Origin of the sequence: uncultured Kushneria sp. (assembly GCF_947497025.1) — a bacterium.
Lineage (GTDB): Bacteria > Pseudomonadota > Gammaproteobacteria > Pseudomonadales > Halomonadaceae > Kushneria.
In genome coordinates this window covers 112864-168952 of the sequence record NZ_CANMFC010000006.1, presented here as the reverse complement: position 1 = coordinate 168952, position 56089 = coordinate 112864, and the positions used below count along the sequence as shown (strand labels likewise).

The 56089-nt window shown below is 62.2% G+C and carries 54 protein-coding genes and 1 pseudogene (2 of these 55 running past the window's edge); 26 read left to right on the top strand and 29 right to left on the bottom strand.

Going from position 1 to position 56089, the window contains the following annotated elements:
- The 8 genes from nuoG to nuoN form a co-directional block, all read left to right on the top strand.
- Positions 1-493, top strand: the final stretch of a protein-coding gene (gene nuoG / locus Q0931_RS12525) for an NADH-quinone oxidoreductase subunit NuoG (RefSeq protein ID WP_299260760.1). 2249 nt of this gene lie to the left of the window's left edge; the window shows 493 of its 2742 coding nt (coding positions 2250-2742); the start codon falls outside the window, past its left edge; it ends in the stop codon at positions 491-493.
- Positions 490-1467 carry an NADH-quinone oxidoreductase subunit NuoH gene (nuoH, locus tag Q0931_RS12520; RefSeq protein WP_299260758.1) on the top strand — a complete coding sequence of 326 codons (978 nt, stop codon included), beginning with the start codon at positions 490-492 and terminating at the stop codon, positions 1465-1467. The genes nuoG and nuoH overlap by 4 nt, the downstream gene beginning before the upstream one ends.
- A gap of 34 nt (positions 1468-1501) precedes the next feature.
- A complete protein-coding gene (gene nuoI / locus Q0931_RS12515; RefSeq protein ID WP_299260756.1) occupies positions 1502-2050 on the top strand; it encodes an NADH-quinone oxidoreductase subunit NuoI in 549 nt (182 codons plus the stop codon).
- A 27-nt stretch (positions 2051-2077) separates the two neighbouring features.
- Positions 2078-2644: an NADH-quinone oxidoreductase subunit J gene (nuoJ, locus tag Q0931_RS12510; protein WP_299260754.1), complete on the top strand. Its 567-nt coding sequence runs from the start codon at positions 2078-2080 to the stop codon at positions 2642-2644.
- Positions 2641-2949 carry an NADH-quinone oxidoreductase subunit NuoK gene (gene nuoK, locus Q0931_RS12505; protein WP_299260752.1) on the top strand — a complete coding sequence of 103 codons (309 nt, stop codon included), beginning with the start codon at positions 2641-2643 and terminating at the stop codon, positions 2947-2949. The genes nuoJ and nuoK overlap by 4 nt, the downstream gene beginning before the upstream one ends.
- Positions 2946-4805, top strand: a complete 1860-nt coding sequence (nuoL, locus tag Q0931_RS12500; protein ID WP_299260750.1) for an NADH-quinone oxidoreductase subunit L — start codon at positions 2946-2948, stop codon at positions 4803-4805. Before nuoK ends, nuoL begins: the two co-directional genes overlap by 4 nt.
- A gap of 121 nt (positions 4806-4926) precedes the next feature.
- Positions 4927-6450: an NADH-quinone oxidoreductase subunit M gene (nuoM, locus tag Q0931_RS12495; RefSeq protein WP_299260748.1), complete on the top strand. Its 1524-nt coding sequence runs from the start codon at positions 4927-4929 to the stop codon at positions 6448-6450.
- A gap of 6 nt (positions 6451-6456) precedes the next feature.
- The gene (gene nuoN / locus Q0931_RS12490; protein WP_299260746.1) at positions 6457-7905 is read left to right on the top strand and encodes an NADH-quinone oxidoreductase subunit NuoN; all 1449 of its coding nucleotides are present in this window, start codon (positions 6457-6459) and stop codon (positions 7903-7905) included.
- Between the two features lie 90 nt (positions 7906-7995).
- On the opposite strand, the gene Q0931_RS12485 is transcribed toward nuoN, so the two are convergent.
- Both Q0931_RS12485 and Q0931_RS12480 read right to left on the bottom strand, forming a co-directional pair.
- Positions 7996-8820, bottom strand: coding sequence for an endonuclease/exonuclease/phosphatase family protein (locus Q0931_RS12485; protein ID WP_299260744.1), 825 nt, complete (start codon positions 8818-8820; stop codon positions 7996-7998).
- A gap of 77 nt (positions 8821-8897) precedes the next feature.
- Entirely contained in the window at positions 8898-9530 is a 633-nt protein-coding gene (locus Q0931_RS12480; protein WP_299261003.1) for a thiol:disulfide interchange protein DsbA/DsbL, read from the bottom strand.
- Positions 9531-9784: 254 nt separating this feature from the next.
- Here Q0931_RS12480 and yihA point away from each other — a divergent pair, with 254 nt between their 5' ends.
- Positions 9785-10420 carry a ribosome biogenesis GTP-binding protein YihA/YsxC gene (gene yihA / locus Q0931_RS12475; protein WP_299260742.1) on the top strand — a complete coding sequence of 212 codons (636 nt, stop codon included), beginning with the start codon at positions 9785-9787 and terminating at the stop codon, positions 10418-10420.
- Between the two features lie 36 nt (positions 10421-10456).
- On the opposite strand, the gene Q0931_RS12470 is transcribed toward yihA, so the two are convergent.
- From Q0931_RS12470 to argH, 8 genes and pseudogenes are all read right to left on the bottom strand, one after another.
- Positions 10457-10801: a hypothetical protein gene (locus Q0931_RS12470; protein ID WP_299260740.1), complete on the bottom strand. Its 345-nt coding sequence runs from the start codon at positions 10799-10801 to the stop codon at positions 10457-10459.
- A 205-nt stretch (positions 10802-11006) separates the two neighbouring features.
- Entirely contained in the window at positions 11007-11708 is a 702-nt protein-coding gene (locus tag Q0931_RS12465) for an HAD-IA family hydrolase (RefSeq protein ID WP_299260738.1), read from the bottom strand.
- Positions 11705-12667 carry a tyrosine recombinase XerC gene (locus Q0931_RS12460; RefSeq protein WP_299260736.1) on the bottom strand — a complete coding sequence of 321 codons (963 nt, stop codon included), beginning with the start codon at positions 12665-12667 and terminating at the stop codon, positions 11705-11707. Before Q0931_RS12460 ends, Q0931_RS12465 begins: the two co-directional genes overlap by 4 nt.
- Positions 12664-13365: a DUF484 family protein gene (locus Q0931_RS12455; protein ID WP_299260734.1), complete on the bottom strand. Its 702-nt coding sequence runs from the start codon at positions 13363-13365 to the stop codon at positions 12664-12666. Before Q0931_RS12455 ends, Q0931_RS12460 begins: the two co-directional genes overlap by 4 nt.
- A gap of 21 nt (positions 13366-13386) precedes the next feature.
- Positions 13387-14217: a diaminopimelate epimerase gene (gene dapF, locus Q0931_RS12450; RefSeq protein WP_299260732.1), complete on the bottom strand. Its 831-nt coding sequence runs from the start codon at positions 14215-14217 to the stop codon at positions 13387-13389.
- Positions 14214-15500 carry a diaminopimelate decarboxylase gene (gene lysA, locus Q0931_RS12445; RefSeq protein ID WP_299260730.1) on the bottom strand — a complete coding sequence of 429 codons (1287 nt, stop codon included), beginning with the start codon at positions 15498-15500 and terminating at the stop codon, positions 14214-14216. Before lysA ends, dapF begins: the two co-directional genes overlap by 4 nt.
- 224 nt (positions 15501-15724) lie before the next feature.
- A pseudogene (locus Q0931_RS12440) lies at positions 15725-15826 on the bottom strand (lipoprotein); the annotation flags it as partial.
- A complete protein-coding gene (argH, locus tag Q0931_RS12435) occupies positions 15823-17250 on the bottom strand; it encodes an argininosuccinate lyase (RefSeq protein ID WP_299260729.1) in 1428 nt (475 codons plus the stop codon). The gene argH and the pseudogene Q0931_RS12440, both read right to left, overlap by 4 nt.
- Positions 17251-17445: 195 nt before the next feature.
- Between argH and hemC the strand changes: the two genes are divergently transcribed.
- The 5 genes from hemC to Q0931_RS12410 all read left to right on the top strand — a co-directional run bounded on the left by hemC (position 17446) and on the right by Q0931_RS12410 (position 24582).
- The gene (gene hemC, locus Q0931_RS12430; protein ID WP_299260728.1) at positions 17446-18399 is read left to right on the top strand and encodes a hydroxymethylbilane synthase; all 954 of its coding nucleotides are present in this window, start codon (positions 17446-17448) and stop codon (positions 18397-18399) included.
- Between the two features lie 60 nt (positions 18400-18459).
- Positions 18460-19209 carry a uroporphyrinogen-III synthase gene (locus Q0931_RS12425; protein ID WP_299260727.1) on the top strand — a complete coding sequence of 250 codons (750 nt, stop codon included), beginning with the start codon at positions 18460-18462 and terminating at the stop codon, positions 19207-19209.
- Between the two features lie 17 nt (positions 19210-19226).
- The gene (locus Q0931_RS12420) at positions 19227-20483 is read left to right on the top strand and encodes a uroporphyrinogen-III C-methyltransferase (RefSeq protein ID WP_299260726.1); all 1257 of its coding nucleotides are present in this window, start codon (positions 19227-19229) and stop codon (positions 20481-20483) included.
- Positions 20480-21700, top strand: a complete 1221-nt coding sequence (locus Q0931_RS12415; RefSeq protein ID WP_299260725.1) for a heme biosynthesis HemY N-terminal domain-containing protein — start codon at positions 20480-20482, stop codon at positions 21698-21700. The genes Q0931_RS12420 and Q0931_RS12415 overlap by 4 nt, the downstream gene beginning before the upstream one ends.
- A 158-nt stretch (positions 21701-21858) precedes the next feature.
- Positions 21859-24582, top strand: coding sequence for a pitrilysin family protein (locus Q0931_RS12410; RefSeq protein ID WP_299260724.1), 2724 nt, complete (start codon positions 21859-21861; stop codon positions 24580-24582).
- Positions 24583-24743: 161 nt separating this feature from the next.
- Here the strand turns inward: Q0931_RS12410 and Q0931_RS12405 are convergent, their stop codons facing one another.
- Genes Q0931_RS12405 through Q0931_RS12385 form a run of 5 tightly spaced genes read right to left on the bottom strand, consistent with a single transcriptional unit; the run spans position 24744 to position 30694 of the window.
- Complete coding sequence (locus tag Q0931_RS12405) at positions 24744-26528, bottom strand: alkaline phosphatase family protein (RefSeq protein WP_299260723.1); 1785 nt, start codon at positions 26526-26528, stop codon at positions 24744-24746.
- A 23-nt stretch (positions 26529-26551) separates the two neighbouring features.
- Positions 26552-27703: a mandelate racemase/muconate lactonizing enzyme family protein gene (locus Q0931_RS12400; protein WP_299260722.1), complete on the bottom strand. Its 1152-nt coding sequence runs from the start codon at positions 27701-27703 to the stop codon at positions 26552-26554.
- Between the two features lie 55 nt (positions 27704-27758).
- Positions 27759-29267 carry a tripartite tricarboxylate transporter permease gene (locus Q0931_RS12395; protein ID WP_299260721.1) on the bottom strand — a complete coding sequence of 503 codons (1509 nt, stop codon included), beginning with the start codon at positions 29265-29267 and terminating at the stop codon, positions 27759-27761.
- Positions 29268-29285: 18 nt separating this feature from the next.
- Positions 29286-29723, bottom strand: a complete 438-nt coding sequence (locus tag Q0931_RS12390) for a tripartite tricarboxylate transporter TctB family protein (protein WP_299260720.1) — start codon at positions 29721-29723, stop codon at positions 29286-29288.
- Between the two features lie 41 nt (positions 29724-29764).
- On the bottom strand, positions 29765-30694 hold the full coding sequence (locus Q0931_RS12385; RefSeq protein WP_299260719.1) for a tripartite tricarboxylate transporter substrate binding protein: 930 nt from the start codon (positions 30692-30694) through the stop codon (positions 29765-29767).
- Positions 30695-30740: 46 nt separating this feature from the next.
- On the opposite strand from Q0931_RS12385, the gene Q0931_RS12380 reads away from it, so the two are divergent.
- Entirely contained in the window at positions 30741-31049 is a 309-nt protein-coding gene (locus tag Q0931_RS12380; protein ID WP_299260718.1) for a hypothetical protein, read from the top strand.
- Complete coding sequence (locus Q0931_RS12375; protein WP_299260717.1) at positions 31036-32052, top strand: LacI family DNA-binding transcriptional regulator; 1017 nt, start codon at positions 31036-31038, stop codon at positions 32050-32052. The genes Q0931_RS12380 and Q0931_RS12375 overlap by 14 nt, the downstream gene beginning before the upstream one ends.
- A 66-nt stretch (positions 32053-32118) precedes the next feature.
- On the opposite strand, the gene Q0931_RS12370 is transcribed toward Q0931_RS12375, so the two are convergent.
- Genes Q0931_RS12370 through Q0931_RS12360 form a run of 3 tightly spaced genes read right to left on the bottom strand, consistent with a single transcriptional unit; the run spans position 32119 to position 36832 of the window.
- Complete coding sequence (locus tag Q0931_RS12370) at positions 32119-33036, bottom strand: histone deacetylase (protein WP_299260716.1); 918 nt, start codon at positions 33034-33036, stop codon at positions 32119-32121.
- A 7-nt stretch (positions 33037-33043) separates the two neighbouring features.
- Positions 33044-35035 (bottom strand): ATP-dependent DNA helicase RecQ, encoded by a 1992-nt coding sequence (locus tag Q0931_RS12365; protein WP_299260715.1) that lies wholly within the window; start codon positions 35033-35035, stop codon positions 33044-33046.
- A gap of 36 nt (positions 35036-35071) precedes the next feature.
- Positions 35072-36832 carry an MFS transporter gene (locus Q0931_RS12360; protein WP_299260714.1) on the bottom strand — a complete coding sequence of 587 codons (1761 nt, stop codon included), beginning with the start codon at positions 36830-36832 and terminating at the stop codon, positions 35072-35074.
- Between the two features lie 227 nt (positions 36833-37059).
- Here Q0931_RS12360 and Q0931_RS12355 point away from each other — a divergent pair, with 227 nt between their 5' ends.
- Positions 37060-38064, top strand: a complete 1005-nt coding sequence (locus Q0931_RS12355; RefSeq protein ID WP_299260713.1) for a 2-hydroxyacid dehydrogenase — start codon at positions 37060-37062, stop codon at positions 38062-38064.
- 60 nt (positions 38065-38124) lie between these two features.
- Here the strand turns inward: Q0931_RS12355 and Q0931_RS12350 are convergent, their stop codons facing one another.
- Positions 38125-38787 (bottom strand): FCD domain-containing protein, encoded by a 663-nt coding sequence (locus Q0931_RS12350; protein ID WP_299260712.1) that lies wholly within the window; start codon positions 38785-38787, stop codon positions 38125-38127.
- Between the two features lie 210 nt (positions 38788-38997).
- Here Q0931_RS12350 and Q0931_RS12345 point away from each other — a divergent pair, with 210 nt between their 5' ends.
- The 6 genes from Q0931_RS12345 to Q0931_RS12320 all read left to right on the top strand — a co-directional run bounded on the left by Q0931_RS12345 (position 38998) and on the right by Q0931_RS12320 (position 45043).
- A complete protein-coding gene (locus Q0931_RS12345) occupies positions 38998-40629 on the top strand; it encodes a gamma-glutamyltransferase family protein (protein WP_299260711.1) in 1632 nt (543 codons plus the stop codon).
- A gap of 3 nt (positions 40630-40632) precedes the next feature.
- Positions 40633-41211, top strand: a complete 579-nt coding sequence (locus Q0931_RS12340) for a chromate transporter (RefSeq protein ID WP_299260710.1) — start codon at positions 40633-40635, stop codon at positions 41209-41211.
- Positions 41208-41738, top strand: coding sequence for a chromate transporter (locus Q0931_RS12335; protein WP_299260709.1), 531 nt, complete (start codon positions 41208-41210; stop codon positions 41736-41738). The genes Q0931_RS12340 and Q0931_RS12335 overlap by 4 nt, the downstream gene beginning before the upstream one ends.
- 161 nt (positions 41739-41899) lie before the next feature.
- Complete coding sequence (locus Q0931_RS12330) at positions 41900-42910, top strand: tripartite tricarboxylate transporter substrate binding protein (RefSeq protein WP_299260708.1); 1011 nt, start codon at positions 41900-41902, stop codon at positions 42908-42910.
- Positions 42907-43440, top strand: a complete 534-nt coding sequence (locus Q0931_RS12325; RefSeq protein WP_299260707.1) for a tripartite tricarboxylate transporter TctB family protein — start codon at positions 42907-42909, stop codon at positions 43438-43440. Before Q0931_RS12330 ends, Q0931_RS12325 begins: the two co-directional genes overlap by 4 nt.
- A 97-nt stretch (positions 43441-43537) precedes the next feature.
- A complete protein-coding gene (locus tag Q0931_RS12320; protein ID WP_299260705.1) occupies positions 43538-45043 on the top strand; it encodes a tripartite tricarboxylate transporter permease in 1506 nt (501 codons plus the stop codon).
- A 38-nt stretch (positions 45044-45081) separates the two neighbouring features.
- Here Q0931_RS12320 and Q0931_RS12315 read toward each other — a convergent pair whose 3' ends face one another.
- From Q0931_RS12315 to Q0931_RS12295, 5 genes are all read right to left on the bottom strand, one after another.
- Complete coding sequence (locus Q0931_RS12315) at positions 45082-46284, bottom strand: MFS transporter (protein WP_299260703.1); 1203 nt, start codon at positions 46282-46284, stop codon at positions 45082-45084.
- A 95-nt stretch (positions 46285-46379) separates the two neighbouring features.
- Positions 46380-46556 carry a hypothetical protein gene (locus Q0931_RS12310; RefSeq protein ID WP_299260701.1) on the bottom strand — a complete coding sequence of 59 codons (177 nt, stop codon included), beginning with the start codon at positions 46554-46556 and terminating at the stop codon, positions 46380-46382.
- 78 nt (positions 46557-46634) lie between these two features.
- Entirely contained in the window at positions 46635-48038 is a 1404-nt protein-coding gene (locus Q0931_RS12305) for a sodium:solute symporter (protein WP_299260699.1), read from the bottom strand.
- Positions 48039-48140: 102 nt separating this feature from the next.
- The gene (locus Q0931_RS12300) at positions 48141-49385 is read right to left on the bottom strand and encodes an amidohydrolase family protein (RefSeq protein ID WP_299260697.1); all 1245 of its coding nucleotides are present in this window, start codon (positions 49383-49385) and stop codon (positions 48141-48143) included.
- 124 nt (positions 49386-49509) lie between these two features.
- Complete coding sequence (locus tag Q0931_RS12295; protein WP_299260695.1) at positions 49510-50454, bottom strand: LysR substrate-binding domain-containing protein; 945 nt, start codon at positions 50452-50454, stop codon at positions 49510-49512.
- 172 nt (positions 50455-50626) lie between these two features.
- Between Q0931_RS12295 and Q0931_RS12290 the strand changes: the two genes are divergently transcribed.
- On the top strand, positions 50627-51286 hold the full coding sequence (locus Q0931_RS12290) for a DUF2780 domain-containing protein (RefSeq protein WP_299260693.1): 660 nt from the start codon (positions 50627-50629) through the stop codon (positions 51284-51286).
- A 67-nt stretch (positions 51287-51353) separates the two neighbouring features.
- On the opposite strand, the gene Q0931_RS12285 is transcribed toward Q0931_RS12290, so the two are convergent.
- Positions 51354-52088: a ParA family protein gene (locus Q0931_RS12285; protein WP_299260691.1), complete on the bottom strand. Its 735-nt coding sequence runs from the start codon at positions 52086-52088 to the stop codon at positions 51354-51356.
- A 186-nt stretch (positions 52089-52274) separates the two neighbouring features.
- On the opposite strand from Q0931_RS12285, the gene Q0931_RS12280 reads away from it, so the two are divergent.
- Positions 52275-53168: an alpha/beta hydrolase gene (locus tag Q0931_RS12280; protein WP_299260689.1), complete on the top strand. Its 894-nt coding sequence runs from the start codon at positions 52275-52277 to the stop codon at positions 53166-53168.
- A gap of 189 nt (positions 53169-53357) precedes the next feature.
- Entirely contained in the window at positions 53358-53759 is a 402-nt protein-coding gene (locus Q0931_RS12275; protein ID WP_299260687.1) for a DUF488 domain-containing protein, read from the top strand.
- Between the two features lie 94 nt (positions 53760-53853).
- Here the strand turns inward: Q0931_RS12275 and fnr are convergent, their stop codons facing one another.
- The 4 genes from fnr to Q0931_RS12255 form a co-directional block, all read right to left on the bottom strand.
- Complete coding sequence (gene fnr, locus Q0931_RS12270) at positions 53854-54597, bottom strand: fumarate/nitrate reduction transcriptional regulator Fnr (protein ID WP_299260685.1); 744 nt, start codon at positions 54595-54597, stop codon at positions 53854-53856.
- Between the two features lie 189 nt (positions 54598-54786).
- Positions 54787-55095 carry a hypothetical protein gene (locus Q0931_RS12265; RefSeq protein ID WP_299260683.1) on the bottom strand — a complete coding sequence of 103 codons (309 nt, stop codon included), beginning with the start codon at positions 55093-55095 and terminating at the stop codon, positions 54787-54789.
- Positions 55096-55432: 337 nt separating this feature from the next.
- Positions 55433-55861 (bottom strand): carboxymuconolactone decarboxylase family protein, encoded by a 429-nt coding sequence (locus Q0931_RS12260; RefSeq protein WP_299260681.1) that lies wholly within the window; start codon positions 55859-55861, stop codon positions 55433-55435.
- Positions 55862-56035: 174 nt separating this feature from the next.
- Positions 56036-56089, bottom strand: the end of a protein-coding gene (locus tag Q0931_RS12255; RefSeq protein ID WP_299260678.1) for a TRAP transporter permease. It continues 2553 nt past the right edge of the window; 54 of the gene's 2607 nt are visible here — the last part of the coding sequence; its start codon lies off the right edge, out of view — the gene reads right to left on this strand; its stop codon occupies positions 56036-56038.

Here is a 56089-nt window from a genome sequence, read left to right as displayed (position 1 = left end):
CCGGTCGCAGGTGGCCTTTGCCTGGGCGCCGGGCTGGAACTCGCCGCAGGCCTGGAACAAGTTCCAGGATGAGGTTGGTGGTCACCTGCGTGCCGGTGATCCGGGCGTTCGACTCTTTGATCAGCAACGCAGTGACACGCGCGCAAGCGACTGGTTTACCGACATTCCTCAGGACTTTGAGCCGCGTGACGACTGCTGGTACGTCGTCAGTCTGCCGCAACTTTTCGGTGGCGAGGAGATGTCGGCGCGCGCCGAGCCGATTCAGGAACGCATGAGTGAGACCTTCGTGGTGCTGGGCCAGGAGGATGCCGACCGCCTGGGCGTGACGCCGGGCGAGACGATCTATCTGCAGACTTCCGGGCATCAGCTGCATCTGCCGGTGCGCATCAGCCGCGAAATGCGCCCCGGTCTGATCGGTCTGCCGCATCTACCCGGCATTCCTCGGGGGCTTGCCGGTGAATGTGCCACCGTCACCCTGGAGGTCAGCGCATGAGCTGGATGAGTACCGATGTGCTGCTTGCCATCGTGGCAGGCGTTTTAAAGGCGATCGTGATTCTGCTGGCCGCCGTGCTGTCCGGCGCCTTTTTGACCGTCATCGAGCGGCGGCTGCTGGGGCTCTGGCAGGATCGCTACGGCCCCAACCGGGTCGGTATGTTCGGCTCGGCGCAGCTGATCGCGGACATGATCAAGATCTTTTTCAAGGAGGACTGGATCCCGCCCTTTGCCGATCGAAAGCTTTTCGTGCTGGCTCCGGCGATCGCCTTTGCCTCGTTGTTGCTGTCGTTTTTGATCATTCCCATCACCCCTACCTGGGGGGTGGCAGATCTCAATATCGGCATTTTGTTCTTCTTTGCCATGGCGGGGATCAACGTCTATGCCGTGCTCTTCGGCGGCTATGCCAGTGCCAACAAGTATGCGTTGATCGGTGCGATGCGCGCCTCTGCCCAGACCCTCTCCTATGAAGTGTTCATGGGCCTTTCATTGATGGGCATTGTGGTCATGACGGGCTCGTTCAACATGCGCGACATCGTCAACGGCCAGGAAGGGCTCTGGTATATCGTGCCGCAGTTCTTCGGCTTTCTGACCTTTCTGATTGCCGGCGTTGCCGTCACGCACCGTGCGCCCTTTGACCAGCCCGAGGCGGAGCAGGAGATTGCCGACGGTTACCACGTCGAGTATTCGAGCATGAAGTTCGGCATGTTCTTCATCGGCGAGTATGTGGGGATCGTACTGGTGTCGGCCCTGTTGACCACCCTGTTCATGGGCGGATGGCATGGGCCGCTGTTGCCACCGATTGTCTGGTTCCTGCTCAAGACGTCCTTTTTCGTCATGCTCTTCATTCTGGCACGCGCTGCATTGCCCCGTCCGCGCTATGACCGGGTGATGCAGTTCGGCTGGAAATTTTGTCTGCCGCTAACGCTTATCAATCTTCTGGTGACCGGCGTGGTCGTCCTGTTGACGACCTGATACCTGTCACCGAACAACGAACGAGGCAGAAAGCATGCTGCATTCGATCATCAAGGTAGTGACCGGTACCGGGACGCAGCTGCGCACCGGCTGGATGGTATTCAAGCATGCCTTCCACAAGCGCGAGACGGTCAACTACCCGGAAGAACAACCCTATCTGCCGCCGCGCTATCGCGGGCGCATCGTGCTGACGCGTGACCCCGATGGCGAGGAGCGCTGCGTGGCCTGCAATCTGTGTGCGGTGGCCTGTCCGGTCGCCTGCATCTCGCTGCAGAAGGGAGAGAAAGAAGATGGACGCTGGTATCCGGAGTTCTTTCGTATCAATTTCTCCCGCTGCATCTTTTGCGGTCTGTGTGAAGAGGCCTGTCCGACCTCGGCCATCCAGCTGACGCCCGATTTCGAGTTGGGGGAGTACAACCGTCAGGAGCTGGTCTTTGAAAAGCGGGACCTTCTGATTTCGGGCCCGGGCAAGGACCACAACTACAATTTCTATCGTGTCGCGGGACTGTCGGTGGCCGGCAAGCCCAAGGGCGCGGCGCAAAACGAGGCCGAGCCGGTCGACGTCAAAACGCTTCTGCCCTAGGGCGCAGGCAGTATCGGGGAGTTTGCCGTGGAAATTGCTTTTTATCTGGCCGCACTGGTCGCCATCGTTGCCACCTTTCGCGTCATCACGCACACCAATGCCGTGCATGCGCTGTTGTACCTGATCATCTCGCTGATGGCAGTGGCGGTCGTGTTCTACAGCCTCGGCGCACCCTTTGCCGCCGCGCTTGAGGTCATCGTTTATGCCGGGGCCATCATGGTGCTGTTCGTCTTTGTGGTCATGATGCTCAATCTGGGCAGTCAGACGGCCCATCAGGAGCGCCACTGGCTGGCGCCGCGCATCTGGATCGGCCCGTCGATCATGGCGGCACTGCTTCTGGCGGTACTGGTGTTCTCCTTCTGGCACGGCGGCGGCCTCGGCACGATCTCGGGCGAGGAGCTCAGCGCCAAGGAGGTCGGAACACAGATGTTCGGCCCCTATCTTCTGGCCGTGGAGCTTGCCGCGATGCTGCTTCTGGCGGCGCTGATCGCGGCATCCCACATCGGGCGCAACGACGATCCGCAGCTTGAGCGTGACATGAACGAAGCCGTGCAGCGCGCACCGGCAGGCAACGATGAAGGGGGGCAGGCATGAGCGGCATACCACTGGAGCATGGCATGGCGCTGGCCGCCATCCTTTTTGTGATGGGGCTTGCGGGGCTTCTGGTTCGGCGCAATCTGCTGTTCATCCTGATGAGTCTCGAGATCATGATGAACTCGGCAGGGCTGGCCTTTGTTGTGGCCGGCATGCACTGGGGCCAGCCCGATGGGCAGGTCATGTTCATTGCGATCATTACGCTGGCGGCAGCCGAGGCCAGTATCGGACTGGGCTTTCTGATCCAGCTGCAGCGCCGGTTCAAAACGCTTGATATTGATGCAGCCAGCGAGATGAAAGGATGAATATACTGTTCCTGACCCCCTTGTTCCCGCTGCTGGGCGCGCTTGTCCTGGCCTTCAATCCGCGCCTGCCCACCCGCCTGGCCGGTCTGGTCGGGGTGGGCTCGGTCGGTCTGTCGGCGCTGGTCATGGTCTGGCTCAACGTGGCCTTTTACAGCGGCGCCGATGAAGGCGTGACTCAGACGCTCTGGCAGTGGGTCGCGGTGGAAGACTTCCGGATGGGCTTTTCGCTGTATCTGGATGGTCTGTCGCTGACCATGATCAGCATCATCACCGGGGTCGGTTTTCTGATCCATCTGTTCGCGGCCTGGTACATGCGCGAGGATCTCGAAGGCGGTCCGGGCTTTGCGCGCTTTTTTGCCTACATGAACCTGTTCGTGTTCAGCATGCTGCTGCTGGTGCTAGGCGATAACCTCTTTTTGCTCTATCTGGGCTGGGAAGGGGTCGGGCTCTGCAGCTACCTGCTGATCGGCTACTACTTCGAGAGCGAGGACAATGCCTGGTGCGCCTTCAAGGCCTTTATCGTCACCCGCATCGGGGACGTGTTTCTGGCCATCGGCATGTTTTTGCTGTTTGCCCAGTTCGGCACGCTCAACATTCAGGAGCTGTCGCGTCTGGCGCCCGAGGCCTGGGGACGGGGCGATCTGATGGCTGAAGTGGCGGCGCTGATGCTGCTGGGTGGGGCGGTCGGCAAATCGGCGCAGCTGCCGCTGCAGACCTGGCTTGCCGATGCGATGGCCGGTCCCACACCGGTGTCAGCCCTGATCCACGCCGCCACCATGGTGACCGCGGGGGTGTATCTGATCGCTCGAACCCATGTGATTTTCGAGCTGGCCCCCATGACGCTCGAACTGGTGGGTCTGATCGGCATGCTGACGCTGTTGATTGCCGGGTTTGCGGCGCTGGCCCAGACCGATATCAAGCGCGTGCTGGCCTATTCCACCATGAGTCAGATCGGCTACATGTTTCTGGCGCTGGGCGTCCAGGCCTGGGATGTGGCGATCTTTCACCTGATGACGCACGCCTTTTTCAAGGCACTGCTCTTTCTCACCTCGGGCTCGGTCATCATCGCGTGTCACCACGAGCAGAACATCTTCAAAATGGGGGGGCTGCGCAAGACGCTCAAGCTGCCCTACGCCTGCTTTTTGATTGGCGGTGCGGCGCTGTCGGCCCTGCCGCTGATTTCGGCCGGCTTCTACTCCAAGGACGAGATCCTGTGGCTGGCCTTTGATCATGGCCATACCTGGCTGTGGCTCGGGGCGCTGTTCGGGGCCTTCCTGACCTCGGTCTATACCTTCCGCATGATCTTTATCGTGTTCCACGGGCGCGAGCAGATTCATCCGCATGCCGGTCGCGGACTGGCCCACCATGTGCCGCTGATCGTACTGGCGGTACTGTCCACCTTTGTCGGGGCGATGATTCATCCGCCGCTGGAAAATGTGCTGCCGGCAGGCCCGGATGGGCAGTACGGCCACAGTGTGAAGCTGATGCTCGAGATTCTGGCTGCCATTGTGGCCGTTGTGGGCGTTGGCATCGCCGCCGGGCTTTTCCTCGGCCGTCGCCGGCTGGTGAGCTCGCTTGCCCAAACGAAGGAAGGCGATCGGCTGTGGCGCTTTTTCAACAGCGCCTTTGCCTTTGACTGGTTCTACGACAAGGTGGTGGTCAGGCCATTTCTGTTCATCGCGCGACTGCATCGACGTGACTGGGTCAATAGCCTGATGAACCTCTGGCCGGGACTGGCCATGATGTTCAACGGGATCCTGTCCGATACCCAGAGCGGGCGGCTTCGCTGGTATGCCGCTGTCATGACCGGTGGCGCAATCGCCGTGCTGGTGCTTCTGCTACTGCTACTGCTATGAAGGGAGGTGACATGACCGAGCCGTTTCAATGCGGGGCAGTTGACCTGATGCCACCTGCGACAGATCACCGGGCTGCCCGGCTGCTTATGCCCACAATAACGATCAAGGATGCGATCACGCCATGATGTTGCCCTGGCTATTACTCATCCCCTTTATCGGGGGGCTGCTGTGCTGGCAGTTCGAGCTGATCAGACCCAATACGGCCATGCCGCGCTGGATTGCGCTGCTCTCCATGGTGGCGCTGCTGGTGATGGCACTGGTCATGTGGGTGAGCGGCGATTACAGCCTGTCGCAGGTGGTAGGCAATACGCCCGAATGGCAAAGCGAGTTCCGGCTGCCCTGGATCGATGCCTTCGGTATCACCTTCCATCTGGCACTCGATGGCCTGTCGCTGATCATGATCACCCTGACCGGCATTCTGGGGATTCTGGCCGTGGTCTGCTCCTGGAAGGAGATCGATCGGCGCATCGGTTTTTTCCACCTCAACCTGATGTGGGTCATCGGCGGGGTCGTCGGTGTCTTTCTGGCCATCGACCTTTTCCTGTTTTTCTTCTTCTGGGAAATGATGCTGGTGCCGATGTACTTCCTGATCGCCCTGTGGGGGCATGAGTCGGAAGGCAAGTCGCCGGTGTCGGCCGCCATCAAGTTCTTTATCTATACCCAGGCCTCCGGGCTTTTGATGCTGGTCTCCATTCTGGGGCTGGTGTTCATGCACTATACCCAGACCGGCGTGTTCTCCTTTGATTACGCCATCCTGCGTGAGACACCGGTGACCGGGGTCATGTCATGGATATTGATGCTCGGTTTCTTTATTGCCTTTGCCGTCAAGCTGCCGGTGGTGCCGCTGCATGGCTGGCTGCCGGATGCTCATGCTCAGGCGCCAACGGCGGGCAGTGTGGATCTGGCCGGTATTCTGCTCAAGACGGCAGCCTATGGCCTTTTGCGTTTTGCGCTGCCGCTGTTTCCTGAAGCGTCACAGGCCTTTGCGCCCATTGCGATGACGCTGGGGCTGGTCGGTATCTTCTATGGCGGCGTGCTGGCGTTCTCCCAGACCGACATCAAGCGGCTGATTGCCTGTTCCAGTATTTCCCACATGGGCTTTGTCCTGATCGGTATCTACTCCGGTACGCTGCTGGCGCTGCAGGGCGTCATTTTGCAGATGGTGGCGCACGCCTTCTCGGCGGCCGGGCTTTTCATGATCAGCGGCCAGCTCTACGAGCGCCTGCACACTCGTGACATGCGCCAGATGGGCGGGCTGTTCGGCCGTCTGGGTGCGCTGCCGGGGTTTGCACTGGCCTTTGTGATGGCGTCTCTCGGCATGCCGGGCACCGGTAATTTCATCGGCGAGTTTCTGATCCTGTTCGGCGCCTTCGATGTGGTGCCCTGGGTCGTGGTGGTGGCCAGTGGCGGCCTGGTGCTGTCAGCCGTCTACTCGCTGATTCTGATGCATCGGGTCTACTGGGGGCCGCCGCGGGAGAAAACGACCATTGCCCGTCTGGATGGCCGCGAGTACGCCATGCTGCTGGGCACGCTGGTGCTGACCATTGCGCTGGGCCTGTATCCTCAGGTGGTGCTCGATATTTCGCAGGGCGCGATGCATGAAGTGCGTCACTGGTTTGCTGTTTCACCTTCGTTTGCGGGCTGAGCCGACATGAATCTGACCCTGTCACATCTGATCGCCCTGTTACCGCTTCTGATCGTCTGCGCCACGGTCATCGTGGTGATGCTGGGCATTGCTTGGCGTCGCCATCACGTGGTGACCGCCACCCTGACCACGATCGGGCTCAATGCCGCGCTGTTCTCGCTGCTGGCGGTGCTGACGGTCACGCCGATTCGCGTGTCGCCGCTGCTTCTGATTGATAACCATGCCGTGCTCTACATGGCGTTGATCATGATTGCGGGGCTGGCCTCCACAACGCTGGCGCATGCCTATCTGGAAGGGTTCGACGACCAGAAGGAGGAGTTCTACATGCTGCTGGGCTGCTCGGTACTGGGCGGTCTGACCATGGTGGCCAGCGACCATCTGCTGTCGCTGTTTTTCGGGCTCGAGCTTTTGAGCGTGCCGCTCTACGGCATGGCCGCCTATGCCTTTCGCACCCGGCTGTCGCTGGAGTCCGGCATCAAGTACATGGTGCTGTCCGCGGCGGCTTCGGCCTTTCTGCTCTTTGGCATGGCGCTTTTGTATGCCGAGTCCGGTTCGCTGGCCTTTGCCGATCTGGGCGCGCGTCTGACCGAAGGCGGGGGGCACGCCAGCTGGCTGTTGATGGGCATTGGCATGATGGTGATCGCGATGGCCTTCAAGCTGTCGCTGGTGCCGTTTCATCTCTGGACGGCGGATGTCTATGAAGGTGCCCCGGCCCCGGTGACCGCCTTTCTGGCCACGGTCAGCAAGGTTGCCGTCTTTGCGCTTTTGATGCGCCTGTTCATGAGCGCGCCGGTCACTGACATGGCCAGTCTGCATACCACGGTGGCCGTGATTGCGTTTTTGTCGATGGTGGTCGGCAATCTCATGGCGCTGCGTCAGGACAACATCAAGCGTCTGATGGGCTACTCCTCCATTGGCCACATGGGGTATCTGTTGACCGTGGTGGTGGCCAGCGACGACATGGCGCTTCTGACCACCGGCATCTATCTGATCACCTATGTGGCCACGACGCTGGCCGCCTTCGGGGTGATTGCGCTGGTATCGAGCCCCTGGCAGGGCAGCGATGTCTCCTCATTGAAGTTCTATCGCGGTCTGTTCTGGCGTCGCCCCTATCTGGCGGCCGTCATGACGGTGATGATGCTGTCACTGGCCGGCATTCCGATGACGGCGGGTTTCATCGGCAAGTTCTACGTGCTGGCCACCGGCGTTGAGTCGCAGCTGTGGTGGCTGGTGGCCGGTGTGATCATCGGCAGTGCCATCAGTCTCTATTACTATCTGCGTGTCATGGTCATGCTCTATCTTCAACCCACCGAGACGGAAGAGTACGACGCTTCCAGCGACTGGGGGCAGCGGGCCGGCGGCATCATGGTGATCCTGCTGGCTCTGGCGGTGTTGATCCTGGGGGTTTACCCGCAGCCAATGATCATGCTGGTCAGCGGCGCCACGCCGGGCTGAGCATTCATGGTTTCATTGGCCATGCGAAAGCGCCCCATCCGAGAGGATGGGGCGCTTTGTCGTGCCGGGCCTGGAAAGGGTCTGCGATCGTCAGCGCACGCTCTGAGGGGTAGTGCCCCCAAGCCTTGCGATGGAAATGCTGCGCGCACACGGCAGCGGCAGGGTGACTTCCACGGCCAGCGGCAAGTGATCGGAATAAAGCGGTGGCAGGGCGCGCAGGTGGTTCATCTTCAGCGATGGCGACACCACAATGTGATCCAGCGCGCGGGTGGGCTGCCAGGCCGGATAGCTGGGGATGCCGTGGCCCTGTTCAAGAGAGAGTGCGCGGGAAAAGCGCGAGTGTGATTTGAGCTTGTCATGGGTGCAGTTCAGATCACCCATGATGATCACGTTCTTGAGCGGGGCCACCAGCTCACTGATGTAGTCCAGCTGAAGGTTCTGGGTACGCGTGCCCAGCGCCAGGTGCAGCACGAAAAGGTGCAGCGCCTCGGGGCCTTCTCCGAAACGGATGTGCATGGCGCCGCGGCCCTTGGGGCCAGGCAGGCGATGATTGTCGGTGTGGCTGATGGCCAGACGGCTGAGCAGGCCGTTGCTGTGCTTGGCGAAGCGGCCGAAATCCCGGTTAAGCTGCTGCGAGGCGTAGGGAAAGCCGGCCTGCGCGGCCAGATACTCGACGTGATTGATATTGCTTGAGCGAAAGCTGCCGCCATCCACTTCCTGCAGTCCGACGAGGTCGAACTCCCGGAAGGTGTCACACATTACATCAAGGCGGCTGGCGCGGCCTCGGTGGGGCAGGAAATGCTGCCAGCTTCGCGTCACGTAGTGATGGTAGGCATGTGTGTGAATGCCGACCTGCATGTTGAAGGTGAGCAGCTTCAGAGACGTGATGCGTTCGCTTTGACTATCGTCCTGCATTCAATATTCCGGTTGGCAAGGCAGGAAGGCCCGATACAGGACGTATCGGGCCGCCGGCACAGAGCATCAATTATGAATCAATTGGTGCTTTGTGCCTCTTTTTCCTGACGCGTCTTCTCGATCAGGGCCTCAGCGATTTTCGGCATATTGTCCAGGCCGTTGGCCGAGCGTGGGGTAATGACGTACTGACCATCAACGATCAGAGCCGGCACGCCCATCAGCTTGTAGGCCTTCATGCGGGCATTGGCCTGGTTGAGCTGGCTTTTGACGCCAAAGGAGTTGAGGGCCTTGAGGGCCTCTTCCTTGCTGACGCCATAGTTTGTGAAGAACTCGGCGATCTCGTCATCCTCGGTCATGCGATGTCCATCCTTCTGGATGGCGTCAAAGAAATCGCGATGAAACTGCGTGTTGAAAATGCCCAGCTCGCGTGCGGCGTAGTAGGCCGTGGCATGGCGCAGCCAGACCTTGCCCATGGTCGCCGGCAGACGCTCGAAGGTGACATCGTCGGGCAGGGTATCCACCCAGGACTCCAGCGGTTCTTCAAGGGCATAGCAGTGCGGGCAGCCATACCAGAACACTTCGGTCACGCCGATCTGGCCTTCCGGCAGGTCACTCGATACCGGTTTATCGAGCACCTCGTAATCCTGCCCGGCCACCGGTTCGGCCGCCATGGCCATGCCTGACAGACCACAAACGGCAACGGCGGCCATCAGCCAGCGGGCGCCTGGAATATGCTTTGGCTTCACAATGTCACTCCCTGAACAGCAAATATGGTTTCAATGATGCCTGAGTGCTGCTGTTATCAGCATGTTATTCGTCGTTACTTTGAACATCCGACGCAAGCAGGGTTCCCTGCCATCCTGGCAGACACGAACACGACTGACGAGCGAGGCGTCAACCGGGGGTGTTACACTCGCCTCATTGTCTCATCGTTACCCATTGTCTCATCGTTGGAAATACCCTCATGTCGGATGTCATGCGTCATCACTTTCCGTCGGCCACGTTTTTGACCAGTGCCCCGAAGCTGGCCGACTGTCCGGCAGATACCGGGCTGGAAGTTGCCTTTGCCGGTCGCTCCAACGCCGGCAAGTCCAGTGCCATCAACACACTGACCCGGCAAAAGGCGCTGGCACGGACCTCAAGAACGCCCGGGCGTACCCAGCTGATCAATTTTTTTACCGTGGGTGAACCGCAATACCGGCTGGTGGATTTGCCCGGCTATGGCTTTGCCAAGGTGCCCGAAGCCGTGCGCCGTGAATGGCAAAAGCATCTGGCGCAGTATCTGCGCGAGCGTCGCTCGCTGCAGGGCACGGTACTGGTCATGGATGTCCGCCATCCGCTGACCGAGTTTGATCAGATGATGATGGGCTGGGCGGATGAAAACGACATGCCCCTGCATATCCTGCTGACCAAGGCCGACAAGCTCAAGCGCGGTGCGGCCATGGGCGTGCTGTCAAAGGTGCGCCATCAGCTCAAGGAATGGGAAGACCTGGTCAGCGTGCAGCTGTTCTCCTCTCATGACCGACAGGGCGTGGAGGCACTCAATGAGCGTCTTTGTCAGTGGCTCACGCCCGGTAATCCTTCAGAGGATCGGGTCTGAGCGTGGCGGCCTGACCTCTGGAAGCCATGGAGTCGGCTAGAAGCTGTAGATCTGACGGCTGGCCGGGTAGCGCATGCTCATCGAGGGGGCGGGCGTTTGTGGGCCGAAAAGGGTGCCGGTTGTCGGCATGTTCTGCATCGCCTGCGCGCCACGCTCTGCCCGGTCCGGATCAAACAGCATCGGCTGTGACTGCCCCTGATAACCATCGAACTGCAAAAGAGCAGTCGTTTCTCTTTGCTGGCCCGGATAGTGCAGGGTTTTCCTCTGAGTCAGGCTCGCGTCACTCGACAACGTTGTCTCGTTGTCTGACATGGGCAGGGCAATGACCAGTGCCATGGCACAAAGCACCAGCGTAATGCTGAGTATATCGAGAGGACGCATGATCCGAAGAGCCTATCAGGGTCGATGAAAAAGGATGAACACCCACGTCAGGCAGTCATTATTATCGTCAGGGGGGCATATCATGATGCCCCGTGAACCGCTGCAAAAAGCGTGCTTATTATTTCATGTCCTAATAATAGGCGAGTGTTTTAAAAGGTAACTGAATTTTTCAGTCATCCTGCGGTCATCCGTCACTCCTTTCCCTTCACTCAAGCCCTGCCAGCATCGCTTCAAGCTCGCGAATGTGACTCAGGCGATGAATGCCGGCCGGCGCCTGCTCGGGCAGCCCCGTGTTTTTGGCATCGATCCAGGCCACGTGCATGCCAAGACGCTGTGCCGGCAGGGCATCCTCGGCCCAGGAATCTCCCACATGGACCGCCTCGCGCGGGGACTGTGCGCCCAGACGCGCCATGGCCGACAGAAAACAGCGGGCATCGGGCTTGGGCGCCAGCGCCACCCCGGCCTTGATGATGACATCAAAGTGCTCGGCGATGACCAGACGCTCCAGATCTACATTGCCGTTGGTGATGGCGCCCAGGCGAATGCCTCGAGCGCGCAGCCTTTCCAGCATGTCCGGCACCTCTTCAAAGATGGCGACATCGTGGCGCAGCGTCAGCATGTGCTCGATGGTGTCATCGGCCCAGCGTCGCGCTTCATCTTCGGCCAGGCCGAACTCGAGCAGCATCCCGGTCAGGGTCTGGTGACGCAGCCAGGTGAAATCCCCCCGATGCAGCGGATGCTGCTGCGCCAGCGCCATGCGCCGACGCTGATACTCCTCCAGCGGGAAATGCGCCGCATGGCCGATCTGCTCATCGAGCCATTGGTAGTGGCCGGGCTCGGTGGCGGCCATCACCGGGCCGTTGTCCCAGAAGGTATCGTCGAGATCGAAAGTGATGGCCTTGATCATGGGGTCTTGTCCTGATGGTCTGAAGTCCTGAAGGAAGCGCCTTCGCGGGAAGATGGGGCATGGTCGGTGTCAGGTTTTCGATGCGCGCGGGGGTGGGCGCGATCAAACGTGTCGGCCAGATGCTGCCAGTCCAGGCGAGTGTAGACCTGGGTGGTAGAGAGATGGGCATGGCCCAGAAGCTCCTGTACGGCGCGCAGATCCTGACTGGATTCCAGCAGATGGCTGGCAAAGCTGTGGCGCAGGCGATGGGGATGCAGATGTTCGGGCAACCCGCGCTCACGCCCAAGACGGGCCATGCGAAGCTGAATGGCGCGGTGGCCCAGGCGCTGCCCGCGGGTGCTGACAAACAGTGCCGGTTCGTCAGGGCCTGCCAGCATGCCCCGCACGTCCAGCCAGGCGGCCAGTGCTGCGGCGGCCCTTCGCCCGATAGGGACCTGACGTGGCTTGTCGCCCTTGCCGCGCACCCGGGCGCGCTGGGGATCGATATCGCCCAGATCGATGCCGGCAAGCTCTGCCAGGCGCAGGCCGCTGGAGTAGCAAAGCTCCAGCATGGCCTGATCGCGCAGCGCCAGCGGCGAACCGTCGTGGGGCGTATCCAGGAACTGGCCCAGTACATCAACATCGACCGGTCTCGGTAGATGGCGCGGCATTTTGGGCGTATCCAGCAGGCGAGCAGGGTTGTGTCCCAGAAGGCCCTGTTCAATCAGCAGATCGCAGAAACGACGGATGGCCGCCTGGCGCCGCGCCAGGCTGCGCGCCGCCAGCCCACGGGTGCGCTCGCGGCCCAGAAAGCGGCGCAGGCGGTGAATATCAAGAGCGCCCCATGAGGTAATCTCTTCGCGGTCCATAAAGGCCATCAGCGCTGTCAGGTCACGACGATAGGCATCGACCGTGGCCGGGCTGTGCCGATGGCGCAGGCGTTCGACAAAGACATCGACCAGTGGTTGCAGGGCACTCATGATGGGGTTCGCAGCAAAAGACGGGACATGACCTCGCCAAGCCAGGTCATGTTCTCTGTTGCCATGACCCCGGGCAGAGTGGCCTTGTCAGAGTGAGCCAGTACCAGATAGCCATGCCGATCCCCCAATGCCAGCCGGATCACGGCGCAGCGACCCTCGTTCAGGGTTGCGCCTGGCAGCAGGCGCTCGGCCGTCGCGCTGTCCAGTGTCAGCGTGTCACTGGCACCGCAGAGTGTCGAGGCGAGCCACCGATCGGTGTCATCATCAAGTTCGTGGGTGGGCGGCTGTGGCCATTCACCGGGTGCGAGCTGTCGCCACAATGCCAGATGCTGCACGCCAAAGCGCTCCCCGAGCTCTGCTGTCAGCGTCTGTGCCAGCGCGTCACTGCTTTCGGCCTGCAGCAGGGACAGGACCAGCGCCCGCATGGCGCCGGCCTGCTGATCATGGTGTCGCGCTGCGTTCAGCAACGCCTGTTGTTGTCCTTCGGCCTGCTCGGTGCGCGCGCGCAGGGTCGCAATCAGACGCTCGATTAGCGACACGGCACCGCCGGTCTGGGGATGGGAGATGCGCAGCGAGGCCAGCAGGGTCTCGCGCCCTTCAAAGAAATCGGGGTGGCGTGAAAGCCAGTCGCTGACCTGATCGGCCGTTAGCGCCTCATGGCGCTGGCGATCGGGCGCGCTACTGTCATCATCGGTCATGTCATCCCCCGGGGAGCAGTTCTATACAAGGATACGGCCATCAAAGACGTGCTCGGCCGGACCGGTCATGATGACCGACTGCCCGGGACCTGCCCATTCGATACTCAGGTCGCCGCCGGGCAGGGTCACCTCGACGTACTGATCCAGCAGGCCGCGGCGAATGCCGCTGACCACGGCCGCGCAGGCCCCGGTGCCGCAGGCCAGGGTTTCCCCCACCCCACGCTCGAACACGCGCAGACGCACGCGCTGACGTGACACGATCTGCATGAAGCCCACGTTCACCCGCGCAGGAAAGCGCGGATGCGTCTCGATGCGCGGCCCAAGCGTGGTCACGGGCGCATGATCGACGCTTTCAACGTCGATCACCGCATGTGGATTGCCCATCGACACGGCATCCAGAGAGACCATCTCGCCATCGATGTCCAGCGCGTAATGATTGCTTTCGCTCTCGGCCGTCAGCGGGATATCGGCCGGATTGAAGCGGGGGGCGCCCATATTGACGCGCACCCTGCCGTCGTCGGCCACCTTCAGCAGCAGATTGCCGCCGGCGGTCTGGACGGCAATCTCGCGCCGGGCGGTGAGCCTCTGGTCCAGCACGAAGCGGGCAAAGCAGCGCGCACCGTTGCCGCAGTTTTCCACTTCACTGCCATCGGCATTGAAAATGCGGTAGCGAAAGTCCATGTCCGGACGTGACGGCGGCTCGACCAGCAGCAGCTGGTCGAAACCGATGCCGAAACGACGGTCGGCCAGCGCGCGGATGCGCTCGCTGTCCAGCCGCGCACGCTGGGTGACCAGATCGACCACCATGAAGTCATTGCCCAGCCCGTGCATCTTGGTGAAATGCAGCATCATGAGGCGGAATTTCCCTGCGGTGCGATGGCCGCCTCCGGCAGCAGTGCTTCGACGGCCCAGAGTGCGGCCAGCGGCTCGCGCTCGCGCACCAGATGCATCTGATCGCCGACCACCATGACCTCCGGTGGCCGCGATCGGGTGTTGTAGTTCGAGGCCATCACGAAGCCGTAGGCGCCGGCGGAGTGCACGGCCAGCAGATCCCCCGGGGCGATGGCCAGCTCGCGATCCTTGCCCAGATAGTCGCCGGATTCACACACCGGCCCGACGATGTCCCAGCGCTGCGTTTCGCGCGCCTCTCGCTGATCCACCCGGGTGATGTTCTGCCAGGCCTGATAGAGCGTGGGCCGAATCAGGTCATTCATGGCGGCATCGACGATGGCAAAGTTTTTCGCCTCACCCGGCTTCAGATACTCGATCCGGGTCAGCAGGACGCCTGCGTTGGCGGCAATCGAGCGGCCTGGCTCAAAGATGAGTTCGACGGCGCGGTTACCGATACGCTGACGCAGGGCGGCGATATAGTCCGCTACCGGCGGCGGGGTTTCGCCGGCGTAATCCACGCCCAGACCACCGCCCAGATCCAGGTGCTCGATGTGGATGCCGCGATCCCCCAGCTGGTCATAAAGGGCGAGCAGGCGATCCAGGGCGTCCAGAAAGGGCGAGAGCTCGGTGAGCTGTGAACCGATATGGCAGTCAATGCCTACCGGGTTGACGTGGGCCAGTTCGGCGGCGCGCTGATAGACACGCTCGGCATCGGCAATGGCGATGCCGAACTTGTTGTCCTTGAGCCCGGTGGAAATGTAGGGATGGGTGCGGGCATCCACGTCCGGGTTGACCCGAATGGAGATCGCGGCCACCTGCCCGCAGTTGCCCGCAACCTCATTGAGGCGCTCAAGCTCGGCCTCGGATTCCACGTTGAAACACTTGATGCCCACTTCCAGTGCCCGGACCATCTCGTCTTCACGCTTGCCCACGCCGGAAAAGACCACCCGGCCCGGGTCGCCGCCGGCGGCCAGCACCCGCTCCAGCTCGCCAATGGAGACGATATCAAACCCCGCCCCCAGCCGGGCCAGCAGATTGAGTACGGCCAGATTCGAGTTGGTCTTGAGGGCATAGCAGATCAGATGCGGCGTGCCCTCGAGCGGATGGGCGTAGTCCAGAAAGTGCTGGCGAAAGGCCGCACTCGAATAGACATAGCAGGGCGTGCCGAAGCGCTCGGCCACGCTTGAAAGCGCCAGCTGCTCGACATGGAGCCGGTCATCGTGCCAGACAAAATGCGTACTCATGTGCCCCCCTGGCCGGCGGCGGCCGGTGCGCCGGTCGAGGCGGCCCCGCCAACCGTACCGGCCGTCGTGGTGGCAGGGCTGCTGTCGCCCTCGGGCACGCTGGCCGAGTCCTCGCGAGACTGGCGGTCGGCGCTGTTCTGGCCAGCGTCGCCCTGCTGCACGTCGCCCTGCTGCGCGTCGTTTTGTTGCTCGTCATTTTGTTGATAGTCGCCCTGCGGGTCATAGCGCTCAAGGGACTGCTGGTCATCGGGCATATAAAGCGGGCCGGTCTGGCCGCAGCCGGCCAGCACCAGAGTGGTCAATATGGCCAATATCAGACGGTTCATTGCGTGGGATCCTTCTGATCAAGGGCGTGCGCCGGCAGCGTTGCCAGCGCCTCGCGGGCGCGTTGTGCGGCGGCGCGCACCTGGTTTGGTGCGGTGCCGCCAATGTGATTGCGTGCCGCCACCGAGCCTTCCAGGGTCAGCACTTCAAAGATGTCGCCACCGATGTGATCCGAGAAACGCTGGAGTTCGTCGAGCGTCATTTCCGAGAGGTCACGACCTTCTTCAATGCCGAAGGCGACCGCCTTGCCGACGATTTCATGCGCATCGCGAAAGGCCACCCCCTGACGCACCAGGTAGTCGGCAAGATCCGTGGCCGTGGCAAAACCGCGTTTGGCGGCGGCATGCATGTTGTCGCTTTTGGCCCGGATGGCCGGGATCATGTCGCCAAAGGCGCGCAGCGAGCCGAGCACGGTGTCGAGCGTATCAAACAGCGGCTCCTTGTCTTCCTGATTGTCCTTGTTGTAGGCCAGCGGCTGGGACTTCATCAGGGTCAGAAGGCTCATCATGTGGCCATAGACACGCCCGGTCTTGCCGCGCACCAGCTCGGGCACATCCGGGTTTTTCTTCTGCGGCATGATCGAGGAGCCGGTGCAGAAACGATCCGGCAGATCGATGAAGTCAAACTGGGCGCTGGTCCAGAGCACCAGCTCTTCGCTCATGCGCGACAGGTGCATCATCAACAGGCTGGCAAAGGCGGTAAACTCGATGGCGAAATCGCGATCACTGACCGCGTCCAGCGAGTTTTCCGCCGGGCGGTCAAAGCCCAGCAGTTCCGCGGTCACGTGACGGTCGATCGGATAGGTCGTGCCGGCCAGCGCCGCGGCGCCCAGCGGCATGATATTGACACGCTTGCGCGTATCCAGCAGGCGCTCCTGATCCCGGGCGATCATCTCCTGCCAGGCCAGCAGATGGTGGCCAAAGGTGACCGGCTGGGCGCTTTGCAGATGGGTAAAGCCCGGCATGATGGTGTCGGCTTCCCGTTCGGCCAGCTCGATCAGGCCCTGGCGCAGGCGTGAGAGCTCGCTGGCCACGGCGTCGATGCCATCGCGCAGATACAGACGAATGTCGGTGGCAATCTGGTCATTGCGCGAGCGCCCGGTGTGGAGCTTCTTGCCGACAATACCGATGCGGTCGGTAAGGCGCGCCTCGATGTTCATGTGAATGTCTTCCAGCGCCACGGACCATTCGATCTCGCCACGCTCGATCTCGGCCTCGATCTCCTTGAGACCATTGATGATGGCGTTACGCTCGTCATCGGTCAGCACGCCCACGCGCGCCAGCATGGTGGCATGGGCAATCGAGCCGCGAATGTCATGATGATAAAGGCGCTGGTCGAAGCCGATGGAGGCGGTAAAGGCCGCCACGAAGGCGTCGGTCGGCTCGCTGAAGCGACCGCCCCAGGATTGATTGGTGGTGTTCGTCATCTGCTGGCGATCCTGCATCGAAAGGGTCGGGACCGGGAGGCCGGCCGGTTGCCGCCTCCATGGGCGGGTCAGTGTAACAAGAAGTCGATGGCCTGTCGGCACGCCACACGCGCCCTGACGCCTGCAATGACTGTTTTTTGCCGGGCGCCACTGCTTTATCATGCACATCTCGTTTTGACCCCTACAGGAGCGCTCGTGTCCGACAGAGCCACGATCAGAATCGCCACCCGCAAGAGTCAGCTCGCCCTGTGGCAGGCGGAACACGTCAAGTCTCGTCTTGAGGCCCTGCACCCGGGCCTTGAGGTCGAGCTTGTGGGCATGTCCACGCGCGGGGATCGCATTCTGGATACGCCGCTGGCCAAAATTGGCGGCAAGGGGCTGTTCGTCAAGGAGCTCGAGGAGGCCATGCTGGCAGGCCTTGCCGACATCGCCGTGCACTCCATGAAGGATGTGCCGATGAGTTTCCCCGAAGGGCTTGGGCTGCACGCCATTCTTGACCGTGGTGCGCCCACCGATGCCTTTGTCTCCAACGATTACCCGAATTTCGACGCTTTGCCGCAGGGCGCGCGCATCGGCACTTCAAGCCTGCGTCGTGCCCTGCAGATTCGCGCCGCTCGCCCGGATCTGGAGGTGCTCAGCCTGCGCGGCAACGTGCAGACGCGCCTTGGCAAGCTCGATGCCGGCGAATTCGATGCCATCGTGCTGGCCACCTCGGGGCTTGAGCGACTCAATCTGGATCTGCGCATTGCCGAGCGGCTGGCACCGGAAGTGATGCTGCCGGCCTGTGGGCAGGGCGCCCTGGGGATCGAGTGCCGCAGCGATGACGAGACCCTGCGCGCCCTGATCGCGCCGTTGATTGATCACACGTCCAGCCTGCGGGTACTGGCCGAGCGTGCCATGAACACCCGTCTTGAAGGGGGGTGTCAGGTGCCCATCGGTGGCTATGCCGTGCTGGAAGATAATGATCAGACGTTGTGGTTGCGCGCCCTGGTCGGGGCGCCCGATGGCTCTCGGGTTATCCATGCCGAGGCGCGCGGCCCGGCCGATGATCCGGAAACGCTGGGCATTCAGGTGGCTGAAGAGCTGCTGGCACGAGGTGCCGGCGCCATCCTTGATGCCGTCTATGCCGACGAGCGGCCGCCGCGCTGAGGGCCCGGGATGTCTCCTTCGTGTCCGATCAATGGCCCGAGTCATACAGCGACTGCCCTGATGGCCCGCCCCGGCGCCCGAGCACAGGCGCTGGAGCAGGCGCTGGAGCAGGTCGGGCTGATGCCCCGCTCGCTGGACATCATGACTTTGGTCGCACGCGAGCCGACTCCCTTCGAGCACACGCTCCTGTATGATCTGGATAACTTTCGACATGTGATCTGTACCAGTCCGTTTGCCGCGGCCTGTCTGATCGAGGCCATTGAGGCACGCTGGCCACAGTTGCCCACCGGCATCGACTTTCATGCGACCGGCGTCAGCACGGCCGATGTGTTGAGCGCAGGGCTTGGGGTCGAGGTCAGCGCGCCGGCACCGGGCAGCGGCAGCGCCAGCGAGGCGCTGCTCGACATGCCGGGACTACAGGCCATCAAGGGGATGCGTGTTGCGCTGGTGTCAGGGGAAGGCGGACGTGAACTGATCGAGCAGACGCTTTTTGAGCGTGGCGCAGAGGTGTCACGGCTGTCACTCTATGAGCGGCGACTGCAGCCACCCGAGGGCGAAGTACGCGAACTGTTGGCGCAGGGTGACTTCGCGGTATTGATCGTGACCAGTCAGGAGCAGCTCGAGTACCTTGATCAGTGGTGCACGCCGGCCACCCGCAAGCGGGCACTGGTCGTTTCCAGCCAGCGATTGGCTACAATGGCAGGCAGGTATCATTTCGAATGTGTTTTCATTGCCGGCGATGCCACGCCGCAGACATTGGCAAAGACCTCGGCAATGGCCTGGCACCAGGCGCCGGGCATACCCGATTAAAAAAAGGGCAGCGATAAATGAGCAAGCAGGAAAACGATAACGACGATCGCAGCAAGGCTTCTTCCGGCAGCGCTTCCACCGGCGATATGCCCTCTGGTAGTGCTCCGGCAGGCGCCGACACCGGTACGAATGGTGCTGCGGAAAATGCCGCGGTCACCGGTGAGAGCACACGCACCGGCAGCATGACCGGGCCGGCCTCGGCCCAGTCCGGTGTCAGCAGCAGCGGTCGGCCGTTCGAGCCCGGTGACATGCGCCCCGAGCACCGGCCGCGCCAGAAGGGCGGACGTCGTTCGATTTTGCTGCCCATTCTGCTTGTCCTGCTGCTGTTGTCGCTCGCCGCCCTTGGCTTTGGTGCCTGGTTGTTCGAGCAGCAGCGCAACGAAATGGATCAACTGCGCCAGGACGTCAACCAGGTTCAGCAGAGCAGCAGCCAGTCCACTCGCGAGATCTCAAGCGCGCTCGAGTCGCGTGATCAGCGCCTTGGCCAGCTTCAGTCAAGACTGCAGGAAAACGATCAGGCGCTGTCGCGCGTGATGGAAGAGCTGACGCGCAGCCAGCAGACCGACGAGCGCCAGTGGCAAAACGCCGAAATCGAGTATCTTCTGCGCATGGCCAACCAGCGTCTGCAGCTCGAGCGTGACATCAGCGGGGCCCGGTCGCTTCTTGAAACCGCCGACCAGCGCCTGCGCCAGATCGACAATCCGGCCCAGCTGCCGGTGCGTCGTGCGATCGCCTCGGAGCTGTCACAGCTGGAAAGCCTGCCCGACGTCGATCAGAACGGTCTGTTTCTGACCCTGTCGGCCATGGCGAATCAGGTCGACACGCTGCCGCTGTCGCAGGAAAGCGAGGCGCTGGCGGCGCAAAAGGATGACGGGTCGCTCTTTTCCGGCGGCTGGCGCGAGCAGCTTTCGCGGATGGGCACTCAGCTCAAGGATCTGGTCACGGTTCGTCGACATGACGAGCCGCTGGAAGCGCTGATTACGCCCGCTCAGGAGGGCTATCTGCGTCAGAATGTGCGTCTGCTGCTCGAACAGGCCCAGCTGGGCGTCATGCGCAGCAACGAGGAAATCTATCGTGAAAGCCTTGAGCGCGCCGGCACGCTGATCACGACCTATTTCCGCACCGAGGACAGCAATGTCCAGCGTCTGCGCGAGCAGCTCGAGTCGCTGTCTCAGCGTAACATCAGCCCCGAGCTGCCTGACATCAGCGGCTCGACCGAGGCCCTCAACAAGCTGCAGAACGCCCGTCGCAACGGTCAGGGGGCGTCCTCATGAGAAAGCTGATCCTGTTCATTGTCGTCGGGCTGGCCGCCGGGGCGCTGATCGGCCAGCTGATGATGTCCACGCCGGGTTACATCCTGATCCGGGTCGGCGACATCTCAATGCAGACCTCCTTCTGGTTCGGCATGCTGCTGCTGTTTGTGCTCTTTCTGGTGCTGCATTTCGTCCTGCGTCTGCTCTGGCGTCTGCGTCGCCCGGTCAGCCGGATGAAGCTGTGGAACGCCCGTACCCGCAACCGTCAGGCCATGCATCGCACCGTCAAGGGGCTGGTCGCTCTGGCGGAAGGGCGCTGGAAGCGTGCCGAGCAGTCACTGACCCGCTCGGCCGAGGATTCCTCCACGCCGCTGGTCAATTATCTCTCCGCGGCGCTGGCGGCCCACTACCAGGGTCGTCATGAGCAGGCCGACGAGCTTCTGAAAAAGGCGCATCACAGCACCGAGGGCGCTGACAGTGCCGTCGGGCTGGTGCAGGCGCAGCTGATGCTGGATCGTCAGCAGTCCGAGCAGGCGCTGGCCACCCTGACACGGCTTCAGACGCAGATGCCGGAGCACCCGCAGGTGCTCAAGCTGCTCAAGCAGGCCTATCTCAACGTGGAAGACTGGGAGGGCATGCGTCAGCTGCTGCCGAAGCTCGAGCGCCATGACCTGATCAGCGAAGAAGAGCGCAAAACGCTCGAGCGGCGCACCTATCTGGCGCTTCTCAATCAGGCCGATCAGCAAAAGGATTATGACCGTGCCCGCACGCTCTGGGCCGAGATGCCTGAATCCCTCAAGGGCGACGTGGATCTGGTGTTGCTGCAGGCCGCCATTCTGGCGCGTGGCAATGATCCCGCCGAAGCCGAGAGCATGATTCGCCAGTCGCTGCGCAATCGCTGGGACAGCCGTCTGGTGGCCCATTACGGTCTGCTGTCGGTCGAGCCCGGGCGTCAGCTGGTTACGGCCGAGAAGTGGCTGCAGGAGCGCCCCAATGACCCGGAGCTTCTGATGACGCTGGGCCGGCTCTCGCTGCGCAACGCCTACTGGGGCAAGGCGCAGGAGTACTTCGAGGCCAGCCATCGTCAGCGCCCCAGTGGCGTGGCCTGTGCCGAGCTGGCCAGGCTCTATGCAAGCCTGGGCCAGCACAGCAAGAGTCAGCACTACTATCGCAAGAGCGTGGAGCTGCTGGACCGCTCACTGCCGGCACTGCCGCAGCCCAGCGAACATACCAGCTAGTCTCGACACCTCAATGAAAGAGCGCCTGCGGGCGCTCTTTTTCATGGCACCATCACGACGTTTTGAGCTAACCCGTGCGGTCTGGTGAGTGACCGCGCAGAGAATCAACATCTCGGGGAACGATGTTTTGGAGAGCAATGTTTTGGAGAGCAACGGGCATGCAGTTAACAGCCATCATGGATAACGTCGGCTTTTTGTGGCGTGTGCGTCTGTCATGCTCGGGGTGCCGCCTTGCAGAGCTGGCTCTTGGACTGTGTCTGGTCGTGGCCGGCATGGGCGTGGCCCAGGCGCAGGATCAGTCGGACGACGTGCTGCGCACCACGCTGGATAACGGCCTTGAGGTCGTGATCGTCCACAGTGACCTGGCACCGGTCGTTACCACTCAGGTCAACTACCATGTGGGCTCCAGCGAGGCCTCCAGCGAATTCCCCGGCACCGCGCACGCCGTTGAGCACATGATGTTTCGCGGCGGCCCGGGGCTTTCCAGGGATCAGCTCTCGGTCATTTCGGCCAACATGGGCGGCAACATGAATGCTTTTACCGAAAATGACCGCACCCAGTATCACTTCACCGTCCCGGCCGAGGATCTGGATGTGGCGCTGCATATCGAGGCCTCTCGCATGAAGGCCATCGACATGAGCGAGTCGGACTGGGCGCAGGAGCGCGGCGCCATTGAGCAGGAAGTGTCGGGCAATCTCTCCAACCCGGCCTTTCGCTTTTATACCCAGCTGGTCGAGGAGCTCTATCGCGGCACACCCTATGCCTGGACGCCGCTGGGCACGCGCGACTCCTTTGACACGACCACGGCGGCCGATTTGAAGGCCTTTCACGATCAGTGGTATGTACCCAACAACGCCACACTGGTGATCGCCGGCGACGTGGACCCGCACAAGGCCCTTTCCCGGGTTCAGACGCTTTTTGGCGACATTCCCGAAAAGGCACTGCCTGAACGTCCTGACTTTGATTTCAAACCGGTCACGGCGCGCACCATCGAGCTGCCCACCAACAGCCCCTATGGCTCGATCTATATGGGCTGGCGCACGCCCGGCCTGCAGGACGATGATTTCGCCACCACCCAGGTGCTGCTGGACGTGCTGGGCTCCGAGCGCGGCGAGCTGGCCGCCATGGGCTATGACGGCACGGCCCTGGCCGGCGGCATGGGCGGTCAGCTACAGCCCCACGCGGGGCTGGCCATGGCCGTCGGTGTCTTTCCTCAGGGCGGCGACCCGGCGCCGATTCAGGCGCGCATGACCCATATCATCGAAGATGTGGTCAACCATGGCGTGGACCCGTCACTGGTCGAGGCGGCCAAGCGCCGGATCATTGCCGACGTGGATGCCTCTCGCGAGTCGGTGTCGGGGCTGGCCAGCGCCTGGTCCGATGCCCTGATCAAGCGCGGGCTCGACTCCCCGCAGGACATGAAGGCGCAGTATGAGGCGGTCACCGTTGACCAGATCAACGCGCTGGCCAGAAAACTTTTGAAGCCCGAGCACGCCGTCACCGCCGTGCTGACGCCGGAATCCTCCGGGGCGCCGACCAGCAGCGAAGGCTATGGCAAGCCGGAGGATCTGACCACCACGCCCAGCGGTCCGGTCGAGTTGCCGCCCTGGGCCGAGCACGCCTTTGACAACCTCGACATTCCGGTCTCGACGCTCGATCCGAAGGACTATCAACTGGACAACGGTCTGCGCCTGATCGTGCAGCGTGAGACCGCCAGCGATCGCGTCATGCTCAGCGGCGCCATCGATACCAATGCGGATCTGCAAACACCGCCGGGCAAGGAGGGCGTCAGTGACATTCTGGAAGGCCTGTACGGCTACGGCAGCCAGTCGCTCGATCGTCGGGCCCTGCGTGCCGCAGTAGACGAGCTGGGCGCCGACGAAAGCGCCGGTACCCGCTTCGGACTGGTGGTGCCGAAGGCACACCTTGATGAGGGGCTGGCGCTGCTGGCCGAGCATCAGCTCCATCCGAATTTCTCGCAGGACGCCTTTGATACTCTCAAACAGCAGAGCGCCCAGGCGCTGCCCGGTCGTCTGAAAAGCCCGGGGTTTCAGAACTCCTACGCCATGCTGGGGGCGCTGCTGCCCGAGGATGACCCCATGCAGCGCCACATGACGCCCGAGTCCCTGGAAAGCCTCACGCTCGAGGACGTGAAGCAGTACTTTGCGCGCGTGTCACGGCCGGACATGACCACCATGGTGGTGGTGGGGGACGTCGACCCCGAGCAGGTGCGCGACCGGGTCGAGCGCTACTTCGGCGGCTGGAAAGCACAGGGTCCGAAGCCGGAAGTGGACTATCCGGCCGTGCCGCTCAACGACGCCGGTGCCTATCACACGCCCGACAGCGCAGCCAGCCAGTCGCAGGTGTCCATGTCACAGATGATCGATGTGGATCGGGACAGTCCTGATCGCTTTGCGCTGTTTCTGGGTAATCAGGTCCTCAGCGGCGACTTTGCCTCGCGGCTGCATCAGGCGCTGCGCGAACAGCGCGGGCTGGTCTACGGCGTGAGCTCGAATCTGAGCCTTGAGGCCCATCGCGGGCGCTTCAATGTCAGCTTCGGCAGTGATCCCGACAAGGTCCAGAAGGCACGCGAACTGATCATTCATAACCTTGAGCGCCTGCAAAACGAGCCGGTCAGCGACAGCGATCTGCATCGAGCCAAAAGCATCCTGCTGCGGGCCATGCCAATGCAGGCAGCAAGCTATGGGGCCATCAGCGGATCGCTTCTGGATCTGGCGCTTTCCGATAAGCCATTGGATGCCACCACGAAGGCCGCGGAGCAGTTCGTGGCGCTGACCCCGGCCGAGGTGCAGGACGCCTTTCGGGCCCATATTCGCCCGGATGGGTTTGTTACCGGTATTCGCGGGCCTGCGGCGCAGTAGTCACCTCTCTGGGGTGACTATTACAACGCATAATGGAAAAAAGCGCCGGGGCCATGCCTCGGCGCTTTTTTATGGCTGACAGAGGAGGTCGCGCGCGGCCAAATCGCTGCTTCAGGTTACGGTAATTTCATGCAATCTTGCTGACGACGAAGTCTTGGAACTCAAAAATTTCTTTCATTAAGGACGGCAAGAAGTTTGCCGTCCAGCGTCTCGGTTGCAAGTTCCAGCAGCCGGGCGAACGTCATGCCGACGCTATCCATGCGCGGTAACGCGTTGGTATCGAGCCCTTCGTAGTGGCGAATACCAGCACCATGGAAGAAGGCGACGCCGAGGTTGGAGGCAAACGCCGTGCGCGCGGTGGGCACCTGCGGGCCGTGATTCGCGCCGGGCGCGGTCACCGGCGCGACGGTGTCGCCGCAGGCGTTGCTGCCCCAGACGAAGCCCTGCGCGTAGGCGAAGAGGATGTCGCCCATTGCCTCGCCCCAGTAGCCGAGCGGAGCCGCGTCTTCACGCTTCACCGCCAGCGCGACGACGTTGCGCTCGCTCGACTCGGTATCGACGTACCAGGTGTTGAGCGCCTTGAGAATGTGAGTCTTCACGCCCTCGATCTCGCTGTGCGGGACGAGGTCGCGGTTGACGAAGATCTCGAGCCCGCCGCGTTCGTCCTTGAGAAACGCCCGGCTCCGGCTCGGGTCCGGACGCCCCGCGTCGTCGAGCGTGCACAGATCGAACGCCGCCAATCGCCTGTGGATATCGCAAAGGTGACTGTTGGGCACGTCGCCGTGATCGGAGGCGAGCACGAAGGTGGTGTGCTCGTCGCAGCCGGCGAGCGCCCGGCCGACCGCCTCGTCGAGCAGGCGATACGACTGACGGATGACAGCGAGATAGCGTGCGTGATCCTCGCGGTCGTAAAAGATCGATGCCGGGTCGCACTGGGCGAGGCTCGTGTGATGGGTCTCGTCGTTGAGCCGGAAGACGGTGGCAAAGAGCGAAAAGCCTTCGTCGCCCAGTAGCGTCAGGGCACTGTCGACCAGCCACTCGAGCTGATAGCGCCCCTCCTCGAAGCTGGTCTCGAAGTAGCGGCTGTCCGGGTCGGCAGAGACGGCCCACTTGGAAATGAAGGGGCCATGACGGGCGATCAGTCGCCGTGTCAGCCCCGGCCTGCCGCTGTCGCCCGCGGGCGCGGTGACCTGCGACTGCAGCAGATCGATATCGCCGGTGGCGGGGTCGAACGACAGAAGCTTGAAGCGTACGGCGGCCGGCTTGCCTTCGAGGGCGTGATCGCCTTCCAGCGCCAGCCAGTCACTCCACTCGTCGACATCGAGACTCGCTTCGCTGCCAGCGACCGTCAGCCGAAGCCCTTGGCCCTCGGCCTGCAGCGTGACGGCTACCGGCACGCCGCGATGCGCGGGAATATGGGCAACAAAGCTCTCCCCATTACGCTCGATCGCATAGCGGTTGTGCTTCTGATGATGGGCGAGCGTGCCGGTCGGCGGCCAGCCCAACGCCTCGGTGGGCTCGTCCACCTGCCAGTTCGCCAACCGGGTGGTGTGCAGACATGCCGGCGCCAGCTCCATCGGTGCCGGCCCCTTGCCGCTCCAGAACGGCGCGAGGCAGAGATCGCGCTCACCGACGGGCGTCAGGCTCTCGGGAAAGTGAACCAGCGCGGCACGCTTGCCGGCATCCCGCATCAGCTCGAGCAGATGCTGGGTATCGCGCGGCGGCTGGCGCTGGCCGACCCAGCTGGTACCGGGGGCTTGGCCCGTCAACAGCGTGACGAAGTTGGTATCTCCCCACGTGGAGATATAGGGCAGCAGGCGCGTCGAGCCGCCTTCCTCGATCAGGCGCTGCATATTGGGCAGCACGCCCTCGGCACAGAAGCGCTCGACGAGTTCGGGAATCAGGCCGTCGACGCCCAGCAGCAGGATTTTTTTGGATTCGCTCATGAAACACTCCGGGGTCGTTGGGCTTAGTCGAGGCGATAACGGTCGATGACCGAACGATCGACCTCGATACCCAGCCCCGGCCCCTCCGGCACCGCGACGAGGCCGTCGGCGTCGAGGCCGAACTCGCCGCCGATCAGTTCCTGGCGGAAGGGATGCGCGGACTGGTCGTACTCGAGCATGGGCTCGTCCGGCGTCAGCGACAGCGGCTGAGGCGCCAGATTGGCGATCAGCTGCACCGCCGCGGCCAGGCCGATGCCCGTGCCCCAGACGTGCGGCATCACCGGCACGTGCCAGGACTGGGCGAGCGAGACGATCCTGCGGCATTCCGTGAGACCGCCGGCGGCGCCGATGTCCGGCTGGATCACGTCGAGGGCACCGTCGCCGATCCAGTCGCGATAGCCGAGCCGGGTGTACTCGTTCTCGCCGGCGGCGATCCAGGTTTTCGAGATTCCCTTGAGCTCGCGATAGCCATGGCGGTTCTCCGGGCTCAGCGGCTCCTCGAACAGGTGCACGCGGGTCTCCTCGAGCTCCATCAGGATGCGTCGTGCCGCCGGCACGCTATAGGCGCAGTTGGCGTCCATCATCAGCGCGATGTCGTCGCCGACCGCTTCACGTACCGCACGCATGTCGCGGATGTCCGCCTCGATGCCGAAGCCGGTCTTGATCTTCATCGCCCGGTAGCCGTTGGCCTGGTGACGCAGCGCCTCCTCGACCACTTCCTCCGGGTAATGCCCGCCTTCGCGACGATAGAAGCCGGTGGCGTAGGGTCGGATGCGGTGGCGAAACGCCCCGCCCATCAGCCGGTGGACGGGCTGATTCAGCGCCTTGCCGGCGAGATCCCACAGGGCGACGTCAATCGCGGCGATGCCGAACAGCGCCACGCCCTGCTGCCCGTAGGGACGGGTGTGGTTGTACATCTCCTCCCACAGCACCTCGCGGTCGAAGATCGAACGGCCAATCACCAGCGGCTTGAGCGCGTGCTCGACCATGGCCTGGGCGACCTGCGGCGGCTGCAGGCCGTGATTGACGCACTCGCCCCAGCCGGTCAGGCCGTCGTCGGTGGTGATCTCCACCAGCATGGCGGTGCGCTGATGCACCCAACCCTGGGAGAACGCGAACGGCTCGGCCAGCGGCGCGGCGAGGACATGGGTCTTGAGATCGGTCACGCGGGTCATGAGAGTCTCTCTACGGTGGATAGCTCGACGGGCATCGAACGTGTCGGCGTGCGAGTCACGCGGCCGGACTCTCGCCGGCGGCGCGGTCCTTGCGCCACTGGCTGAATCCGGACCAGAGCGTGCCGGCGATGAACAGGGCGATGAGTACAAAAAGCACGCTGGCGATGGTGCTGTGGGTGAAGAAAGCGGTGAAGTCACCGCGGGAGATCAAAAGCCCGCGGCGCAGCGAGCTTTCGAGCTCGGGGCCGAGGACCATGCCGATCACCAGCGGCGCCAGCGGATAGCCGCCGCGGCGCAGCACGTAGGCAAGCAGGCCGGTAATGGCTGCGACCACCAGATCCAACGGGTTGCCTCGCACCGAGACCGCGCCGATGAAGCTGAACATGACGATGCCGCCCATCACGAAACCCTGCGGTAGCTTGAACAGATAGCGAAAGAGGCCCACCGACGGCTTGCTGAGAATCAGCATCGCCACGTTGACGATGATCAGCACCACGAAGAGCGAATAGACCGTCTGCGCCTGATCCGCCATCAGCCGCACTCCAGGCGTGATGCCGTGAATCACCATCGCGCCCATCATCATTGCCGTGACCACGTCGCCGGGAATACCGAGCGCCAGGGTGGGAATGAACGAGCTGCCGGTGACGGCGTTGTTGGAAGATTCCGACGCGATGATCCCGTCCGGCTCGCCCTTGCCGAGATTCTTGCGTCTAGGGGACAACTTCTGCGCCGAGGCGTAGCTGATGAAGGCTGCCGCCGCTGCACCAGTACCCGGCAGCGCGCCGATGAAGCCACCGATGAAGGAGCCGCGCAGCAGCTCGATCATTCGCCGACCGATGTCGCGCAGGCCGGGGAATATGAGCCTCGCCTCGGGGATGCGCGCCGCTTCGTCATCGCGAGTCGAAAATCGAACGAACACCTCCGACAGCGCGAAGGCACCGACCACGACCGGAATCAGCGTCAGACCGGAACTCAGGGCGTACTGGCCGAAGGTGAAGCGATCCGCGCCGGTGATCGGATCGCTGCCCACCATCGAGAACAGAAATCCCATCATGCCGCAGAGAATGCCCTTGAGCGTACTGCCCTGGGAGACACCCACGATGCAGAGCATCGCGAGACAGACCAGCGCGAACACCTCGATGGAGCCGAAGTTGACCGCGAATTTTGCCAGCTGCGGTGCGCCGACGATCAGCATGACGCACGACAGCACCCCGCCGAAGAACGAGGCAAAGGTGGCCCAGCCTAGTGCTTCGCCGACCTTGCCCTGCTGGGTCATCGGGTAGCCGTCGAACGTCGTGGCCGCCGCCTGCGGCGTACCGGGGGTGTTGATCAGAATCGCGGTGATCGAACCGCCGTAGACGGAGCCGCAGTAGACCCCGATCAGCAGCGCCATGCTGGTGATCACGTCCATACCGAAAGTGAACGGCAGAAAGATCGTCAAGCCGACGACCGAGCCGAGCCCGGGAAGACCGCCGATGATGATGCCGGCCCAGGTACCGATGACGATGGCGAGTAGCGCCTGCCAAGTGAAGGCATTCGCTGCCGCTGCGAGAACGATGTCCATCTCGATGGTCTCCGAAGATCAGATCAGACCGCTGGTTAGCAGCGTGGGCAGCCGGATCAGCAGCACGTGGTGGAACAGAAACCAGAGCCCACCGCCGAGAATCAGCGTGCCCAGCGCGATCCACAACGGCTGGCGAACGCGAAATAGCCACAGCGTCAGCGCCACCAGCGGCAGTACCGGAATCAAAAAGCCGAGACTCGCCGTGGCGATGGCCGCGATCAGCACCGCCGCCATCAGTAGCGGCAGCGGCGAGCGTGGGGCACTCGGCATCGGCGCGCGACGAATCAGCTCGCCAATCAGTACCACCAGCGCCGCCGCGCACCAGATCGCGAGCACGAATCGCGGCACCAGCATGGCGTCGGACGGACCCTGCCAGGCCGTGACCGACAGCCCCGCGCCGACGAGCAGCAGCGCGAGAGCGGTGAGGACTCGAGGGTGAAACAGCGTCGACGTCATACCGACTCCTTGGGTGACAGGCGAACCAGCGAGCGCATGACCTACTCGGTCAGGCCGGCGTCCTTGAGTACCTGCTTGTTGACCTCGACGCGCCGCGCGACGAATGCTTTGAAGTCCTCGGCGCCGAGGTAGTCGATGCTGACCCCGGATTTGTCGGCGAACGTCTCGAAGCGATCCGACTCGACGGTCGCCTTGCAGGCATCGGCGAAGGCGTCGGCACGTTCCTGGGAGATCCCCTTGGGCGCGACGATCCCCTGCCAGACCGAGAACTCGAGATCCTGCATGCCGAGTTCCTCGAACGTCGGCACGTCTTCGTATCCTTCGACGCGCGACTCGGCGAAGACCGCCAGCGGTTTGAGATCGTAGTTCTCGAGAATGGTCTCGGTATCCGCCATGACCTGGATCTCGTTACCGTCGAGTGCGTTCATTGCCGGACCGGAGCCGCTATAGGGCACGTGCTGGGCCTGGAGATCGCTCTTGACGGTGAGCGCGGCCATGGCGAGATGCGGAAGCGTACCCGGGCCGGAGGAGCCGTAGAGAAACGGATACTCCTGGGACTCCTCGACGAGCTGATCGATGGAGTCGATGTCCGAATCCTTCGACACCATCAGAAACATCGGGTTGGAGACCGTGCGACAGACGTAGGTGAAGCTCTCCGGACCGTAGGGCAAATCCTTGAGCGAGGGCTGAATCGAGAGCGCGCCGGCCGGTTCATAGCCGATGATGTTGGGATTGCCTTCATTGTCGGCGACCTCTGCCGTGCCTACCGTGGCACTCGCCCCCGCAATGTTGCGGATCACCGAGGTGACGCCAAGCTGCTCGGAGAAGATGGGTTCGAAGCTTCGGGCGACAATGTCGGTGGCGCCACCAGCGGCAAAGGGCACGACAATATCCAGCGTATCGGCCGCAACAGCAGAGGTGGTGGTGGCGACCAGCGTTGCAGCAGCCAGGGAAGCACGTAGAAGCGTCATTGTTTACGTCCTTTTCGCAGCGCTGCGAAAACAGGAGGATGATTGGGTGTCATTCCTTGAATTATTTGCTCTGGAAGACTTGGATCAGGACAATGATCGTAGCGCTACGATAACAGTGCAGACAACCGTACCTCCCTGGTCTTTGGTAGAAGCCTTCGACCAATGGCTGCTTCAGGCGCTGGAGATGGTTTTGTATGCCTGCTGGGACATGGCATATTTTCCGCGCAACAGACTGTGTCGAAACCATGCGATCAGTGCAGGAAACGAAACGCAGAAAAATGATGAGCCCATCACGACTGAAAGCATGAATACTCTAATCCGACAAAACAGGAAGCATCGTCTTGACGAGGCGTAGACGTGGCACCCAGCGGGTTACCATGGAAGATGTGGCGCGTCTTGCCAGTGTCTCTCCCAGTACGGTATCGCTTTATCTGCGACGTCCCGCAGAAGTCTCGCCGGTCCGTGCACAAACCATTCAGGCTGCAATAGATCGACTGGGTTATCTGCCCAACACGATGGCAGGGGGGCTTGCCTCCTCACGTTCCAAAATCATTGGCGTACTGGTGCCCACCATCACGAACTCGTTTTTTTCAGAGACTCTGGAGACCCTGGAGCATCATCTGCGTCGTGCCGGCTATCAGCTCTTGATTGGCAACACCGAATTTGATGTTGAGCGAGAGGAAGAACTCCTGCGTTCGCTGATGAGCTGGAACCCGGCCGGGCTGGTGTTGACAGGCTTTGCGCACAACAGAAAGACGCGCGCGCTTCTGCTCAACAGTGAGGTTCCCATCGTCGAGATGTGGGATTACGGTAGCCCCGGGCTGGACATGGTGGTGGGATTTTCCCACTTTCAGTGTGGGCGGTTGATGGCAGAGCACTTTCTGGCGGCCGGCTATCGACAGGTTGCCTTTATCAGCACACGCTTTGCCCGTGATATTCGTGCCCATGACCGCTATGAGGGCTTTCGTCAGTGCATGGAGGAGGCTGGTGCACACGTAGTAAAAAAAGAGCTTGCCGGACGTAGCGATACTCGTGAAACGGGAGACATCATGCATCGACTGATGGTCGATGAGCCGGAAATCGAAGCGGTCGCCTGCTCCAACGACATGGTGGCACTGGGTGTGATGCTTGAGTGCCAGCGACAGGGCTGGGCAATCCCTCATCGGGTTGCCGTGGCAGGCTTTGGCAACCAGGACTTTACCGGCTCTACTGTCCCGCCCATGACAACCATCGAGCCGCCGCGACAGGCCATAGGAGAAAATATTGCTCGCCTGCTGATAAATCGCCTTCGGGGAGAGTCATGCGACCAGACCCTGCTCGATCTGGGCGTGCGCCTCATCGCTCGCGAAAGTACCTGAGATTGCCATCACGCCGGCCGCCGGCTCGACGGATGTTTGATCTCACTATTAGTGCCAGGCGCTTTTTTATGGCTGACAGAGGAGGTCGCGCGCGGCCAGAAACAGCTGCGCGTGGCGCTCGGCCAGTGCGGTGAGATCGCGGTCGTAGCCGCCGCCGATCACTGCGGCCACCGGAATGTCGCGCTGGCGGCATTGTTTTAGCACGAAGAGATCGCGCCGGTAGAGGCCCTCAAGGCTCAGTTCGAAATGCCCCAGCCGATCATTGGCGTGGACGTCGGCGCCGGCGTCATACAACACCAGTGCCGGGCGCCGCTGATCCAGCAGTGCCGGGATCTCGCGCGCCAGTACGTTTTGATAGGCCGCATCATCGGTGCCGCGGGGCAGGGCGATGTCGCGATCGCTGTGGCGCTTGGTAAAGGGGAAGTTATCCACACCATGAATCGAGCAGGTGAACACGCGCGGATCATGGCGAAAGACGTATGCCGTGCCATCGCCCTGATGCACGTCGCAGTCGATGATCAGGAGGTTGTTGATCCCATGAACGGTCATCGCTTCGTGGGCGGCCACGGCCAGATCATTGAGCAGGCAGTAACCGCTGGCGGCGTCAGGATAGGCATGGTGGGTGCCGCCGGCAGTATTGCAGGCAAGCCCGGTCTCAAGCGCCGCTGTCAGTGTGGCCAGCGTGCCGCCCACCTCCAGCAGGGTGCGCTCGACCAGTGCCGGTGACCAGGGAAAGCCGCTGCGCTTTCGGGCCTTCGGATCACTGTCGCCCAGATAGAAGGTCTGCAGATATTCCGGCGTATGGGCCCGCAGCAGCTGGGTGCTGGAGGGCGGGGTTGGCGCAATCCAGTCGATCCGCGGATCATTATCGAAGCCCAGCGTGGATAGCTGCTCGCGTAGGGCGGGAAACTTGGCCATTGGGAAGGGATGGCGTTCGGGCCAGTCAAACGTATAGCCAGGGTGATGAATCAGCGGCAGACGCATTCTGGTCTCACGACCCGAGTGTCTGTTCGGCCCGGGCGCGTACCTGTGGATAGGGATAGCCCTCCAGTGCCCCGAACGTGCTCAGCCCGCGTGCCTTGAGCGGCGTAAACACCGGCATGGCCAGCGCGCAGAGGAAATGCGCCAGCCGCTCCGGTGTGGGCGGGCGCTGAAAGTGCGCCTGATGACGCTCAATGAAGGGCTCGGCCACGGCCTCGAAGTCGATCTCCTCAAGGGGGGTGGCCATCGGTGAGATTGGCAGGCGGGCGACATGGCCGTCGCAGACCGAGCAGTGTCCGCACCGCTCGGGTGCGCGCGGATCACCAAAGTGCAGCGCCAGCCGTCGCGACAGACAGGTGTCGGTTTCAAACAGTGCCAGCATGCTGGACAGCCGTTCGATATCGACCTGCTCCCGCTGACAAAAGCCCTCGTGCAGCTCGCGCGCCATGACCGGTGGGTCGATATCGGGCTGGCAGACCTCAAAGACATCCGTCATGCGCTTGCCTTCCAGTACCACCCAGCCCTTGTCCTGAAAGTACTCAAGGGCCGTGATGACGCGGGTGCGTGTGGCATCAATGTCGGCGGCAAGCCCCGCCTGATGAAGACGTTCGAAATCCACCGTGCCCCAGGTGCGGGCGATGGGGATATTGTCGATCACCAGCCGGATGAATTCGGCGCGCTCGCCCTCAAACCTTGCGGCCAGTTCCGAAGGTGCCATCTCGTAGCGCAGGCGATATTCGGCCAGGTAGGTAAAGCGCGGCGCGATCACGCCCTGCATCTCAAGGCGCACCAGCAGGGTCTTGAGCGGCAGCGTGCGAATGTTGCTGTCGCGCGAGAGCGTGTTCATCACCACCGGCCACTGGCGTTCCGACGTCCGGCCTGCGGCCTGAATCTCTTCCAGCACTCGCTGAATGCCTTCGCACTCGGGCGTGTCGCCGTGGGTGAAGTTTTCAAGCACGCCCAGTCCATCACGGCCGGCCAGCATCAAACAGGTCGAGGGCGCACCGTCACGGCCGGCACGGCCAATCTCCTGGCTGTAGTTCTCGATCGATTTTGGCAGATCAAAATGCACGACATTGCGAATGTTGCGCTTGTCGATGCCCATCCCGAAGGCAATGGTGGCGACGATGACCGGCACCTCGCCACGCATGAACTGCTGCTGGATCTCATCGCGCACCTCGGCGGTCAGGCCGGCATGGTAGGCGCGTGCCTGAAGGCCGCGCGCCAGCAGCGCCCGTGCCACGGTCTCGGCACTCTGCTGCAGGGTGACATAGATGATGGTCGGGGCTTTTTGACCTGCCACCTGCTGCGGCGCCAGCCAATGGATCAGCGCATCAACGCGCTGGCCTTGTGCCACCGGTCGCACCTGCAGGTTCAGGTTGGGGCGATAAAAGCCGGTGGTGATGACATCGCTTTCCTCGATGGCAAAGCTTCGCTGCATGTCCTCGATGACGCCGGGCGTGGCCGTGGCCGTCAGCAGCAACACCTGAGGGATATTGAACTCGCGCTGATACTCGGGCAGGCGCAGATAGTCCGGGCGGAAGTTGTGCCCCCACTCGGAGATACAGTGGGCCTCATCGATCACCATCAGCGAGATCGGGATCTGATTGAGAAAGTGGCGAAAGCGTTCGTTGCGCAGCCGCTCGACCGACACCATCAAAATCTTCAGATCACCCTGGCGGGCGCGCGTCATCACCTCGCGCACGGCGTCACGGTCCATGGTCGAGTCGATGCTTTCGGCTGCAATACCGCGGGACTTCAAAAAGGTGAGCTGGTCCTGTATCAGCGCCAGCAGCGGCGAGATCACCAGCGTCAGATGCGGCAAATGCAGGGCTGGCAGCTGATAGCACAGCGACTTGCCGGCACCGGTGGCAAAGATGGCCGCGGCGGAGCGCCCGGCCAGCACCCGTTCGATGACCTGGCCCTGGCCCTCGCGGAAGTGCTCGAGGCCGAACACCGTCTCAAGCGTATAGTGCGCGGGGTCGGTCACGTCATTGGTCATTCGAAGGCTCCGGTCATCACGGGAAGGGACGACAGCCTAACGCCCGGGCGGCGCGCTGTCAGGGGCTTCGTGATGATCTTCCATCGCCCAGGGGGCCTGATCATCATGGGCCGTGGTCTGCACCGGTCTCAGGGCGGCGCCTTCACCTTCGTAACGGGCCGTGCGATAGCTCACGCCATGGCGAACAAGCGGCGGCTCGGGGCCTGTGTGCATGGCAGCGACCCGCTCGACGATGGCGCGGTCGGCCAGCGTCTGGCGGTCCTGCATGCGCAGATGCTGCAGCCAGTTGGGCACCAGAAAGACCTCCTGCCACAGGTCTCGCGCTTCGATATCGCGATACAGCGACCAGCGCTTGGCGCCGTTGCGCAGTCGAAGCCGGCGCAGCGGACGCACCGCACGGGCGAAGTCGCGGACCTGATCGGCACCGATGCGATACTCGATGGTCACCATGACCGAGCCTCGGGCCGGATCAAAATCGAAATCCGGGGCTTCGGTATGAGCCTCCGGTGCCCCCAGGAGGCTGTCGCTGTCCAGCGCCGGCAGGCGCGAGGGCCAGAACATCAACGCCGACACCATCAGCAGCGCCCCGGCCATCAACAGTGACGTCTGTGTACCCAGACTCTCGGCCATGTGGCCCCACATGAATGAGCCCAGTGTGAGTCCGGCATAAAGCGCCGTTTGATAGAGCGCCAGTGCCCGGGCCTTGACCCAGTCTGGCACCAGTACCTGCACGGAAGAGTTGTAGGAGGCGACTGCCGCGATCCAGCAGCTGCCGCCGATGACCAGGGCCGGAAATACTGCCCAGAGTGTACTGGTGCCGCCCAGCAACAGCATCACACTGCCCAGCGCCATGGCTGCTACATTGATCAATCGGCTGCTGCCCAGGCGCCGTCGGGCGCGATTGACCAGCATGCTGGCGGCGATCGCGCCAATGCCCAGTCCGCCCAGCATGTAGCCATACAGCGAGGCGTTGCCGCCAGGATGATCGTGGGCCAGCAGCGGCAGCAGGGCCCAGATGGCACTCGCCGAAATGCCAAAGACGAACGAACGCAGCATGATCAGCCGCGTCACGCTGGAATACTGGGTGAAATGGATGGCGGCCTTGATGCCTTCCCAGAGCCGCTCTGGGGGCAGATGCTTTTCAGGCACCGCGCGTCGCCAGCGCCACAGCGCCCAGATCAGGGTGCAAAAGCACAGGACATTGAGCAGAAAGATCCACGCAGGCCCAAGTGCTGCCAGCAGCATGCCGCCGATGGCCGGGCCAATGGCGCGGGCGGCGTTGTAGTTGACGCTGTTGAGCAGCACGGCGCTGCTGACCAGGTTACGTGGTACCTGCTCATTGACGGCGGCCTGCCAGGCCGGCGTCGTGATGGCCCCACCGACGGAGACACACAGGATCGAGGCGATCAGAAGGGGCGGCGTGAGCATCCCCATGAAAGCGATGACGGTGATAAAGACCCCGCCCAGCACCTCGATAAACAGCCCGAACAGCATCACCCGTCGTCGATCGTAGTTGTCGGCAATCACGCCGGTCACAATCGACATCAGTACCAGAGGCGCGGCGGCAGCCACCTGGATCATGGCGACCATGACGGGGCTTGACTGGGCCGAGGTGACGACCCAGGCCGCGGCCACTGACTGTGCCCAGACCCCCAGGTTGGCGAAGAGGTTGGCGATCCAGATGATGCGAAAGGCAGGGATAGAGAGCGGCGCCCAGGTACTGACGTCCTCCGGACGAGGCGGAATGGCGGTCTTCTCTAATGTCAGGTCACTCTGGCGGGATACAGGCTGCAGCATGAGGCACTCTTTAGTCGGTAGCGTCCGATCAATTCGATAGCATCTGAAACCGGGCCGGGCCGGGCAGAGCTTCATGTTACGCCGTTTCGTGACGACCAACAGGGCATTGCACCGCTTTTTTCGGCCATTTGTCCTGCATCAAAACCGTCCTCGGGGCGCCTGCTAAAGTCGTCGTCAGCCGACCATCAACCGCCGCCCCTGAGCGCCACCAGTCTGCGGAGTGTTCCATGAAAGTCACCCTCTATAGTGCCCAGCCCTACGATGAACGTTTCTTTGAGGAGACCCATCTCGAGGGCTTTGCCGATGAAGCCTTTGAACTGGTCTATCAAACGGCGACGCTGACCCATCAGACCACGGCGCTGGCCGAGGGCAGTGACGCCGTGTGCGTGTTCGTCAATGACGTGCTTGATGCGGTCGTGCTCGAGGCCCTGGCCGGCATGGGGGTGAAGGCCATCGTGCTGCGCTGCGCCGGGTTCAATAACATTGATCTGGACGCCGCCGAGCGCCTCGGGTTCTTCGTGGCGCGGGTACCGGCCTACTCACCCGAAGCGGTGGCCGAGCATGCCCTGGCACTGGCCATGACGCTCAATCGTCATACGCATCGCGCCTTCAACCGGGTGCGGGAAGGCAACTTTGCCCTCGACGGTCTGCTGGGCGTGACCCTGCATGGCAGGACGGTCGGTATTGTCGGCACCGGCCGTATCGGCCTGGCCACGGCGCGTATCTTCAAGGGGCTGGGGTGTCGGGTCCTGGGGAGTGACCCCTTTCCCGCACCAGATTTTGCTGATATCGGCGAGATCGTGGCGCTTGATACCCTGCTGGCCCGCGCTGATATCGTCTCGCTGCACTGCCCGTTGCTTGAGGCCACCCATCACCTGATCAATGACGCCTCGCTTGCCCGCATGAAGCCCGGCGCGATGCTGATCAATACCTCCCGTGGGGCGCTGATCGACACCTGCGCCGTGATCGAGGCGCTCAAGTCGCGCCAGCTCGGGGCGCTGGCCATCGATGTCTACGAGCAGGAGAGTGGGCTGTTTTTCAGGGACCGCTCCTCCGAGATCATTGATGACGATGTGTTCTCGCGTCTCATGACCTTTCCCAACGTGCTGGTGACCGGCCATCAGGGCTTTTTCACGGTCGAGGCCCTGCGCGAAATCGCTCAGGTGACCTTTCAGAACCTGCTCTGCCTGACACGCGGCGTCCACTGTGACAATGCGCTGATCACTCGCTAGGTGAGCGTCTATCCATGGGGCAGGGCCTTGCTACTGGCAGCCAGGCAGGTCATCGCGAGGTCAACGCCCGTGACAGGCGCCCTGTGCCACCTCAAAGGAGAGCCGGATGTGCTCTTCGAGCAGTGCCCGAGCCGCAGAGATATCGCGTGTCATGGCCAGATCGACCAGCTGGGCGTGCTGATCGTTAAGGGTCGCTCGCACCGTGTCGTTGGCGGGGGCCATGCGGCGATAACGGTCGAACTGATCATGCAGTTGTTCAATAAAGCGAAGCAGCCAGGGCGAACCACAGGGCTCGAGAAGATGACGGTGAAACTGTAGATGCATCTGCTCCCAGTGCTCCAGTTTCTCCGGCGCTTCATCGGCGCGCTTGAGCCGGTGAAAGGCCGCCAGCAGGCCGGCTTCCCATTCATCGCCGCCTGACTGAAGCGCCTGGGCCAGCGCCTGCCCCTCGAGCCGCTGACGCAGATCGGTGATGTCGTCGAGTTCACTGCGCTTGAGGGCGGGTACCCGGAAGCCGCGCTGATTTTCCTGCTCAAGAAGGCCGTAGGCGGCCAGACGATTCAGCACTTCCCGCAGAGGACTCAGCCCAACGCCGTAGTACTGCTTCAGTGCCGTGATCGCCAGTTTTTGTCCCGCGGTAAAGCGGCCATCGATCAGGTCGCGCTTCAATAACGCGTATAACTGGCTTGCCGCCGTACTCGCTGCAGGGGCTTCGGTGTTCATAAAGACGGACCTTTTTATGCAGTGGTGCCAACTCACTACCGCGCGATTCCCGGGTAGCCTGCCAACATGGGGCTTGACCTGCAGGAGAATACGACGCCATAGTAAAAAATCGATTTTTTACACTATAAACGATCCATGCGTTTTATCGCAGGCTCTACGGTTTTCAGCGAACCAAATAACAATTCGACGCAGAACAAAATAGAGAACGCCATGCCGCTCGCTTTCGATCACAACAATCCCTTTCCTTCCCGCCGCAGCGCTACCTATGCCAGCCACGGCATGGTGGCGGCCTCTCAACCCCAGGCCAGTCAGGCCGGGCGCGATATTCTGGCCCAGGGCGGCAACGCCATCGATGCCGCCATTGCGACCGCCGCTGTATTAACGGTGGTAGAACCCAGCGGCAACGGTATCGGGGGGGACGCCTTTGCACTGGTCTGGCTGGCGGAAGACACGAAGGGGCGAGGCAGGCTTCATGGGCTTAACGCCAGCGGGCATGCACCGAAGCGCTTGACGCCCGAGGCAGTCAGGGCGGCGGGTCATGGTGAAATGCCTCTGCACGGCTGGACGCCGGTCACCGTTCCCGGTATTCCCGCGGCCTGGGCAGAACTTTCAAGGCAATACGGCCGGCTGGATTTTGCCGCGCTGCTGGCGCCGGCCATTCGTATCGCGCGGGAAGGCTTTCCCGTCTCGCCGGTCATCAGCCAGCTCTGGCAGAGAGCCGAGAAAGAATTTCGCGCCAGAGCGGATGACCCGGCCATTGCCCCCTGGCTTGAGAATTTTGCACCTGAAGGCCATGCGCCGCAGCCAGGCGAGATGTATTGCAACGAGGCGCTGGCGACCACGCTTGAAGCGCTTGCCGAGAGTCACTGCGAGAGTTTCTATCGCGGCGATCTGGCGCAAAGGATCGATGCCTTCTCACGAGAAACGGGCGGCTATCTTCGGGCGGACGATCTGGCCGATTACCAACCCGAGTGGGTCGAGCCGATCTCGGTCAACTACCGCGGCTTCGATGTCTGGGAAATCCCGCCCAACGGTCAGGGCATGGTGGCACTGATGGCCCTGCAGATGATGGAAGGCTTTGATATCACGGTGCGTGACGATCCGCAGCTGCTGCATCGTCAGCTGGAGGCGATGAAACTGGCCTATACCGATGGCCATTATCACATCACTCACGCCGAGCACATGCGCACCAGCGTTGCCTCGTTGTTGAGCGATGCCTACGCGGACACCCGTCGCCGCCTGATCGGTGAGCGCGCCATCGACCCCGAGCCCGGCGAGCCCCGAGCCGGCGGCACCGTTTATCTGGCCACCGCCGACCGCGATGGCAACATGGTGTCCTATATCCAGAGCAATTATCACGGTTTCGGATCTGGCGTGGTCGTGCCGGATACCGGCATTTCGCTGCAAAATCGTGGGCACGGTTTTAGTCTGGAAGCAGACCACGTCAACGTGCTGGCACCCGGCAAGCGTACCTTTCACACCATCATCCCGGGCTTTTTGACCCGGGGCGACAAGGCGCTGGGGCCCTTTGGGGTCATGGGGGGGGTCATGCAGCCCCAGGGACACATGCAGGTCGTCATGAATCTGGTCGATTTCGGACTCAATCCGCAGGCGGCGCTTGATGCACCGCGCTGGCAATGGATGGGAGGTCGCAGGATCGGTATTGAGCCCGGCTATCCGCTGCATGTGATCCGCGAGATGGTTGAGCGCGGTCATCAAATGACGATGGCGGTGGACAGCACGGCCTACGGTCGTGGCCAGATCATCCTTCGTGACCCGCAAAGCGGTGTCTATTGCGGCGGCACCGAGCCGCGCACCGACTCCAGCATTACGGTGCTCTGAACCATGTCTTCGACCCTGACAAGACAGCGTCATCTGTTCATGGCGTTTTTGCGCATCGGCCTGCTCGGGTTCGGCGGTGGGCCGTCGATGATTCCTCTGGTGCATTCTGAAGCGGTCACGCGCTATCAGTGGATGAGCGATGACGAGTTCAGCGACGTGCTGGCCATTGGCAATACGCTGCCCGGCCCGATTGCCACCAAAATGGCCGGCACCATCGGCTACCGGGTTGGCGGCGTGGTGGGGTGCATCAATGCCGTGGTCGCCGTCATCGTGCCGTGCATTCTGGCCATGCTGCTGCTTTTGGGGCTTTTCACGCGCTACCGCGACCAGCGCTGGATTCAGGGCATGAGCGAGGGCGTCGTTCCGGTCGTCATGGTGATGATGGCCCAGCTGACGTGGGACTTCTTTCAGAAATCACGCGCCGTGCTGGGCTGGATCGTGACCCTGATCATGGGCGCGGTCGCCGGCGGCCTGATCTACGGGCTCGATATTCATCCCGGACTGGTGATTGGCGCGGTCCTCATCGCCGCCCTGCTGCGACCGGAGAGAGGGCGCAAGCGCCACGCGGAGGCCGAATCATGATCTATTGGGAGCTGTTTCTGGCGTTTTTCATTCCCAACATCATCGGCTATGGCGGCGGACCGGCGATCATTCCTCTGGTTGAAAACGAGGTTGTCGGCCGCTATGGGTGGCTGACCTCGCAGCAATTTGCAGAGGCGCTGGCGCTCGGCAATACCCTGCCCAGCCCCATTGCCACCAAGATGGCCGGCTATATCGGCCATGATGTGGCGGGTATCGGCGGTGCGCTGGTGGCCACGCTTGCCACCGTTGCGCCCTCGCTGATTCTGATGCTGGTCGCGCTGGGAACGCTGTATCGCTATCGGGACTCGATCAAGGTCAAGTCGATGAGCCAGTGGGTCAGGCCGGTCATCATGGTGCTGATGGGCTATCTCACCTGGTCGTTTCTGAGCGAAGGCGTCGGTGACGCCGGCTGGATTCACACCACGATCATCGCCGCGATCGCCGGCATCATGCTGGTGTGGCTCAGGCTCCATCCGGTCTGGGCCGTGGTCGCCGGGCTGGTGTACGGCGGTCTGTTACTCGGCTGATCAAGGGGAAAACGCCCCGGGTGATGCCGCCGCCCCGTTTTAAAGGCGATACAGGAAAGGCAATACAGGAAAAACAACGATACACCGGCCATAACCACAAAAACGGCCAATAAAAAGCCATCAACACACTGTCAAACCAACAAGACCAATAAGGACAACCCATGTTTTATGACGTCTTTCTCCATGCCACTCGAAAGCGCCTGAGCCGTCTGTTTGTCTCCGGTGCAGCGGTGGTCTCGCTGACGGCTGGCGCAGCCACCTGTCTTGCCACGACTCAATCGGCACAGGCCGACGACTATCCCGATCACGCCATTGAGTTCATTGTGCCCTGGTCGCCGGGCGGCGGCAGCGATGCCCTGATGCGCATCATTTCCAACGCCGCCCAGCAATACCTGGGTCAACCGATGCCTGTGATCAACATGCCCGGCGTTAGTGGCACCATTGGCCTCAAGGAACTCGCGAAGAAATCGCCCGATGGTTATACCCTGGGGCAGATCCATGAAGGTTTGATGGCCTCCCATGCCACCGGCCTGACGTCTCTCAACTGGGATGATTTTCAGCCTGTCGCCTCGCTGGCCTCCTCGCCGCAATATCTCGTGGTCAGCGCTGACAGTGAGTGGACAACCTTCGAGGAGTTCGCCGAATACGCCAGGGCTCACCCCGGCGAAATCCGTGTTGGTTCCACGCTTGGCGGGATCCCCCATGTGCATGCGGCAATGATCGAGGATGCCATTGATGCCAAATTCCGCTATGTCGGCTTTGAAGGGACCGGGGCGCGTATCCGCTCGCTGGTAGGCGGCCATATCGATGCCTCGATAGGCGATATCTCATCGAGCCTTGAGTTCGTCAAAAACGGCGATCTGCGATTTCTGGCCGTGGGCAGCAAGGAGCGCCTCGAGCAGACGCCCGACGTGCCGACCTTCAAGGAACTCGGCTACGACAATCTCAACCTGAGCATTAACCGTGGCATCGTCGCGCCCAGGGGGATCGATCCGGCGAGGGTCGAGACGCTGGCCAGGGGTTTCGAAGCCATGTCCAAAGACCCCGGGTTCATCGAGCGGGTCAACAAGGCAGGCGCAGAAGTCGAGTTCATGGGACCGCAGGCCTACGCCGACTATCTGGCCGATGTCGACGCTACGGTCAAGCGCCTATCAAGCAGGCTGGCCCGATGAGTACCGTCGCCGACAGGGCCTCTCGCGCGACGCGAGAGGCCAGTAGCGAGCGTGGCAAGGCCATCGCCAACATCCTGTTCAACGCAGGGCTTGCGGCGCTGTTCATCGGCCTGTTCGTACAGGCCGGCGATCTGCCGTCCTCCATGTGGGAGCCGCTGGGCGCCGGGTCGTTCCCCCGACTGATACTGGGGGCGCTGGTGCTCTTTAATCTGGCGATCATGTGTCAGTCCATGATGGCGCTGCGACATGCCGACCCGACGGCAAGCGTGGGGGCCGGGCGCTGGTTCATGCAGCGACGGCTGGCCTTTGCCACCCTGGCCGCCTTCTGTGCCTATGCGTTGCTCATGCCCTGGCTTGGCTTCGCACTGTCGTCGTTGCTGTTCCTGCTCGTCGTTCAGATCATTCTGGGGGCTCGAAGCGGACGCCGGCTGCTGGTGGCCTGCGTCATTGCGGTGGTATTCGGCCCCGGCCTTGACGCGCTCTTTGGCCACGTCTTCATGATCCCACTGCCCTCGGGCCGCTTGTGGTAGCTCGACACTCGTCCCCTGGGATCGAGCACTCGAGCACCCATTACTTCAGGATCAACGGCCCCGTGACAACAACACCAATGGGGCAGGAGAGTCTTCCATGCCGATGACCGATGCGCTGCTTGGCAGCGTTGAACAACTGTTTTCGCTGGCGACGCTCGTCAGCATGATGATTGGCGTCATGGCAGGTGTGATCGCCGCCGCCATCCCGGGGTTCACGATCACCATGGCGATTGTGCTGGCACTACCGGTCACGTTCACCATGTCGCCGCTGCAGGGCGTCGCCACGATGCTTGCCGTCTATGTCGGTGGCGGGTCGGGCGGATTGATCAGTGCGGCACTGCTGGGCATTCCCGGTACCCCTTCGGCGGTGGCCACCACCTTTGACGCCTATCCCATGGCGCGCAAGGGCGAACCGGGACGCGCGCTGGCGCTGGGCATCTGGGCATCGTTTTTCGGTGCGCTGATCAGTGCCGTGGTCCTGATTATCGCCGCGCCACCGCTGGCCCTGATTGCCGTCAAACTGGGCCCCTGGGAATATTTCTCGCTGATCCTGTTCGCAGTCACCGTGGTGGCCAGTCTGGTCGGCAAATCGGTGCTCAAGGGATTGATGATGAGCCTGCTGGGGCTTTTCATCGCGACGGTGGGGCCGGACCCGATGATGGGCGTGCCTCGTTTCACCCTTGACGTCGATGTGCTGGCCGCGGGTATCCCGTTTCTGGTGATGTTGATCGGCATCTTTGCGGTCAGCCAGCTGGCCAGCGAAGTCGAAAACCCGACAGAGCTGAAGCAGGGGCAGGCGCTGGTAAGGGGCAAAATGCATTTTCGGCCGTTTGGCGTCATGCGTGAGGTGCTGAGCCGACCCGGAAATCTGCTGCGTTCCTCCATGGTGGGGGTCGTTATCGGCGCCGTCCCCGGCGCGGGCGGCAGCATTGCCAATCTGATCGCCTATGATCAGGCCAAACGCGCCTCAAAAACGCCAGAGCAGTTCGGTACCGGTATTGCCGACGGGGTGGTCGCCTCCGAGTCGGGCAATTCCGCCACGGCCGGTGGCGGATTGATACCGATGATCGCGCTGGGTATTCCCGGCAGTGCGGTCGATGCCGTATTGATGGCGGCGTTGATGGTGCAGGGCGTCAGCGTGGGCCCCAGACTGATCATGAATAATGCCGATCTGGTGTACGGCATGTTTCTGGCGATGTTTCTGGCCGCCGGGATGGTGCTGGTGTTCTGCCTGATCAGCATGCGCTGGTTTGTACGGATCACCGAGATTCCCAAATCGATTATCGTGCCGGTGGTACTGGTCTGCTGTGCGATAGGCGCGCTTGCCCTCAATAACCGGGTCACCGACCTCTACCTGCTGGTGGGCGTCGGGCTGGTGGGGTATCTGCTGGCCAAACTGGATTACCCTTTGGCACCGCTGGTCCTTGGGGTCATTCTGGGGCCCATTGCGGAAACCAATCTGCGCCGCGCTTTGATGGCAGATGAGAACTGGACGCTGTTTTTCACCCGGCCGATCTCGGCCATGCTATTGCTGCTGGCCGTGCTGTCGGTCGCTCTGACGGTCAGGCGACTTCTCAAAAAGCGTCGTACCGCCAGTCCCTGACAAGCATGCGGCCGGAGATGTCCGGCCGACTGTGGTCCTCACGCCTCGCGGCGCTGACGCCGAATCAAAAGCCCCATGGCCGTCAGTGCCAGCGCCGCGACAATCACCGAGAAGGCAATGCCTGCCGCCACCAGCCCGGTCATGGCCGCCGTCACGCCCAGTCCGACCACGGGCAGCGAGATTGCCACGTAGATGACCACGAAGTAGGTCGAGGTGACCTCGCTTTTGCGATCCTTCGGGGAGGCGCCCACAACCTCGCCAAGTCCGGCGCGCAGGGTAATGCCCTGACCGGCGCCCGAAATGGCCGCACCGAGCAGCATCAGCCACAGCGAGGCCAGTCCAATGGCGCTACCCACCACCAGCACGCCCAATGCCAGAATCAGACAGCCACTGACGAGCCTTTGACGCTCGGGAATAAAGCGCATGCACGCCTGGCCCAGCGCCGAGGCGATAAAAAGCGTAATGACCACCACGCCGATCATGGCCAGATTGTCGATCTCGAGAATCCTTTGCACGAAGGAGGGCGCCGCGGCGGTGAAAAACCCCAGCACCGCCGTGCCGGCAAAGCCTGCGATGCCGGCCGGCACGAAGACCCCACGCACCTCATCGGGCACGCCGAGGCGCTGAATGTGAAGCCTGATGCGCTCGGGGCGCTCGACCGTTTCCGGCGCCCACCACACCCCGACCATGGCCAGAGCGCACAGGATAATATGCAGCGCGTAGGGCAGGTGCAGTGGCCAGGCCACGTACTGCGCCAGCACGCCCGCGACCAGCGGCCCGAGTCCCAGCCCCATGACATTGGTCGCGGTCGCGGTCAGCGTCGCGCCCCTTTGCCACTCGGGCGGGGCCTGCTCGATCACCGCCACGGTTGCCGTGCCGGTAAAGATCCCGGCCGACAGGCCCGACAGCAGCCGGCCGATCAAAAGAGGCACCAGCTCGGGGCTCGAAAGAAAGACCAGATCGCTGACCACCGCCAGCCCCAGACCTGCGATCAACAGTCGTCTTCGTCCCAGCTGATCCGACCAGCTGCCAAAGCCGATCAGGGCGGTAATCACCCCTACGGCGTAGGCGGCAAAGATGACCGTAATGATGATCTGGGAATAGTCCATCCGCTGCTGATAGATCGGGTAAAGCGGCGTGGGCAGTGTGGTGCCCAGCATGGCCATCAAAAAAGCGAAGGTGATCAGCAGAAATGAAACACGCCCCGGCGAGCGCTGTGTCGATGTGGCAGATCTGGACATGAAGGGACTCCCTGTTGTGCAGCAAGCCTGGTACAGATCATGGCGCAGGTCGCCTTCATGCCGGGATAAAAAATGGCGCCCGAAGGCGCCATGTGTCAGCAGTTGCCCTTTTTGGCCTGTCCCGGCGGGCAGAAATGGCCGTTGCCGTGGCCATGATGACCATCACCAATGATCACCGCCGGCTCCGGATTGATGCGCGCCGGCTGATAGCTGCAGGCCGCCAGTGTGAACATCAAAAGCGCAGTACAAAGCGTACGAAACAGAGAGGGCATGTCGATATTTTCCTGGCCGATAACGGCTGACATGATGACCTGGTGCCACGGGTTTCAAACGCATGAACAGTTCGCCCATTACCCGTTATTTCCGGTCGCTGGAGTGCCTGCCGGACGCGAAGAGCGCCCAATAAGACTGACCGCGACCATTGCCAGGGTGGCCAGCGGCATGGCGACCAGCACGCTGTTCCAGCCCATCGGTTTGCCCAGGGCGATCTCCCAGATCAGCGTGGCGCCGCCGCCGGTGATCATGGCGGCAAGTGCCCCGGCAGGCGTGGCGCGTGACCACAAAAGCGCGGCCAGAAAGACCGGTGTGATCGCGGCGCCATACATGCCGTAGGAGTACATCTGCATCGCCAGCACGCTTGGGAAAAATGCCCCCAGCACCCAGGCCAGTATCCCCAGGGCCACCACCGTCAGACGATTGGCCAGCAGCGCCCGGTGCGGGGCAATACGCATCTTCAGAAGACCGCCCAGAATGTCCTGGGTCAGGCTTGCCGACGCCGAGAGCAGATAGGAGTTGCCGGTGGTCAGCAACAGCGCCACGATCGAAGCGAGCAGCAGTCCACCCACCACGGTGGGCAGCCCCTGCTGGGCCAGTGTCATCATGGCCGTAGACGGGGTGATATCGGGATAGAGGACGCGGGTTGCGCATACCAGCAGCGTGATCAGCGAAGTACAGGCAATGGAAGCGATCACCAGCCCCATGGCTGCCTTGCGGGCCGTGGCCGGGTCACGCGCGGCAGCAAAGCGCTGGAAGAGGTTCTGATCGCCCAGAATCAGCAGAAACAGCGGCAGGAAATAGCTCAGCGCCTGCCATGGAGAAAGCCCGCCCAGCAGCGACTGCTGCACCTGCGGCAGCGCGGTATACAGCCCGTCGAGCCCGCCCAGCGGTATCAGTACCAGTGGGACAGCCAGCAGCATGCTGCCGAAGATGATCACCGCACTCATGTAGTCGGTATAGGCCACCGAAATCAGCCCGCCCATGGTGGCAAGGCCGATCATGACGGCGGCCGAGATCAGCACGCCCTGCCAGACCGGCAGGCCAAAGGCCAGGTTGAGGGCCTGTCCGGCGCCGGTAAACTGATAGGACACGATGCCCACGTAGGCAAGCAGGATAATCAATGATGCCAGCGTGCGCGCCGTTGGACCGAAGCGGGCCTCGATCAGCCCCGGGATGGTCGTGGCTTCACTGCGGCGCATTTTCGCCGCCAGCAGGAAATAGACCACCAGCGCGGCAATCGGAGTGCCGGCAAAAAAGAAGATGGCCGCCCCGGGACCATATTGAAAGACAAAGCTTGCGCCACCGACAATCGAGCCCGAGCCGACGAAGGTGGCCAGCAGCGTGGCCGTCAGGACCATGGTGGATAGCGAGCGCCCGGCGACGATGAAATCACTGTCGTCGTGTACCTTGCGCCGTGAAAAGTAAAGGCCGATAACCAGCATCAGCGCGATATAGCCCATGACGAACAGTGCGTGCATGGCCTGTCCTCCGTTTGTGGTTGTTATCAGGCAGTCATGTCGTGGCTGGCGCCAGAACGCCACTTCTGCTCGGCAGCACTGGCTGCCGAGCAGGTCTTTAGATCAGTGAAGCTGGTGCTTGATCAGGCGTCCACCCTGCATGATCAGGGGCATGTGCGCGCCCTGGCCGGTCAGCAGGCTCATGTCCTCCAGCGGGTTGCCGTCGACCACGATCAGGTCGGCACGTGCGCCGGGGGCGATGCAGCCGATCTCCCCTTCGCGCTGAAGCAGGCGGGCGGCGTTCAGCGTGGCGCTGCGAATGACCTCATGGGCAGGCAGCACGCGGGCACGAATCACGAACTCCTCGGACTGGTGACGATGCATCTCACCCAGCAGGTCGCTGCCATAGGCCATGGTCAGGCCTGCTTCGCGCATGATCTTCAGGCTCTCAAGGCCCGCCAGGCGCACGTCATCGATCTTGGCGACCGAGTCCGGCTTGAGCCCATACTGCGCGCCTTCCTTCTTGAGCATTTCGTAGGTGACCAGTGTGGGGCACGCCATGGCCCCCTTTTCGGCCGCCAGCTGCGCGGTCTCATGGGTAATCAGGTTGCAGTGTTCCAGCGAGCGTACGCCGGCCAGCACCGCACGCCGGATGGCCTGATCGGTATAGAGATGGGCGCTGACATAGGTCTGGGCATTGGTGGCCTCTTCCACGATTGCTTCCAGCTCATTCACCGAATAGCTCAGGAAATCGATCGGATCGCTGGGAGAAGAGACACCTCCGTTGGCCATCACCTTGATGAACTGGGCGCCTGACTTGATCTCCTCGCGTGTGGCGCGGCGTACCGCATCCACACCGTCACAGATACGCCCCATCGAACCCAGTCGCCGGGTCTGGTACTGGTCATCGCGCTCGTCATAAAAGCCGCGATAGTCGGTATGCCCACCGGTCTGGGAGAGCGCCTTGCCACAGATCATCAGTTCCGGACCGACAAAATAGCCTTCGGCCACCGCCTGCTGCAGGCCGCGATCGGCGCCGCCCACATCGCGCACGGTTGTGAAGCCGCGCATCAGCATGTCACGCATGATGGGCGTGGCGCGCGCGGTAATCAGCGAATCCGGGAGCAGGGCGTTGGCGCCCAGATCCGCCGTGGTGGCGATCACATGAACATGGCAGTCGATCAGCCCGGGCATCAACGTGCGCCCCCCCAGGTCCAGACGGGTGGCGCCGGGCGCCTCAAGGGGCGTATCGGAAACCTGTGTAATGCGATCGTTTTCGATCAGCACACTGATGTTCTCCCGCGGGGTGGGAGACGTACCGTCCACCAGACGGGCGTTATGCAGCAAAAAAGTGGTGGTGTCTGACATGATGACTCTCTTGTGATTATTGAATTCGCGATCATCGAAGCAATGATGTCCTGACGACGAAGGCAGGATGGTTCGAGGCTAAACAGCGCAGGCACCGGGTGAAAAGCGCAAAAAACGCATGGGGTCATGCATGGGGTGCATCCGCCGGTCGCGGAATTTCTTCTGCCAGCCACTGCTTGAAAAGGCGGGTGGCGCGGTTTTCCCGTCGCTCCTGCGGAGTCAGCAGGTAATAGCCGCCGCCGTGGCTTGCCGAGAGGTGGGTGGCCCGTGCCAGGCGGCCCTGCGCGATCTGCCCGTCAATGATGTGCTGCCAGCCCAGCACCATGCCCTGGCCCAGCACGGCCATCTCGACCAGCGCCGGGTAGTGGTTGAAGACAATGGTCTGGGTGAGGCGAGGCTCGAGGCCGTGGTAGCGAAACCACTGGGGCCAGGCGATCCAGAGGCTCTGGGCATCCTCGAGCATCAAAAGGGTTTCGCAGGCCAGCATGGCTGGTGTCAGGTCTTCGTTGTCACCCAGCCCATGGCGGGTACGGCACTCTGCAAGATAGTCCGGCGAGCAGACCGGAAACACGCTTTCCGGCATCAGGGAAAGCGTTTCAAAGCCTTCCACGGCGCCGGACTTGAGGTAGTAAAGCCCGATATCGAACTCAAAGGAGGAGAGCGTGGAGATCACGTCGCGCACGATCAGGCGCAGCTTGATCTGCGGATGGTCGCGGCGAAAGCGGCTTAACCGGGGCACCATCCAGAACTGGGCCACGCCGGCCGTACAGGCCAGCGTCAGCTCGTTTTCGCCGGCGCTTTTCATCACCTCGGAAGTGGCGTGAACGCACTCATCGAGCATCTCGCGCACGTGTCGGGCGTAGCTTTCACCGGCCCGCGTCAGGATCAGCTGGCGTGGCTTTCGCACAAACAGTGCCCGGCCCAGAAACTGCTCAAGATGCACAATCTGACGACTGATGGCGCTCTGGGAAAGATGCAGCTCGCTGGCCGCGCGGGTAAAGCTCATGTGCCGGACCGCCGCCTCGAAGGCCACCAGGGCATTCAGCGGTGGCAGGGGAGACATGCGCATGGGGATAGCTCCTGGCAGGAGGAAGAACATGCGAGCGTACGTTATCTGCAGCAAAAGTGTGATGGCTGTGCCAGGGTTGGCCGAACCTCGGTGTCACGTATCTGTCCAAGGATATCGAGACGATCATTTTCGGGCGCGTCAGCGATCACGCGTCACATGCAGGAGAGCAGTGTTGAAAAAGACAATCGCGGTACTGGCAAGTGTGGGCATGGTGGGAGTGTCGACCTCGGCGCTGGCCTTCAATCTGGGGGATGTCAATCAGGCCATGGAGTCGATGAACAACCAGGCCACGCAGGGCCAGCAGACGCAGCCTGCGGCGCAGCAGAACCGGCAGGGGCTCTCGTCACAGGTGGGGAATTTTCTGAATCTCGACAACGCGCCACGCCAGCAGCAGGCAGCGGCCGTAGGCACCACTGACAGCAACCTGGGGCAGGCCTCACAGCTCATTGAGCAGCTGACCGGCCAGCTGGGGGTCAGCAAGACCCAGGCCATTGGCGGGTCGGCGGCGCTGCTGGCAGCGGCCAAAAGCCAGCTGGGCAGCGATCAGTTCAACCAGCTTTCCAATCAGGCGCCGGGCGTCGATGGGCTGCTCTCCAGCGCCCAGGCGCTGTCCGGCAGCCAGTCGATGCTGTCGAAGCTTTCCGGTATGGGCGGCAATGGCCAGGGGGGCGGTACCTCGTCACTGACCTCGAGTGCCTTCAGCATGCTGGGCATGGATGCCGGCATGGTCAGTCAGTTTGCCCCGGTCATGCTTAGCTATCTCGGTGGTCAGGGCGTATCAGGCAGTCTCCTGAGCTCGCTGGGCAGCATCTGGGGCGCGACCGGTCGCTAGAATGACGGTTTCTGGCAGCAGGTCGGTAACGGTTGCCGGCCTGCTGCCCTGTCTCTGACGCGGTCGACTACAGCCGTCCTGCTACCTCCTCCCACAGATTGCGATAAGCCACGGCCGCAGCGGTGCGCGGGGCAAACTGCGTCAGCGGTGCCTGATGGCTGCCCATCTGCTCGACCACGCTGGCATAGGGGATATTGGCGGACAGGTGAGTGGGCCACTGCTCCCGAAAGTGGGTCGTGTTCTCCTGATGTAGCCTGCGGCGGCGGTCCACCAGGGTCAGAAAGGGCCACAGCGGAGTGGCGATGTGTTCCCCATCCAGATACTGCTGTAGCTGGGTCAGGGTTCTCATCGACAGTATCGTTGGGACGACCGGGACCAGCAGGGCATCGACACTGGAAAAGACCTGCTGTGAGAGGGTGGTCAGACCGGGCGGGCAGTCCAGAATAACCAGATCATAGTCATCGCTGACCGGTTTGAGCACCCTGCGCAGGCGGCTCGCCTTGCGACCTTCCAGCAGAAGATCCATCTCGCGGGATTCAAGGCCGGCCGGCAGCAGATCCAGATTTGCCATGTCGGTGTCGCGAATGGTCTTCTCAAGTGTGGCCTTGCCCTTGACCAGCTTCTCCACGCCGCCACCGCGAATTCTGGGCTTGTTGCGCAGATAAAAGGTGGTGGCAGCCTGCGGGTCCAGATCCCAGATCAGCACCCGAAGCCCTGAAAGGCTTGCCTGCGCCGCCAGGTTGATGGCCGACGCAGTCTTGCCCACCCCTCCCTTGATACTGTAAAGCGCCAGCATCTGCATATCAGCGTTCCTGTTGATGGCTTACAGATTGGATCATGGATCATGGCACCTTAGTTTGTGTCGGCGTGATGACGCTTTGATGACAGCTGTGAGATCACGCGTGTCGGCATCGGCGACGATGATCCTGTGTCATGATGGGGCATTCGTGACGGAAAGCGTTCAGGCAACAGGGGTAAAGAGAGACACATGGACAACGATGTGACAGAAGAAACGCTTCACTGGATGTGGGGTGGCATGCCCATCGAGGTCGGCGTGACCCGGCGCGGGCAGGGTCCTGAAGTGCTGATGCTGCCGGCGCTGTCGAGCATCTCGACGCGTCACGAAATGGACGCCCTGCAGGCCTTGCTGGCCGAGCGCTTTACCACGATCTCGGTGGACTGGCCGGGATTTGGCGACCGCCCGCGCCCTTTCATGGAGGCCGAGCCGAGCATGCTGACGGCCTTTATCGATCACCTGCTCGATGAGGTCGTCTTTCTGCCCGAGATGATCGTTGCCGCCGGCCACGGGGCGGGCATGGTCATCCGGCATCTGGAAGAACATCCCGACGCGGCCGACCGGCTGGTGCTGATCGCCCCCACCTGGCGTGGGCCGCTGCCGACCATGGCCGGCGAGCACAGGCCCTGGTTCGGCCATCTGCGCACCTGGTTTGATCGCCCGGTCATCGGCGCGGGGATCTATCGCCTCAATGTCAGCAACTGGTTTCTGCGCCGTATGGCCGGCGAACACGTTTATGAAGCGCCGGACTGGCTCTCGGGCGAGCGTCTTGCTGCCAAGCGCCGGGTGGCCCGTACACCGGGTGCCCGTCACGGCTCGATTCGCTTTGTGACCGGTGGGGTAGACCCCTTCAATCGCCGCGAGGCGTGCGTGGCGGCGCTCAAGGGCGCCAGTGCCCGGACGCTTTTGATCATGAGCGAGAAGATGCCACCGCGCTCCCGTGCCGAGATGCGCGCCATGGGGGCGCTGCCCCGGGTGGATACCGTGTCGCTCGCCCATGGGCGACTGGCGGTACACGAAGAGTTCCCGGATGAGGTGGCCGGGGCCATTCTGGCGTGGCTGGATACCCCATTGCAGGACGACTGAGCCCTGGAGGCGACCGGGGCCGGGGTGTCACACGCCCGGTGGTGGGGCATGAGAAATCGTGGTCAGTGCTGACTGTGCCGAGCCGTCCTTATCGAGTGAAACGACCTGGCACCCGGTGTATTCTTGGCAGGCTGACACCTCAAAAGAAGAAGGGCTTTCAGCTCTGGGAACATGATTTCAGGGGGTAATATGCTTATTGGCGATGTCCGCCTCAAGCGCGTTTATCAGCACTCGGCCCAGCAGGACGGGGCACGCTGGCTGGTGGATCAGGTATGGCCGCGTGGCAAGCGCGAAGAAGAGCTGTCGGTCGAGCAGTGGTATCGCGCCGTGGCGCCGTCCCGTCGGCTGCGGCATGCCTGGGAAAGCGGGCGAATCGATCGCACGACCTTTGAGCGTCGCTATCGTCTGGAACTCAATCCCGGCGACCTCGAGCCGCTGCTGGCCCAGGCGCGTCAGCGCCGGCTGACGCTGGTCAGCGCCGTACGTGATCTGGAAAGCTCACATCTGCCCATCCTCCGCGAGGTCATTCTCGAGGCACTGCGTGGCGAGGGCGTGGTCAGTGAGCCTGCATCGGTGGCCGAGACGCATTGAGTCGAGCGCTACAGGAACAGCAAAACGCCCCGCCTCGATCGGGGCGTTTTTTTATCATCTGCATCTTTGGTGGGCAGAAAGAACAGAAGTGGCCTCAGGTGCGCTGTTGCTGGCCGCAGCAGGGCGCGATGATGCCGGCACGCTCTCTCAGTGCTGCCATGTCCAGAATCTCCACGTGGCGGCCCTGAATATTGAGCAGCCCCTGCTGCTGGAACCGGCCCAGCACGCGGCTGATGGTTTCGATCGCCAGCCCCAGATAGGTGCCGATATCACTGCGTGACATCGGCAGGCGAAAGCGCTCGGCGCTGTGGCCGCAGCGATCAAGGCGCACCGAAAGGTTGCGAAAGAAGCTCGCCAGACGTTCATCGGCCGTCTTGCTGGAGAGAAGCCGCATCAGGCGACGATCATCGACGATTTCTCGGCTCATGCAGCGATAGAGCTGATGGCGAAGCTCCGGCAGCTGCTCGGAGAGACTTTCCAGTCGCTTGAAGGGAATTTCACAGACCGTGGTGCGCTCCAGCGCGGTCAGAAAGCCCGGATGGACAGCGCTGTCGATGCTGTCCAGACCCACCAGTTCGCCGGGCAGATAGAAACTGGTGATCTGCTCCTCGCCGTCGGCCTCGATAATGGTCTGCTTGAGGCTGCCGCTGCGCACGGCGTAGACGTTTTCAAACGTCTCGCCCTGCATATAGAGCGTCTCGCCGCGCATCAGCGGGGAGCGCCGGCGCACGATCGTGTCGAACTGCTCAACATCGTCAAGAGACAGGGAAAGCGGCAGGCACAGGGAGCTCAACGAGCAGGTCTGACAGCGAGGCTGGTGAAGATGAGCGGTGTTCATTGGCCTGGCAGGTTCCTGTGCATGTGAGTGATGTGCCGGGCGCTGTCGTGACGAACCATACCCGACGCCCGGGACTCGACACTGGCTGTTCGCTCCGTCGAGCGCTTCCGGTCTTCTAAAGAGGCCGTGGAAACGGTTGACGATGTTCGGCCGAAAGATGCGTATCAAGGGCCATGGTCAGCTGGCGGATCACCAGTCGCCCCATGGGGTCACTATAAGCGAGTGCTTATCATATTCGATGAGGCCGTCTCGTCGAAAGGCGGCAGGTCTTTCAGGCACGTTGGCGAAACAGTATGACACCCTGATGCCAAAGTCGGCTTCGATGGCATCAAAATCCAGTCGCATGTCACACACCAGGCAATGAATCGCATGGTGGCGCAGTCGGTCATCCCCGCTCAAACGTACGCTGCGACAGGTGGCCAGCTGTGCGACGTTTTGAGCATGGGCATCATCGCTCTGGCTGATGGCCGACACCCCGGTGAGGCTGCTCGACCACACGGTCGCCGTCGACAAGGGGGGATATATACATAAAGCGACAGCACCCGGGCGGTCGCGTTGCTGCGCGCGAGTACCTGAGTTAACTGTGCCGGACCGAAGTGATCGGTGAGGGCAGTGGCTGGTGGATAGAACGTATAGCGGGGACCGTTGTCATCATGGCGCTTTAAAAGCTCAGGGGCCGGCGAGCAAAGCACATCAGAATGGGCGGGTCGGAGAGCAGATGACAACATGGAAGACGCTTGTGGCAGGCAGTGATTCTGCCATGCCACAAGCATCGTCGTGTTCAGGGTCTGATCTGGATCAAATCAGACCGGACGATCATGCCGGGCAGAGTGAATCAGCCGACACGTACGTCGCTGTCCATGTGGCGTGCCACACGCGACATGGTGCTGGTCAATTCGATGGCCAGGGTCAGATCCGCCAGTTCACGCGGCGAGAAGGTGTTGATCGCCATCATGCGGGTGCTGGCATCGACCGGGCGAAAATGGGTAAAGGATTCACACCAGGCAAGCGCTGCGCGTTCGCGGGCGGTAAAGCGGTCAGAGTCGGCCCAGCGTGCCAGCTCGCGCAGCTTTTCGGCATCAATGCCCAGCGCTTCGGCTTCGCTGACCCTCAGATTTTCGCAGTTGTCGCAGCCGCCATTGATCTGCGAGGTACGAAGCTCTGCCAGACAGCGAATGGAAGGGTCGAGGCTGCAATGTCGTACCGCACGCGTGGTGTGGTAGATATCGGTGGCATCGATTCGCCTGGGTCGTTCACTGGTCATGAGTGTGCACCTCAAAATGGTATGAATCTGGTCCTATTTAACGCTTTCGACAAAATTTAATCCACAGCCGGTATTTACAAAGTTGAGCGGGGTTTAAACTTTTTCTCGATTGGCAACCTGCCCTGGTGCCGGTTTTCCTGCGCCGCCCGATGCCATATCGGGCGGCGCAGTGCTTCAGGAAGTGGCCTGAGCCGTACGCGATTCAGTGTGATTTGATCGGCGCCTGCG

Excerpts from the sequence above, each read along its gene's own strand:
- nuoH (WP_299260758.1), top strand. The coding sequence starts at position 490 with ATGAGCTGGATGAGTACCGATGTGCTGCTTGCCATCGTGGCAGGCGTT.
- nuoI (WP_299260756.1), top strand. The coding sequence starts at position 1,502 with ATGCTGCATTCGATCATCAAGGTAGTGACCGGTACCGGGACGCAGCTG.
- nuoK (WP_299260752.1), top strand. The coding sequence starts at position 2,641 with ATGAGCGGCATACCACTGGAGCATGGCATGGCGCTGGCCGCCATCCTT.
- nuoL (WP_299260750.1), top strand. The coding sequence starts at position 2,946 with ATGAATATACTGTTCCTGACCCCCTTGTTCCCGCTGCTGGGCGCGCTT.
- nuoM (WP_299260748.1), top strand. The coding sequence starts at position 4,927 with ATGATGTTGCCCTGGCTATTACTCATCCCCTTTATCGGGGGGCTGCTG.
- nuoN (WP_299260746.1), top strand. The coding sequence starts at position 6,457 with ATGAATCTGACCCTGTCACATCTGATCGCCCTGTTACCGCTTCTGATC.
- Q0931_RS12485 (WP_299260744.1), bottom strand. The coding sequence starts at position 8,820 with ATGCAGGACGATAGTCAAAGCGAACGCATCACGTCTCTGAAGCTGCTC.
- Q0931_RS12480 (WP_299261003.1), bottom strand. The coding sequence starts at position 9,530 with ATGGCCGCCGTTGCCGTTTGTGGTCTGTCAGGCATGGCCATGGCGGCC.
- yihA (WP_299260742.1), top strand. The coding sequence starts at position 9,785 with ATGTCGGATGTCATGCGTCATCACTTTCCGTCGGCCACGTTTTTGACC.
- Q0931_RS12470 (WP_299260740.1), bottom strand. The coding sequence starts at position 10,801 with ATGCGTCCTCTCGATATACTCAGCATTACGCTGGTGCTTTGTGCCATG.
- Q0931_RS12465 (WP_299260738.1), bottom strand. The coding sequence starts at position 11,708 with ATGATCAAGGCCATCACTTTCGATCTCGACGATACCTTCTGGGACAAC.
- Q0931_RS12460 (WP_299260736.1), bottom strand. The coding sequence starts at position 12,667 with ATGAGTGCCCTGCAACCACTGGTCGATGTCTTTGTCGAACGCCTGCGC.
- Q0931_RS12455 (WP_299260734.1), bottom strand. The coding sequence starts at position 13,365 with ATGACCGATGATGACAGTAGCGCGCCCGATCGCCAGCGCCATGAGGCG.
- dapF (WP_299260732.1), bottom strand. The coding sequence starts at position 14,217 with ATGATGCTGCATTTCACCAAGATGCACGGGCTGGGCAATGACTTCATG.
- lysA (WP_299260730.1), bottom strand. The coding sequence starts at position 15,500 with ATGAGTACGCATTTTGTCTGGCACGATGACCGGCTCCATGTCGAGCAG.
- argH (WP_299260729.1), bottom strand. The coding sequence starts at position 17,250 with ATGACGAACACCACCAATCAATCCTGGGGCGGTCGCTTCAGCGAGCCG.
- Q0931_RS12425 (WP_299260727.1), top strand. The coding sequence starts at position 18,460 with ATGGCCCGCCCCGGCGCCCGAGCACAGGCGCTGGAGCAGGCGCTGGAG.
- Q0931_RS12420 (WP_299260726.1), top strand. The coding sequence starts at position 19,227 with ATGAGCAAGCAGGAAAACGATAACGACGATCGCAGCAAGGCTTCTTCC.
- Q0931_RS12415 (WP_299260725.1), top strand. The coding sequence starts at position 20,480 with ATGAGAAAGCTGATCCTGTTCATTGTCGTCGGGCTGGCCGCCGGGGCG.
- Q0931_RS12410 (WP_299260724.1), top strand. The coding sequence starts at position 21,859 with ATGCAGTTAACAGCCATCATGGATAACGTCGGCTTTTTGTGGCGTGTG.
- Q0931_RS12405 (WP_299260723.1), bottom strand. The coding sequence starts at position 26,528 with ATGAGCGAATCCAAAAAAATCCTGCTGCTGGGCGTCGACGGCCTGATT.
- Q0931_RS12400 (WP_299260722.1), bottom strand. The coding sequence starts at position 27,703 with ATGACCCGCGTGACCGATCTCAAGACCCATGTCCTCGCCGCGCCGCTG.
- Q0931_RS12395 (WP_299260721.1), bottom strand. The coding sequence starts at position 29,267 with ATGGACATCGTTCTCGCAGCGGCAGCGAATGCCTTCACTTGGCAGGCG.
- Q0931_RS12390 (WP_299260720.1), bottom strand. The coding sequence starts at position 29,723 with ATGACGTCGACGCTGTTTCACCCTCGAGTCCTCACCGCTCTCGCGCTG.
- Q0931_RS12385 (WP_299260719.1), bottom strand. The coding sequence starts at position 30,694 with ATGACGCTTCTACGTGCTTCCCTGGCTGCTGCAACGCTGGTCGCCACC.
- Q0931_RS12370 (WP_299260716.1), bottom strand. The coding sequence starts at position 33,036 with ATGCGTCTGCCGCTGATTCATCACCCTGGCTATACGTTTGACTGGCCC.
- Q0931_RS12365 (WP_299260715.1), bottom strand. The coding sequence starts at position 35,035 with ATGACCAATGACGTGACCGACCCCGCGCACTATACGCTTGAGACGGTG.
- Q0931_RS12360 (WP_299260714.1), bottom strand. The coding sequence starts at position 36,832 with ATGCTGCAGCCTGTATCCCGCCAGAGTGACCTGACATTAGAGAAGACC.
- Q0931_RS12355 (WP_299260713.1), top strand. The coding sequence starts at position 37,060 with ATGAAAGTCACCCTCTATAGTGCCCAGCCCTACGATGAACGTTTCTTT.
- Q0931_RS12350 (WP_299260712.1), bottom strand. The coding sequence starts at position 38,787 with ATGAACACCGAAGCCCCTGCAGCGAGTACGGCGGCAAGCCAGTTATAC.
- Q0931_RS12345 (WP_299260711.1), top strand. The coding sequence starts at position 38,998 with ATGCCGCTCGCTTTCGATCACAACAATCCCTTTCCTTCCCGCCGCAGC.
- Q0931_RS12340 (WP_299260710.1), top strand. The coding sequence starts at position 40,633 with ATGTCTTCGACCCTGACAAGACAGCGTCATCTGTTCATGGCGTTTTTG.
- Q0931_RS12335 (WP_299260709.1), top strand. The coding sequence starts at position 41,208 with ATGATCTATTGGGAGCTGTTTCTGGCGTTTTTCATTCCCAACATCATC.
- Q0931_RS12330 (WP_299260708.1), top strand. The coding sequence starts at position 41,900 with ATGTTTTATGACGTCTTTCTCCATGCCACTCGAAAGCGCCTGAGCCGT.
- Q0931_RS12325 (WP_299260707.1), top strand. The coding sequence starts at position 42,907 with ATGAGTACCGTCGCCGACAGGGCCTCTCGCGCGACGCGAGAGGCCAGT.
- Q0931_RS12320 (WP_299260705.1), top strand. The coding sequence starts at position 43,538 with ATGCCGATGACCGATGCGCTGCTTGGCAGCGTTGAACAACTGTTTTCG.
- Q0931_RS12315 (WP_299260703.1), bottom strand. The coding sequence starts at position 46,284 with ATGTCCAGATCTGCCACATCGACACAGCGCTCGCCGGGGCGTGTTTCA.
- Q0931_RS12310 (WP_299260701.1), bottom strand. The coding sequence starts at position 46,556 with ATGCCCTCTCTGTTTCGTACGCTTTGTACTGCGCTTTTGATGTTCACA.
- Q0931_RS12305 (WP_299260699.1), bottom strand. The coding sequence starts at position 48,038 with ATGCACGCACTGTTCGTCATGGGCTATATCGCGCTGATGCTGGTTATC.
- Q0931_RS12300 (WP_299260697.1), bottom strand. The coding sequence starts at position 49,385 with ATGTCAGACACCACCACTTTTTTGCTGCATAACGCCCGTCTGGTGGAC.
- Q0931_RS12295 (WP_299260695.1), bottom strand. The coding sequence starts at position 50,454 with ATGCGCATGTCTCCCCTGCCACCGCTGAATGCCCTGGTGGCCTTCGAG.
- Q0931_RS12285 (WP_299260691.1), bottom strand. The coding sequence starts at position 52,088 with ATGCAGATGCTGGCGCTTTACAGTATCAAGGGAGGGGTGGGCAAGACT.
- Q0931_RS12280 (WP_299260689.1), top strand. The coding sequence starts at position 52,275 with ATGGACAACGATGTGACAGAAGAAACGCTTCACTGGATGTGGGGTGGC.
- Q0931_RS12275 (WP_299260687.1), top strand. The coding sequence starts at position 53,358 with ATGCTTATTGGCGATGTCCGCCTCAAGCGCGTTTATCAGCACTCGGCC.
- fnr (WP_299260685.1), bottom strand. The coding sequence starts at position 54,597 with ATGAACACCGCTCATCTTCACCAGCCTCGCTGTCAGACCTGCTCGTTG.
- Q0931_RS12260 (WP_299260681.1), bottom strand. The coding sequence starts at position 55,861 with ATGACCAGTGAACGACCCAGGCGAATCGATGCCACCGATATCTACCAC.